Source organism: Rhizobium sp. CB3090 (assembly GCF_029714285.1).
In the GTDB taxonomy this organism is placed as follows: domain Bacteria; phylum Pseudomonadota; class Alphaproteobacteria; order Rhizobiales; family Rhizobiaceae; genus Rhizobium.
Genome location: NZ_CP121662.1, coordinates 565,295 through 620,775 on the forward strand (window position 1 = coordinate 565,295; position 55,481 = coordinate 620,775).

The window sequence follows — 55,481 nt, forward strand, 5'->3', positions numbered from 1 at the left end:
CGAACGACGGACGGCGCGATCGTCGCGGTGATGTAGGACTCGACGGCATAGAGGACGACGCCACCGCCGAGCATCAAGGTTGCCGGCAGAAGCTGGGGTGAGAAGAGGGTAAAGATGGAGGTGGAGTGGGACGTATCTGCATTTTGGATACTCGACATCGGATGATCCCCGGCATTTTCCCTAGCGATTAATTATTTTCCAAGTTATAAGTTGGAAATTACATCGAGCCAAAATTAAAACAAGAGAAAACTTGGAAAAATGCGTCAGTCGCCGGTCAATCGCATTCTGATCCTGTTGAAAACCGAGGGTCCGCAGCTCGCATCGACGATCGGCAGTGCGCTCGGCATATCGTCGGAAGCGGCGCGCCAGCAATTGACGAAGATGGGAGAGGAGGGCTTGGTTGAGCCGGTGACGGAAGCCGCATCGGGCAGGGGGCGGCCGCGGCAGTTCTGGCACCTGACGGCGGCCGGCAACCGCCAGTTTCCCGATGGCCATGCCGACCTGACGGCGACGCTTCTGACGACCATGGCCGAGCAGTTAGGGCAGAGTGCTGTCGATACGGTCATTTCCGCCCGCGAAACGGAGACGCTCAAGCGCTATCACAGCGAGATCGACCTTACCGCCGACCTGCCATCACGTGTCGCGACACTTGCCGCCATCCGCACGCGCGAGGGCTATATGGCGGATCATTGGCAGGAAGAGGACGGTTCGCTTGTACTGGTGGAGAACCACTGCCCGATCTGCGCTGCGGCGACCGTATGCGCCGGTTTCTGTCGGTCTGAACTCGAGACGTTTCGCGCGACACTTAGGGCAAGCGTGGAACGCGAGGAGCATATTCTTCTCGGCGCGCGCCGTTGCGCCTATCGGATTCGAGCGATCTGAAGCGAAATGACTATGTGGCTACCGTTGCCATAGATTCTTGAGCCGGTTGGCAATCCCCCGCTCACCGGCTATCACTGGTTATCTCGCAAATCAAAGAGCGCTTTTCCATCATGTCCAATCCCGTCTGTGTCGAAGTTACCCGTGGAAATCTCGTTGAAAGCCGCCATCGCGGTTCGGTCGCGGTCGTCGATGGCGATGGCAAGTTGGTGCTGTCGCTCGGCGACATCGAGAGTGGAGTGTTTCCGCGCTCAGCCTGCAAGGCGATGCAGGCTTTGCCGCTGGTTGAAAGCGGTGCCGCGGATGCCTATGGCTTCGGTAACATGGAATTGGCGCTGGCCTGCTCCTCGCACAGCGGTGAAGACGCGCATGTGGCACTGGCTGCTTCCATGCTCGCCCGCGCCGGCCGAGATGTCAGCACACTGGAATGCGGCGCACATTGGTCTTCCGATCAGAAGACGCTCATCCACCAGGCGCGGACAGTCGGAAAGCCGACGGCGCTGCACAACAATTGCTCCGGCAAGCATTCCGGCTTCGTTTGCGCCTGCTGCCATCAGGACATCGATCCCAAAGGCTATGTCGGCTACGGCCATCCGCTGCAGCAGCAGATCCGCGCGACGATGCAAAGCCTGACTGGAACGCCGCTTGGTCACGACAATTGCGGCACCGATGGTTGCTCGATCCCGAATTACGCTGTGCCGCTCAGAAGCCTGGCGCATGGCTTCGCCAAGATGGCAACCGGTAATGGCCTGGAACCGATACGTGCCAAGGCCTCGCGCCGCCTCTTCGAAGCCTGCATGGCCGAGCCCTTCTACGTTGCCGGCACCGGCCGCGCCTGCACCAAGCTCATGCAGATCGCCCCCGGCCGCATCTTCGCCAAGACCGGTGCCGAGGGCGTCTTCTGCGCTGCAATCCCTGAACAGGGCGTCGCGATTGCGGTCAAATGCGATGATGGCAGTGCCCGCGCCGCCGAAACCATGGTTGCAGCCGCGCTCGCCCGCTTCTTTGAAAAGGGCAGTGAGGTCCATGCCGATCTGACGGAGATGGCCAACAAGGCGATGAGCAACTGGAACGGCATCCATGTCGGCGATATCAGAGCGGCGGCCGCGCTGACGGCATAGAATACCGATCCCTGTTTATCCGGTGTCTCTTTATCACCTTGTCGGCAGATGCTGCCGCACGAGCCTGTACTCGTGCCAGATCAAGCCCATGACGACCAGGTCGAAAGCGGTCAGCACCAGAAGCCCGACGCTATGCGTGTCGATGAAACGGTAGAGCTGATAGGCGATAAAAAGCCCCAAAGCCGCCAAAGATGCCGGATATGCCCATAGCTTGCCCCTGAGAAGGCCGATGACGAGCAGCACTTTCACCAGACCGTGGCTCAGGAGATAGTAGGCGTAGAAGTTCTTGGTCGCGAGGGAGAAGTCGTGCGACCAGGCGAGAAGGTGAGTGGCGATGAAGTCTTTTGGATCTCCGATCAATTCCTCTTGGGTGAGCGCATTCACGAGATGAGCAACCGAGGCGGTACTCACCATCGCAAGCACTATTCCTCCAATACATTCGATGAGCGCATGGGCGCCCTTCAAGAGCACACTGATCTCAAAGAGCTGATGAATCCGGCGTTCATTCATGCTCGATCGCAATCCTTCCCAACAGCTTTGGATGAATGACCACATGGATCAAGCAATCACGCAATGGATCAATAGTTTCGCCGGCACAAGTCCGATGTTGGACCGGATCATGATCATGATAACGCAGTTCGGGGTTCCGCTTCTCATTTTGGCGGTTGTGCTGCAATGGTGGAGCGGGCGCGCCTCTCAAAGCCATGTGCGGCATACCTGTATTGTGGCGGGGTTGTCTTTTCTAGTCGGGCTAGGCGTCAATCAAATCATCCTGCTTTTCGTGCACCGGATTCGCCCCTATGATGCGGGTCTCACCCAACTGATTATCGATCGCTCTGCCGACTGGTCGTTTCCATCCGATCACGCGACCGCGACGTTCTCCATTGTTGCGGCTTTCCTGTTGTGTGGCCTGTGGCGGAGAGGAATGGCCTTCTTCGTTGTCGCTATGTTGATCTGTCTGTCCAGAATCTATGTCGGGACACACTATATCACCGACATTCTCGGCGGCATCGCGACTGCCATCGTTTCGGCGGCTGTCATAAACATGGCTTATCGCGAAGATTCGAAGCTGGACCGGTGGATCACCGGCCTGCTTTGAATGCATCTATCTCGCGGCCACTTCAGTCGCTGGCAGTGAAGATAGGAATCTGCGCGCTCCGATAGGGCGCCAGGTTTGCTTCCGTGATATCCGACGGCACGATCATGCCCGAAACCGCCGTGATGGGCAGAATATGGCATGGGGAGGCGGCATCCAGCTTTTCCTGGGTCACCATCACATAGGTTTCCGCCGAGCATTGCGCGATATGCCGCTTGATGGCCGCCTCCTCGAAATCGCCGGTCGAAAGGCCATGGACGGGGTGAGCAGCAGTGACGCCAAGGAAGAAGATATCCGGCCGCACCAGCGAGATTGCCGCCATTGCCGCCGCGCCCGTCGCCACCATCGAGTGCTTGTAGAGCTTGCCACCGATCAGGATCACGTCGGCTGTCGGATGATGTTCCAGCTCGGCCGCGATCGTCGGGCTATGCGTGACGACGGTGAAGGCAAAGCTCCTCGTAAGATGGCGGGCGATTTCCGCAGTCGTTGTTCCGCCGTCGAGAAACACCGTTCGTCTCGGTTGAACCATCCTCGCAGCAAAGGCACCGAGTTGCCGCTTCACATCCGGCGACACGCCTCTTCGTGCTGAGAAATCCGGTAGCTCCGGTGCGAGCGGCAGCGCGCCGCCGTGCACGCGTTTCAGCAATCCTTCCGCTGCCATTTCGCGCAGATCCCTGCGGATCGTGTCTTCGGACACGCCGAAATCATCTGCGATCCTCTTTGCGACCACCTGGCCGTCGCGCCGCAGTATATCGAGGATGAGCGTCTTTCTCTGGCCTGTAAGCATGCCTGTCTCTGCACGATAATTCATGAAATATCGTGAATTTATCAAAATGGAGTCGACATTCAAGAAATTTAACGCATATTCGTGCACATTCCTGCATGATGCAGAGAAGAGGAGATGTGACATGTTGATCTTGATTGCCGGACCCTATCGTTCGGGAACCGGAGACGATCCCCAAAAAATGGCGGAGAATCTCAAGCGGCTGGAAGAGCCGTCCTATGCGTTGTTCAAGGCAGGGCATCTGCCGATGATCGGCGAGTGGGTCGCCCTGCCGGTCTGGCACGCCGCCGGCGGGAAGCGCATCGGCGACGATCTCTACGAAGAGATATTCCACCCGACGGCAGGCCGATTGCTGCAATTATGCGAGGGCGTTCTCAGGCTTCCGGGTGAGTCCAAGGGAGCCGACAACGACGTCCGCATCGCCGGCGAACGCGGCATTCCCGTCTGGTATCGGCTGGAGGATGTGCCAGGTTGCGCATGACGGACTGGCCATCCAGCCCTTATGGTGTGGCGCTGACTCCTAGTCTGTGCACTCCCATAAGGGCGATGCGCCGGCTACATCCATCAAAAGCTTTCATAATCTATATCGGTGCCAGCCACTTCCGTATTTCCTCGGTCGCCGTTAACGTCAGATGAAATCGAGCGGAGGAAACGGATATGCTGAGTTTGTATTTCGCAGCGGGCAGTTGTGCGCTTGCCAGTCTGATAGCGCTTGAAGAGTCTGGTCTTGCTTACGAGCCGCGACGCCTCAATTTTGCCAACGGAGAACAACGTTCGCCGGACTATCTGGCGATCAATCCCAAAGGACGTGTTCCGGCGCTGGTGACCGACAGGGGTATCATTACGGAAAATGTGGCGATCCTCGCCTATATTGCGCAGATCGCACCGGCGGCCAGGTTGGCGCCGCTCGACGATCCTTTCGATTTTGCCCGCATGCAGGCCTTCAACAGCTATCTCGCCTCGACCGTGCACGTGAACCACGCTCACAAAGGGCGCGGCTATCGCTGGACCGACGATGCGGCGGCGATCGAAGCGATGAAGGCCAAGGTGCCGCAGAATATGGGCGAGTGTTTCGCACTGATCGAAGAGACGATGCTGGAAGGGCCGTGGGTGATGGGCGAGCAATATACTGTCGCCGACGGCTATCTCTTCACGCTGACAAACTGGCTGCCGGGCGATAGCGTCGATCCGAGCCGCTTTGAGAAGGTCAGCGCCCACCACGCCCGCATGCTGGAGCGCCCCGCCGTGCAAAGGGCCATCGCAGCCGAGCGGATTTGATCAACCGGCGGCGAAGGCGGCCCGCAATTTTTTCGGCGCCCGAAAACGCCAGGCCTCGATCAGCCGCAGTAGCAGCTCTTCGTCGCCGATGGCGGCGATACGCATTGGCAGCGCCGGCCAGCCGACATAGTGATCCGACTGAAAATAGATTTCCGGCGCCATCTCGATGAGCTGCTCCTTGCGGTCGATCGGCAGCGCCAGCACGATTGTCTCGTTGTTCTTTACCGTCACGAATGCCTTGCCGCCGACCTTGAAAGCCGGCAGGCCGTAATGCGTGCCGGGCTCGACGGCTGGCAGCGGCGCCTGGGCCATGAGCCGCTGCAGTCGTTCGACGATAGCGTCCATATCGATGTTCGACGTCATGTCTGCGCGAGTGGAGTAGGGTCTCTCTTACGCACATTCTTCCGGCTGAACGGTTCGCTTGTCCATAGGCCGCCCCAGATTTTCCGGCATGAGCGGCAGGTCCGCCAGTTCTTCCAGCGACATGGCCGCGAGCATGGGGTGCTGCAGCGGATCGCTTTCCTGTTCGCAATCCTCTTCCAGCAGCCGATTGAAGAAAAGCTTCAGTATCGACATGACATGCCTCCTCGCTCTTCCGCGACGATGCGCCTGTGGGGCATCAATCGACAGGACAGCGGCGGTTGTGGTTCAATGCCGCAATGATCGCGCGCACCGCGCAGCTTTTCAATTGAGAATGCCGGTACGCTGGTATAGGTATTCTATATGAAGAATCTCAACAGCGTTCATCTGAATGGCCTCCGGGCGCTGGAAGCCGTGGGCCGGCTGGGTTCGTTGCAAGCGGCTGCCGATGAGCTCGGCGTGACTATCGGCGCCGTCAGCCAGCAGGTGATCAAGGCCGAGGCGCAGTTGGGGCGGCCGGTTTTCGAGCGCACGCCGAAGGGCATGATGGTGACGGAGGCGGGTATCTCGGTTCTGGCGCGGCTCGGCGAGGGCTTTCAGGCATTGTCGGCGGCGGTGACCGCCGCGCAGCATCGCGATGACAATATTCTCACCATCTCGGTCGCGCCGGTCCTGGCGGCCCGCTGGCTGGTGCATCGGCTCGACCGCTTCGCCAAGCGCCATCCGGATATCCGGCTGCGTATCGATGCGACCATGCAGCTCATCAATCCGGCGACGTCGGATGTCGATATCGGGATCCGTGTGGGCGATGGCCAATGGGCAGATGTCCATTCCGAGCTATTGCTGGAGCAGGAGGTCTTCCCGGTAGTGACGCCGCAGATCGCCAGTCGATTGAAGGAGCCGGCCGATCTCCTGCAGGTCCCCGCCGTCATCGACGGCAGGGCTATGTTCACGTGGGAGGTCTGGCTGAGCAAGGCCGGCCTCTCGGGCAAATGCATGGAAGAGCGGCATGTCTTCAACGATGCCTCGCTTTGCCTCGACGCCGCCATGGCAGGCCAGGGCGTGATGCTCGCCTGGCAGACGCTGGCCGCCTATGCGCTGCAACAGAAATGCCTCGTCGATCCCTTCCGCATCCGTGCCAAAACCGGTTTCGGCCATTATTTCATTACGGCGGAAGGCGTGCGGGAAACCAAGAAAGTCACCGCCTTCAAGGCCTGGATGCGTGACGAGATGGAAGAGAGCATGAAGCTCTTTCGGTGATCTGCCTCACACCGGCTCCCTGCCGCGCGTCGCTTGCATCGCCTTATAGGCATCGCGTGACTGGCAGCGCTCGATCCAGGTCTTCACATTCGCATGGCTGTCGAACAATGCCTGTTCGGTCTGCACGTAGCGCAGCACCTCCGCGAGATTGAGGTCGGCGACGGTGAAGCGATCGCCCAGCAGGTAATCCTGGCCCGTCAGGTGCTTTTCCAGCACGTCCAACGGTCGCTTCAGAGATCGGCAGGCAACCGCGATCCCTGCCTTCCCGGCATCGGTGTTCTCCTGCGAGAGGTCGTAGATGCGCACCACGGCCACGGAGTAAGGCTCCACCTCCGTTGCTGCCCACATGGTCCACATGCCGAGCAGCCCCTCTTCCTCCACCGTCTTCCCGGATAGCGGTCCGCCATACTTGCGGGCGAGATAGAGATTGATGGCGAGCGATTCATGCAGGACGAGATCGCCGTCCTTGACGGCGGGGATCATGCCCATCGGATTCACAGCCAGGAATTCGGCCGACATCGTATTGACTGGCGCATCCGGGCTTAGCGGATTTTCGAGCCGGCTGGCCTGTATCACGGGCACGGATTGAAAGGGGATGCCAAGCTCCTCCGCCATCCAATAGTTGCGCGATGCGCGTGAGCGATAGACGCCGTAAATTGTCAGCATGGTCGGTCTCCAAAAATCGAGTCGAAGCGAGGTTATTGGCGGTTGTCGCCAAGCGGAAGAGGCTTCGGCTTATATCTGCAATGAAAGCTTTTGATGAGTGTACAGGATCAAGCACGAAAATATCCGCCGAGCCCTTCAATCTTTTCAAATCATGCCGGTTGCGCACCGCCTTCGTTCGGAAATTAGCAATGGTGCATGCTAACATCGATCCAGATTTTCGCCGATGCGGGCCGATGCGGTAGGAGGCATTCGGTGAGGATATTCTTACGCAATCGGTGACTGCGATCTCGGGAGGAGAGCAGATGCTAGCGACCAGCGTATCGCTTGACGACAAATATACAGCAGGCGAAGGCCGAGTCTTCATGACCGGACTGCAGACCCTCGTGCGTCTGCCGATGACCCAGATGCGTCGCGACCGCGCCGCCGGCCTTAACACCGCAGCCTTCATCTCCGGCTATCGCGGCTCGCCGCTCGGCGGCTACGATCAACAGCTTCTGAAAGCCAAGACCTATCTTGACGCATATGACGTCACCTTTCAGCCAGGCATCAACGAAGACCTTGCAGCCACAGCCATCTGGGGCACGCAACAAGTCGGTCTGTCGCCCGGCGTGCGCAAGGACGGCGTACTCGGCATCTGGTACGGCAAGGGCCCCGGTGTCGACCGTTCGGGCGATGTGCTGAAACACGGCAACGCCGCCGGCACGTCGAAGCATGGCGGCGTCCTCTGTTTCGCCGGCGACGATCACTCCGCCAAATCCTCCACGATCCCGCACCAGACCGATCATGATTTCATGTCGGCGGTCATTCCGGTCATCTATCCGTCTTCGATCCACGAATTCCTCGAATACGGCCTGCTTGGCATCGCCATGTCGCGCTATTCTGGCTGTTGGGTCGGCATGAAATTCATCGCCGATACCGTCGAGACGACAGCTGCCGTCGATCTCTCCGGCGAAAAGCGGCAATTCGTGTTGCCGACCGATTTCGAGTTGCCGCCCGGTGGCCTGAATCTGCGTTGGCCCGATCCGCCGCTGGTACAGGACGATCGTCTGCAAAACTACAAGGCCTATGCCGCCATCGCTTTTGCCCGCGCCAATCGCGTCGATGAAATCACCCATGATGTGCCCAATGCCCGCTTCGGCATCATCTCCTCCGGCAAGGCCTATGAGGACGTATTGCAGGCGCTGCGAGAACTGGAAATCGGACCCAGGGAAATGGCGGCGATCGGCCTGCGTATCCTGAAGGTCCGTATGCCCTGGCCGCTGGAGCCGGAGACCGTCCGGCATTTCTCCGAAGGGCTGGACGAGGTGCTCGTCGTCGAGGAACGCCGCGAGATTATCGAAAACCAGATCAAGCAGCAGCTCTTCAACTGGCGCACCGATGTCCGCCCGCGCATCGTCGGCAAATTCGACGAACACGACAAACCTTATCTCAGCCTGTCGGCGGCGCTGACGGTCGGCGCGGTGGCGAGAGCCATTGCCGGGCGCATCGTCAAGCTCGATCTCGATCCCTCCCTGCACGACCAGATCGCCGCCAAGCTCGCCTATCTCGCCGAGCGCGGTCAGATCAGCCGCACGCATATCGCGCCGTTGAACCGCACGCCGTTCTTCTGCTCCGGCTGTCCGCACAATACATCCACCCGCGTCCCCGAAGGCAGCCGCGCCATGGCCGGCATCGGCTGTCACTACATGGTCACCTGGATGGACCGAAACACCCAGACCTTCACGCAGATGGGCGGCGAGGGCGTGCCCTGGACGGCGATCGCCCGCTACACCGACGAGAAGCACATGTTCGTCAATCTCGGTGACGGCACCTACTTCCATTCCGGCATCCTCGCCATCCGCCAGTCCGTCGCCGCCAAGGTCAACGTCACCTATAAGCTGCTCTACAACGACGCCGTCGCCATGACCGGCGGCCAGTCGATCGATGGCCATCTGACGCCGCAGCTCTTGACCCGACAGTTGCACGGGGAGGGCGTTTCGCCGATCTATCTGCTCTCGGAAAATCCCGCGGCCTATTCGGCATCGGACCTGGCGCCCGGCGTCAACGTCCTGCATCGCGACAATATCGATCAGGTGATGCTGATCCTGCGCGAGACCGAGGGCTGCTCGGCCATCGTCTACGTGCAGACCTGCGCGGCCGAAAAGCGTCGTCGCCGGAGCCGCGGCCTTATGGAGGATCCGGCCAAGCGTGTCTTCATCAACCCGGCCGTCTGCGAAGGCTGCGGTGATTGTTCGGTGCAATCCAACTGTATTTCCGTAGAGCCGCTGGAGACGGAGTTCGGCCGCAAACGGCAGATCAACCAGTCGAGCTGCAACAAGGATTTCTCCTGCGTCAAAGGCTTCTGCCCCTCTTTCGTGACCGTGCATGGCGGCAAGCGCCGCAAGCGCGGGGCGTTGGAGCATTCGGACGCCGAGATCCCGATGCCCGAGGTCCCCGTCATCGGCGAGCGCCCCTGGAACATCGCGATTGCCGGCATTGGCGGCACGGGAATCCTGACCATCGGCGCCATTCTCGGCATGGCTGCCCATCTCGACGGCAAGGTGCCGATGATCCTCGACATGGCAGGGCTTGCACAGAAGGGCGGCGCTGTGATGAGCCACCTGCGCATTGGCTACAGTGAGGCCGATGTCACCTCATCACGCATCGTCAACGGCGGCGCCGACCTGCTGCTCGCTGCCGACGAGGTGGTCGGTGCCTCCAAGGATGCGATTACGCTTTGCGCCTCCAACCGCACGACGGCCATCGTCAATACCGGCCTGATGCCGGTCGCCGATTTCGTTCGCAACCGCGACTTCGATTTCAAGATCGGCTCGGTACAGCACACCATCGCCAAGACCGTCAGCGACAAATCCGTCTTCCTTGATTTCGCTCATGTGGCTAGCGAGGTCACCGGCGATGCCATGTCGACCAATATCCTTCTCACCGGCTTTGCCTGGCAGCGCGGCTTGCTACCGCTGTCGCTGGAAGCCATCGAGAAGGCGATCGAGCTCAACGGCGTGGCCGTCAAGGCCAGCCTCTCGGCCTTCTATTGGGGCCGACTGCTGGCGCATGATCCGCAGGCCGTTCAGGCGAAGATGACGGAGCCCGATGCCGGCAAGACGCTCGCGGAGATGAGCCTTGCTGAGCTGATCGCCCACCGCAAGACGCATCTGACCGTCTATCAGAACGCCGCGTTTGCCGATCGCTATGCCGCTTTCGTCCAGCGCGCCACAGCTGCGGCTGCGAGAGAGCGGCTTTCAGATAAGGTGCCCTTCGCCGTGGCCGCGACCTATGCGCGGGTGCTCGCCTATAAGGACGAATATGAGGTGGCGCGGCTATTGACCGATCCGGCCTTCGAAGCGCATTTGCGAGACGAGATGGAAGGCGACTTCAAGCTGGCCTTCAATCTCGCTCCGCCAATGCTAGGCGGAAAAGGCCCGAACGGCCGGCCGAAGAAACGGGAATTCGGCCCCTGGATATTGCCGCTACTGCGCAGGCTCGCACGGATGAAACGGCTGCGCGGTACTGTGTTCGATCCCTTCGGCTATATGCGGGAGCGCCGGCTGGAGCGCCGGTTGATCGGCGAATACGAGGTGATTGCCGACCGGGTCCTCAATGGCTTGCGTGCGGGCAATGAGACGGAGGCTCTTGCCATCCTGTCGTTGTTTGATGAAATCAGAGGCTTCGGGCCGATCAAGGAAGAGGCGGCCCGCAAGGTCTCGGCGCAGATTGCCGAGAAGCTGAAGAGCTATGAACTGGAGCAGAAGCTCCAGGTTCCCGCCGATGCGGCGTAATGGTTTCGAAGAGGGGCGAGGAGAGAGTATGAATCCAAAAGCCGCATAGCGGTTCTGGGTCATGTACTGGGAAAAGCGGAGGAGAAGGCAATGTTTGCAGGGGGATTGAACTTCGCGCTCGGGGAGGAGATCGAGGCGCTGCGCGAGAGCGTGCGCCGCTTTGCGGGGCAGCGCATAGCGCCGCTTGCCGACGAGTTCGACCGCAACAATGGGTTTCCGATGGAACTCTGGCGGGAAATGGGCGAGCTCGGACTGCTCGGCATCACCGCCGATGAAGCCTATGGCGGCGCGGGTCTCGGCTATGTTGCGCATGCGGTCGCGATGGAGGAGATCAGCCGCGCCTCGGCCTCTGTTGGTCTGAGCTACGGCGCCCATTCCAATCTCTGCGTCAACCAAATCAACCGCAACGGCACCGACGAGCAGAAGGTTCGTTACCTGCCCAAATTGATCTCTGGCGAGCATATCGGTGCGCTCGCCATGTCGGAACCCGGTTCCGGTTCCGACGTGGTGTCGATGAAGTTGCACGCCCAAAAACGCGGTGATCGCTATGTCTTGAACGGCAGCAAGATGTGGATCACCAATGGTCCGGATGCCGATGTGCTGGTCGTCTATGCCAAGACTTCGCCGGAGGCCGGCCCGCGCGGCATCACCGCTTTCCTGGTCGAGAAGGGTTTCGAGGGTTTCTCCGTGGGCCAGAAACTCGACAAGCTCGGCATGCGCGGATCCAGCACCTCGGAGCTGGTTTTTATCGATTGCGAGGTGCCGGCGGAGAATGTCTTGGGGCAGGTCGATGGCGGTGTTCGCGTGCTGATGTCCGGTCTCGACTACGAGCGCGTCGTCTTGTCGGGCGGCCCGCTGGGCATTATGGCCGCCTGCATGGATGTGGTGCTGCCTTATCTGCATGAACGCAGGCAGTTCGGCCAGCCGATCGGCGAATTCCAGCTCATGCAGGGCAAGCTTGCCGACATGTATGTGACCATGAACGCCGCGCGCGCCTATGTCTATGCCGTCGCAGCCGCCTGCGATCGCGGCGAAACGAACCGCAAGGACGCCGCAGGCTGCATTCTCTATGCTGCCGAGAAAGCGACTGCTATGGCGCTCGAATGCATCCAGGCCCTCGGCGGCAATGGCTACACAAACGACTACCCCGCCGGCCGGCTGCTGCGTGACGCCAAGCTTTACGAAATCGGCGCCGGCACCTCGGAAATCCGCCGCATGCTGATCGGGCGGGAGCTATTCGCCGAGACTGTCTGATTTTGAAATTTCACCCCCAATTTTCGGTGACACTGCATGACCGTCCTGAAATCCCAAGTCTCAACCCATTCGGACCGTTTCAGGGACAATCGCGCCGCGATGATGGAGGCAATCGGGCTGGCCGAGGCGGCCGCCTTGCGGGCGGCGGAAGGTGGCGGTGCGCAGGCGCGTGAGCGCCATGTCAGCCGTGGCAAGCTGCTGCCGCGTGACCGGGTGGCGAGGCTGATCGATCCGGCAACCCCCTTCCTTGAAATCGGCGCGACGGCGGCGCACGGCATGTATGGCGATGAGGCGCCGGGAGCGGGTTTGATCACTGGCATCGGCCGCGTTGCTGGCCGCGACTGCATGATCGTCTGTAATGACGCGACCGTGAAGGGCGGCACCTATTATCCGATCACGGTGAAGAAGCATTTGCGGGCGCAAGAGATTGCGGCGGAAAACAATCTTCCCTGCCTCTATCTGGTGGATTCCGGCGGCGCCAACCTGCCGAACCAGGACGAAGTCTTCCCAGACCGCGATCATTTCGGCCGCATCTTCTACAATCAGGCCAATATGTCGGCGGCGGGCATTCCGCAGATCGCCGTGGTGATGGGTTCGTGCACGGCGGGGGGCGCTTACGTGCCGGCTATGTCCGATGAGACTATCATCGTCGAAGGGCAGGGGACGATCTTTCTCGCTGGGCCGCCGCTAGTCAAAGCCGCGACCGGCGAGATGGTTTCTGCCGAAGATCTCGGCGGCGGCGATGTGCACACGCGTCTATCGGGCGTCGCCGATCATCTGGCGCGCGACGATGCCCATGCGCTTGCCTTGGCACGGCAGGCCGTTGCCAATCTCAACCGCCACAAACCGACGACGGTAGAGCTGCGCACACCGGAGCCGCCGCTTTACGATCCGGAAGATATTCTCGGCATCGTGCCCTCCGATTTGCGAACGCCCTACGATGTCCGTGAAATCATTGCCCGGATTATTGACGGCTCACGCTTTGACGAATTCAAAGCGCGCTATGGTGCCACATTGGTCTGCGGTTTTGCTCACATCCACGGCATCCCCGTCGGTATCATCGCCAACAATGGCGTGCTGTTTTCGGAATCGGCATTGAAGGGCGCGCATTTCGTCGAGCTTTGCTCGCAGCGCAAAATCCCTCTGGCCTTCCTGCAGAACATCACCGGCTTCATGGTCGGCCGGAAATACGAGACGGAAGGCATCGCCAAGCACGGGGCCAAGCTGGTGACGGCGGTGGCGACGACGAAAGTGCCGAAGATCACCATGCTGATCGGCGGCTCCTTCGGCGCCGGCAATTACGGTATGGCCGGCCGTGCCTATTCGCCGCGCTTCCTCTGGACCTGGCCCAATAGCCGCATCTCCGTCATGGGCGGAGAGCAGGCGGCCGGCGTGCTGGCGACAGTGCGCGGCGAGGCCCTAATGCGTGCTGGCAAGCCTTGGACGAAAGAAGAAGAAGCAGCCTTCAAGCAACCGACCTTGAAGATGTTCGAAATCCAGAGCCATCCGCTCTACGCCTCGGCGCGTCTCTGGGACGACGGCATCATCGACCCGCGTAAGAGCCGCGACGTGCTGGCTCTGTCGCTTTCCGCTGCGCTCAACGCGCCGATCGAAGACACGCGCTTCGGTCTGTTCCGGATGTGAGGAGATGGAGATGAAACGCGATATCGTCAATGCCATGAATGCACCGCAGCCACGCGGCGGCTATGCCCAGGCCGTCAAACTGGAGAACTTCGAGAAATTGCTGTTCGTTAGCGGCCAGATTCCAACGACCTCAGACGATGCGCTTCCCGAAGGTTTTCAGGCGCAGGCGCGTCAAGTCTGGCTCAATGTCGACGCCCAACTCAGGGCTGCGGGGATGAGCAAGGCTGACATCGTCAAAGTCACCACCTATCTCGCCGATCGTCACCACACACTAGAGAACCGCGAAATCCGCAGCGAATATCTGGGCGCACTTACGCCAGCGATGACGGTGGTGATAGCGGGCATTTTCGACACCGCATGGCTGCTCGAAGTCGAGGTTGTCGCCGCGCAATAGGGTTTGCCGATGTTTTCGAAGATATTGATCGCCAATCGCGGAGAAATCGCCTGCCGGATCATCCGAACGGCAAGGCGCATGGGCATCCGCACGGTCGCCGTCTATTCCGACGTTGATCGAAATGCGTTGCATGTAGCGCTGGCCGACGAGGCCATTTATATCGGCCCGGCTGTTGCGAGCGAAAGCTACCTTTCGAAGGAAAGGATCATAGCCGCCGCGCGGCGGTCCGGCGCTGAGGCCATCCACCCCGGCTATGGCTTCCTTTCGGAAAATGCCGATTTCGCAGAGGCTGTCGAAGCCGCCGGACTGATTTTTATTGGGCCATCTCCGGCTTCGATCCGCGCCATGGGCCTGAAGGATGCGGCCAAAGCGCTGATGGAGCGCGCCGGCGTGCCTGTCGTTCCCGGCTATCATGGCGATAAACAGGATACGGCTTTCCTCGCGGAGCGGGCAGCGGAGATCGGCTTCCCCATTCTGATCAAGGCGCGGGCAGGCGGCGGCGGCAAGGGCATGCGTCGTGTCGACCGGCCGGAGGATTTTATGGCCTCGCTGGAGGCCGCAAGGCGCGAGGCGAAATCGGCCTTCGGCGACGATGCCGTGCTGATCGAAAAATACCTGATCCGGCCCCGTCACATCGAAATCCAGGTTTTCGGCGACAGCCATGGCAATGTCGTGCATCTCTTCGAGCGCGATTGTTCGTTGCAACGGCGGCACCAGAAGGTGATCGAGGAAGCACCGGCGCCTGGCATGACGGAGGAGATGCGCAGTGCCATGGGCGAAGCTGCCGTTCGCGCAGCGCGTGCCATCGATTACCGCGGTGCCGGCACGGTGGAATTCATTGCCGATGTCTCCGGCGGCCTGTCGCCGGATCGCTTCTTCTTCATGGAAATGAATACCCGCCTGCAGGTCGAGCACCCTGTCACCGAGGCGATAGCCGGCGTGGATCTGGTTGAATGGCAATTGCGGATTGCTGGCGGCGAACCCTTGCCGAAGACCCAAGACGAACTCGCTATTGAGGGCTGGGCCTTCGAGGCGCGACTTTATGCCGAGGACCCATCGCGGGGTTTCCTGCCGGTGACCGGCACGCTCTCGCGCCTCAGATTTCCGGATGGTGATGTCCGCATCGATACCGGCGTGCTCGAAAGCGACAGCATCACACCGCATTACGATCCGCTGATCGCCAAACTCATCGTCCATGCCCCAACCCGCCAAGCGGCCCTCGCCAAGCTGACGCGGGCGCTGCAGGATACCCAGGCGGCCGGAACGGCAAGCAATCTCGATTTCCTGGTTCGATTGAGTGAGCAGCCGGATTTCGTTGCGGGCCATCCGGATACGGGCCTGATCGACCGTGAGGTGGAGATACTGACGGCAACGCTGGTGCCGGACGACACCGCGCTTGCCATTGCCGCCATCTTCGAGGCGGCAGGCATGGCGCGATCCTCGGGGAGCGACCCGTGGCAGGCGCTTGGGGTCTGGCAGCTTTGGGGCGAGGTGAACCGCCCTGTCACCTTGCATCACAGCGGCGGCCATACGAACGGCCGCGTGACTGCGAAAGGACAAAATCTCTTCTCTGCGCATTTCGATGATCGCGCAGTCGCCGTTCGCATCATCAGCCGCAACGACGATGGTTACCGTATGGAGATCGACGGCCGGCAGTTGCGTGCCGACTTTTTCCAGATGCCGCACAGCACGACGCTGTTCCTCGATGGCCATACCCATCATTTCCATCGGACCGACCCGCTGGATGGCGCTGAGGAAGAGGCGGTCGGCAGCGACCGGCTGATCGCGCCGATGCCCGGCCTCATCAAGATCGTTCGGGTGCAGGAAGGCGATATGGTCGCCAAGGGAGAGGCGCTGATCGTCATGGAAGCCATGAAGATGGAGCTGACCTTGACGGCGACGCGTGACGGCGTGGTGGAGAGCCTGCATGTTGGCGAAGGGGATCAGACCAGCGAGAGCGCTGTCCTGCTGTCGCTCCGGCCGGAGGACGTGCAATGACCGATCGCCCTTCCAACCACGTCACCATCGTCGAAATGGCGCCGCGAGATGGCCTGCAGAATGAAAAGCGACTGATCGACACGGAGACCAAGATTAAGCTGGTGGATCTGCTTTCCGACTGCGGTTTCGAGCGCATCGAGGTCACCAGTTTCGTCAGCCCGAAATGGGTGCCGCAGCTCTCCGATGCCGCCGCTGTCATGGCCGGGATCAAACGCAAGTCTGGCATCCGCTATGCGGTGCTGACGCCAAACATGCAGGGGCTGGAGGCCGCGTTTGCCGCAGGCGCCGACGAGGTGGCGATCTTCGCGTCGGCCTCGGAAAGCTTTTCGATGCGCAACATCAACTGCACCATCGCTGAAAGCATCGAGCGTTTCCGACCGGTGGCGGCGGCGAGCCGTGATCGCGGCATTCCGCTGCGTGGCTACGTCAGTTGCGTGGTCGAATGCCCCTATGAAGGCGCAGTGCCGCCGGCGAATGCCGCAAGCGTGGCGCGGCAACTGCGCGAGCTGGGCTGCTACGAGATCAGCCTCGGCGATACGATCGGCAGGGGTGAACCAGAGGCCGTGGATAGAATGCTGAAGGCCGTACTTGCCGATCTCCCCGCCGCCATGCTGGCCGGCCATTTTCACGATACTTCGGGCCGGGCATTGGACAATATCGGCGTCGCCCTGGATCGGGGCCTCAGGGTATTCGACGCCGCTGCCGGTGGTCTCGGCGGCTGTCCTTTCGCCCCCGGCGCCAAAGGCAACGTCGATACCGTGGCGGTTCACCACTATCTGGCACTGCACGGCTTCGAGACCGGCCTTGGCGAGGAGAAGCTTGCCCAAGCCGCCGCCTTTGCCCGCAGCCTGAGGAGCCCCGCATGACATCGCAAACCATCCATATCGCCATCGAGGAACGCGGTGTCGCCCGCCTGACCTTGGCGCGCCCGGAAAAGCATAACGCCCTGTCGGCCGAGATGATCGATGCCCTGACGGAGGCGGCTTACGATCTTGGCAAGGATGCGAGCGTGCGGGTCGTGGTCCTTGCGGGCGAAGGCGCAACCTTTTGCGCCGGCGGCGATCTCGGTTGGATGCGCGCCCAGTTCGATGCCACCCGTGCCGGACGCATCGTCGAAGCCCGGCGGCTTGCCATGATGTTCAAGGCCCTGAACGAATTGCCGAAGCCGCTGATCGCCCGCGTGCATGGCAATGCCTTCGGCGGCGGCGTCGGCATCCTCAGCATCTGCGATATGGCGATATCAGCCGCGACTGCGCGCTTCGGCCTGACGGAGGTCCGCCTCGGCATCATTCCCGCCACCATCAGCCCCTATGTCATTGCCCGCATCGGCGAGGCCAAGGCTCGCCCGCTCTTCCTATCCGGCAAAGTCATCGACGCCTGGCAGGCCCACGCCGCCGACCTCTTGTCCCGAGTAGTTCCGGAGGAGGCGCTCGACGAGGCCATCGAATCCGAAATCCGCCACCTCCTTGCCGCCTCGCCGCAGGCCGCTGCGCGGGCGAAGGCGCTGGCCCGTTCTCTCGGCATGCCGATCAGCGATGAGCTTATCGATCGCGTCATCACGGAACTGGCCGACACGTGGGAGACGGAGGAAGCAAGGGAAGGGGTCACGGCCTTCTTCGAGCGGCGGGAACCGAGCTGGCGATAGGGTGCTTAAGCCATCCTGTTTTTCTCTATCGATAGTTGTGGAAACTCTCCGCTCCCCGTTGCCGTCAAATCACCCGAAGCCGGTTTGCCCCAGCGAAAGCCGACGACTGCGCCTTTTTCGATTTGCTGGAACAGATTGTCGGAGATGACGGCCGCGCCGGCACCGTCGGCAACGGAGATGGCACAGCCGATAGGCGCTTGGCGGATGATATTGCCGGTGGCGACGACATTGCGGAGATAGGGGCCCCAGCCGAGTTTCAGGCCCCAGAGCGGAGCGTTTTCGATGAGGTTCGAAGCAATCAGCGTATCGGCTTCGGCCGAGATTCCGATGCCGAAGCCGCTTTCCTGAGGGTAGGGGCCGGTCAGGGACAGGTTGCGGACGATGTTACCGGTGACGCTGGCAAGCCGCCCGCCCTTGTCGAAATTGGCGACCGCGATACCATTTGCAGCGCCATCGACGAGATTGTTGCTGACCACGGCGCCTTCGAACTCGAATTCGCAGAAGATCGCCGTTTCGCCGGAGCGCAGGCATTGATTGCCGGTGATCTGCACGTTGGACGCCGAATTGGCACGTACGGCGGTGAAGGCGCAATCGGCTATTTGGTTGCCGGAGACCAAAACGCCGTTGGCACGAAAAATATTGATGCCGTTGCCGTTTTGGCCGGTGCCGCCATCATTGGCGCCGATGCGGGCGATGTGGTTGCCGGTGACGATGCTGCCGTCTTCGCCCTTGTCCCAGCGATGGATGAGGATGCCGCCATTGCCGCAATCCTCGACCATATTGCCAGTGATCGTCAATCCAGTCGACTGGACGGAATAGAGGCCGGCTTCGGCGGCGCCCGATATGCGGCTGCGTTCGATCCGCCCGCCGCAGCGCTCCAGTTGCAGCGCATGTTTGCGGCTTCCGGCGATTTCGCAATTGTCGATCAGTACCTGGTCAACGCCGGTAAATTGCAGCAATCCGCCAGCATAGTCTCCAAGCCACCGGTTGCCGCCATCGAGAACGAGGCCGGACAGTTCGATGCGTTTTGCCTTGTCGGCGCTCATCAGATGGCCTTCGCCGCCATAGACGAGCCGCGAAGCGCCGGGGATGCCGGTGATGCGGGTATTGTCAGGCAATGTGAGGTTCGAGACATCATAGTTGCCGGGCGGCAGAAAGACCGGCGCGTTATCACGGGCGGCACTGTCGATCATTGCTTGAAGCTTGCCGCTTCTGATGTCGCTGGTGCCCGGCGTCGCCTTGTAGGCGATGGCGTCGATCGGTCCGCGCATCTCGGCGCCGGCCATCTTGACGAGCGGCGCGGAAAAGGCGCTTCGGGCGAACAGGCCGGTTGCAGCCGAGGCGGCGATATAGGCAATGAACGCGCGGCGCTGGACCATTGTCGACTCCTGAAATGAGCCTTGCAGAAGCAGGAACCATGCCATGCGCGCCTGTCTCGATTTGGCACGGAAAAGGCCTGCTTTCGCGGGAAACGGCCTCTTATTTACCGCAGGTTTCGCTCTTTTATTCTTTCGTTCACCCATCCGGTTAAGAGCCTTGAAGGAAGCGGGGACTATAATGATCGCGTTTCGGTTGTGACATTTGATGAAGCCGCGCCCGCGGCTGGGTTAGGAGAATGCGCATCATGAATAAGCCGGCTCTTCAGCACGCCCGGTCAGGCGAGCGCGGTCGCTCGCTTGATGTCGAGACGGAGCGCCTGTTGGCCGCCACGCAGGCGCTGATGGCCGCGAACGCGCACCATGTCGCCGATGGCATCGAGCAATTGCGTCTCAAGGCAATCGTGCATGAATTGCCGGATTTTCTCTTCGTCAAGGATCGGGAAAGCCGCTTCGTCTTCGCCAATTCCGCCACGGCAAAAAGCCTCGGCCTGGAAAGAGCGAGCGCGCTGACCGGCAAGACCGATTTCGATCTGTTGCCGCTGGAGCAGGCCAAGGAATACTACCGTGTCGAGCAGGAAATCATCGCTACCGGCAAGCCGCGGATCGATATGGAGGACGTCGTTCTCTCCGCGAGCGGCGGTAAGCCGGTCTATCGTCTGACCTCGAAGTTACCGCTGCGCAACGATCGCGGTGAGGTGATCGGCCTGATCTGCACGTCGCGCGATATTACCGAACGCAAGCGCCAGGAGCATCTGCGCCGCAGCCAGGCGGAGCTATTGGAAATGATCGCCAAGAGCGAGCCGCTGGAGATGATCCTCGAGGCACTGGTATTGATGGTCGAGGATCAAATGACCGACATTAAAGGGTCTGTCCTGCTGCTCGATCCTGAAGGCATCCATCTCTCCCATGGCGCGGCACCCAATCTGCCCGCCGCCTATAGCCGCCTGATCGATGGCGTCGCCATCGGACCGAAGGTGGGCTCCTGCGGAACGGCGGCCTGGCGTGGCAAACCGGTCTTCGTCGACGACACCCAGACGGATCCGCTCTGGGAGGATTTTAGTGTACTAGCCGCGCAATACGGCCTGCGCTCTTGCTGGTCGACGCCGATCATGACCTCGCAGGGCAACGTGCTCGGCACTTTCGCCCTCTATTCCGGCACCGTGCGCAAGCCGACCGAACGCGAGCTGGAGCTGGTTGCCATGGCGACCCACATCGCCGGCATCGCCATCGAGCGCAAGCGGGCTGAAGACCGCATCTATTTCATGGCCCATCATGACGACCTGACTGGATTGCCGAACCGTGCTTTTCTCAAGGAGAATATGGCGAAGATCCTGTTCAAGGCTCGTCGAAACGGCCGCAAGGTGACGGTCGCTTATGTCGATCTCGACAATTTCAAGCAGGTCAATGACAGCCGCGGCCATAGCGCCGGCGATGAGCTCTTGAAGGAATTGACGGCGCGCATGGTCGACAGCCTCCGGGCTTCCGACATGGTGGTGCGGCTCGGCGGCGACGAATTCCTGCTGGTCATTGTCCATCAGTCGCGCCACGACACCGGCATTACGCGGCGGCTGCGTGAACTGCAGAAGGTGATTACGCAGCCGGTGATGATCGGGGAAATAGAGATTGCGGTGACGAGCAGTATCGGCGTTGCCGCTTTTCCGGCCGATGGGGAGACGCCAGATGAGCTGATCGCCTGTGCCGATGCGGCCATGTATAGGGCCAAGGAGCATGGCCGCAACCGGCTGCAATATCATATTCATAGATCGGACGCGGTTGGCGTCATGCCGTTGAGCGAGCAGGAAGAATTGCGCAGCGCCATCGGCGCCAAGCAGTTCTTCCTGGAATACCAGCCGCAGGTTGATGTCGCGAGCGGCCGTATCGTCGGCCTGGAAGCGCTGGTGCGCTGGCATCATCCGCGCCATGGTATGCTGCCGCCCGGTCAGTTTATCCCGCTGGCGGAAGAATCCGGGCTGATCATCCCGCTCGGTCTGTTCGTACTCAACGAAGCCTGCCGGCAGGCCAAGGAATGGCAGGCCATGGGCCTGCCGCCGCTTACGATCGCCGTCAATGTTTCGGCAAGGCAATTCAGTGATCCGGCGCTTGCCGCGCACGTCACCGAAGCTCTGGAGGCGAGCGGTCTCGACCCGCAATGGCTGGAGCTTGAGTTGACGGAGAGCACGCTGATGCATGATGTGCCGCGCGCTCTGCATGTGATGCAGGCGCTGAAGGCGCTTGGCGTGCGCCTGTCGATCGACGATTTCGGCACCGGCTATTCCAGCCTGGCGGCGTTGAAGACCTTTCCCTTCGACCGTCTCAAAATGGACCGTTCCTTCGTCGAGGCCTTGCCGCGCGACGAGACGACCGTCGCTATCGCCTCCGCCGTCATCTCGCTCGCGCGCCGGCTGCGCCTGGCTGTCGTCGCCGAAGGCGTGGAGACGGACGAGCAGCTCGAATTCCTGCGTCAGGCTCAGTGCCATGACGCCCAGGGCTTCTATTTCTCGCGACCGGTCGGGGCAGCGGAAATCTCGAGGATTCTGACAGACGCTCGCGATCGCCTCGCTTGAACCTATCCCTGTCCGCTGTAATTCTGCCTCCATACGCAGGTCCTTAAATTGATTCTGTCTGGGGCATTGCGCGAAGAGGGGAAGTCGATTTATGGGCAAGGGGCGTATCGAAGCCTTTTCCGATGGCGTGATCGCCATCATCATCACCATCATGGTGCTGGAATTGAAAGCGCCGCATGGCGAGGGGCTGCAGGCGCTGATCCCGCTGATTCCGACACTGCTTTCCTATGTCCTAAGCTTCGTCTACGTCGGCATTTACTGGAACAATCACCATCATATGTTCCAGGCGGTGAAGCATGTCAGGGGCGGCGTGCTTTGGGCCAATCTGCATCTGCTGTTCTGGCTGTCACTGATGCCCTTCGCCACCGGCTGGATGGATGATAACGACTTCGCCATGACCCCGGTGATGGTGTATGGCTTCATCTTGATGATGTGCGGTCTCGCCTATTACATCCTTGGCCGGATGCTGATCCAGGTGCACGGCGCGGAATCCGATTTTGCTCACACGCTCGGCTCGGATCGTAAGGCCTGGCTTTCCGTATGCCTCTATCTTCTCGCGATCATACTTGCCGCCATCAATCCATTCATCTCCCTCGGCATCTATTTCGTCGTCGCCTGCATATGGCTGGTCCCGGACCGGCGGTTCGAACGGATGCTGAAATAGTGGAAGGCGAATTCGATCAAAAAGGGGCAATGATCGCTACATAATTGCATAAATCACGCTATCCTTTCCCTTATGAAACCGGAACAATTGCTGTATCCCGCCCCTGAGGGGCTGTTCTGCCCGATCGGCGGCTTCCATGTCGATCCGGTACGGCCGGTCGAGTGGGCGTTGATAACGCATGGACATTCCGATCATGCCCGCGCCGGCCATGGCCGGGTGCTCGCCACCCGCCAGACACTGGACATCATGCGGATACGCTATGGCGATGATTTTGCCGGATCGGAGCAGGCGGTCGGTTTCGGCGAGGAGCTGACCATCAACGGCGTTCGGGTGCGGTTTCATCCCGCAGGCCACGTGCTTGGTTCTGCGCAGATCGCGGTTGAAAGGGATGGGCTGCGCATCGTCGTATCCGGCGATTACAAGCGGCGGCCGGACCCGACCTGTGCCGCCTATGTGCCCGTAGGCTGCGACATCTTCATCACCGAGGCGACATTCGGATTGCCGGTGTTCCACCATCCCGATCCGATGGACGAGACGGGGAAACTGTTGGCGTCGCTTCGGCAATTTCCCGAGCGCACCCATCTGATCGGCGCCTATGCGCTCGGCAAGGCACAGCGCGTCATCCGGCTGCTGCGCGATGCCGGTTACGACAGGCCTATCTATATTCACGGTGCGCTGGAGACATTGTGCGACTATTATGCCGGGCAGGGCATTGCGCTTGGCGAGCTGTTGCCAGCAACAACGGAAAGCCGGGATCAATCGATCTTCAAGGGTGCAGTCGTCGTCGGACCGCCATCGGCTTTTGCCGATCGCTGGGCACGGCGGTTCCACGAGCCTCTTCCCGCCTTTGCGTCGGGCTGGATGATGGTGCGCCAGCGCGCCAAACAGCTCGGCGTCGAGCTGCCGCTGGTTATTTCGGATCATTGTGATTGGCCGGAGCTGACCGAAACCATCTCGGACCTGAAGCCGGGCGAAGTCTGGGTTACCCATGGACGCGAAGAGGCCCTGGTGCGCTGGTGCGAATTGCAGGGTATCCCGGCCAAGCCGCTGCATCTGATCGGCTATGAGGATGAGGGTGACTGATGAAAGCCTTCGCAGACCTCCTCGATCGCCTGGTGCTGACGCCGAGCCGCAATGGAAAGCTGAAGCTGCTCACCGACTATTTCCGCGACACGCCCGACCCGGATCGGGGCTACGGTCTCGCGGCGATCGCCGGCACGCTGGAGGTGCGGAACGTCAAGCCGGCCATGTTGCGCGAACTCGTGCTGGAACGCATGGACGAGGTGCTCTTTCGCTATTCCTACGATTATGTTGGTGATCTCGCCGAGACCATCTCGCTGGTCTGGGACAAGGAAAGCGATATCGTCCGCCCGGCGGCCGAGCAGCCGAAGCTTGGCGAGGTGGTGCGCCGGATGAATGCGCTGGGGCGTACCGAGGTGCGCAGCTTCGTTCGCGATCTGCTCGACAGGCTGGATACGTCAGGCCGCTTTGCCTTCCTGAAGCTCGCCACCGGTGCGCTGCGCATCGGCGTTTCGGCGCGGCTTGCCAAGCAAGCTTTGGCCGAGCTGAGCGGCAAGGACGTGACCGAGATCGAAACCCTGTGGCATGGGTTGCAGCCGCCCTATGAAAGCCTGTTCCAATGGCTGGAGGGCAAAGGCGACAAGCCGGTGCTGGCGACGCCGGCGATCTTCCATTCCGTCATGCTCGCCAATCCTGTCGAGCCCGGCGATCTCACTGGACTCGACCCCCTGGACTATGCCGCCGAGTGGAAATGGGACGGCATCCGCGTCCAGCTTTCGCGCGCGGGTATGACGAGCAAGCTTTATTCCCGCTCCGGCGATGATATCTCCGGCGCCTTTCCGGACATCGTCGACGCCATCAGCTTTGAGGGTGTCGTCGACGGTGAATTGCTGATCGGCGGCACCGCGCGCTCCAACAGCCCGACGCGCACCTTCTCCGATCTGCAGCAGCGGCTGAACCGCAAGACGGTGACGGCGAAGATGCTGGAGGAATATCCCGCTTTCATCCGCGCCTATGACCTGCTGTTCGACGGTGAAGAGGATGTGCGTGCCCGCGGCTTTCTCGATCGGCGCGAGCGGCTGACTGAAATTATCGAGGCCGCGCCCCACGATCGCTTCGACCTCTCGCCGCTGGTCGATTTTACCTCCTGGGAGGAATTGGACCAATTGCGTTCCGCGCCGCCCGATCCGGTTATCGAAGGCGTCATGATCAAGCGCCGCGACAGCGCCTATCTCGCCGGCCGTGCCAAGGGGCCGTGGTTCAAATGGAAGCGCAACCCGTACAATGTCGATGCCGTGCTGATGTATGCCCAGCGCGGCCATGGCAAACGTTCCAGCTATTATTCCGATTTCACCTTCGGCGTCTGGTCGATGACGCCGGAGGGCGAGCAACTGGTGCCGGTCGGCAAGGCTTATTTCGGCTTCACGGATGCTGAGCTGGAGGTGCTCGATAAGTTCGTGCGGAACAATACGATCGATCGTTTCGGCCCGGTAAGGGCGGTCAGAGCCGATCGCGATTTCGGCTTCGTTCTAGAAGTCGCCTTCGAAGGGATAAACCGTTCGACGCGGCACAAATCCGGTGTCGCCATGCGTTTTCCGCGAATTGCCCGCCTCAGGCCCGACAAGCCGCCCTATGAGGCGGATCGGCTTGAAAATTTGGTGGCGCTGATTGACGCCAAGGCTCCCGCTGTTGATGAATAGGGCAGGTTGATTCCTCACTACAATGTGAGTTGGCCTCGTCTTTCAACCCGTGCAGATTTCGATCTGCCGGGCATATTTGGACAGATCATATGACAACGTCTGAAGACAACGCATTTCGCCCCAATCGCCGCACCGTTCTCGCCGGTCTCGCTGTAACACTTTTTGCTCCCAACATCGCGAAGGCTGCCGAAACCAAGACTGTCGAGAGAAAGATGGTCGAGGCCAATCCCGCTCTAACCGCTAAAATTGAAGACGCGCTGGCCGGTCCGCCGCTTCTGGCAGGCGATTATGCCAAAGAGCGGCACAAGTTTCGCACCGATCTTCTGAACAAGGGTCCGGCGCCTGACAAATATGAACCGTTGGTCGCACCATCAGACGCCGATCAGATTTTTTATCGCAGCGGTCTCGGCGGCGAGCTGGAACTTGTTGCCTGGGTGTCGCGCTACGAGCGTACGCCGAAGCCGAAGCCCGCCGTGCTTTTCCTCCATGGCGGTAATGCCATCGGTCAGGGCCATTGGCTGCTGGTGAAGCCATACGTCGAAGCCGGCTATGTGGTCATGATCCCGTCCATGCGCGGCGAAAACGGCCAAAAGGGGAATTTCTCGGGTTTCTACGACGAAGTTTCCGACGTTCTCGCTGCGTCCGATCGTCTGCGCCACCTGCCGGGCGTCGATCCGCATCGCCTCTTCCTCGCGGGTCACAGCATCGGCGGTACGCTGGCGATGTTGGCGGCAATGTCGGCCAAACGCTTCCGCGCCGCCGCTCCCATGTCAGGCAATCCGGATGCCTTCGCCTTCTTCCACCGTTATCCGGAGGATGTCCGCTTCAACACGAAGAATCCCCGCGAATTCCAGATGCGCTCGCCGATCTGCTATGCCCACAGTTTCAAATGTCCCTTGAAGGTCATGCACGCCAGCGAAGAGGTAACTTTGCAGGCCCGGGCGGCGCTGCTTTCCAAGCGTGCTCTTGCTGGCGGCGTCAAAATGGAATTGGCGACGGTTCAGGGCAATCACAACTCGGCGCTGCCGGGGGAGATCGAACAGAGCATCCAGTTTTTCAGGAGTGTGGCGGCTTAGTCCGATATCACAGTATCGCCAAACCCTTTAATTTTGCGTGTAGCGGCGTTATCCTAAGGCCATGGCCCAAGACAAGAGCGCCATGATTGTCCCTGCAGATTTTCCCGAGCTGAAAATGCTCGTCTGGAATCGCGATCCTCTGCGCCCAATCCCGTGTGAGGAGGCTTTCGCCCTTTACGAGCGCAACTGGCGTTTTGTCGAAACGGAAAAGTTGACCGACCGTGAGGCCCGGCTCATTCGCGAACTGACGGATGCGTTCGGGAATGGGATTCTGCTTGTTTCCTGATTTGACGTTTCTTCATCCTCGCTGCGTAAGTTTGAAAAGCAAATCGGGCACAGAATCATGACAACATTTGCGCGGCAAGAACACACGACGATCGCCGAGGCACTCGGATTGATGAACAGCGATTTTTTGCTGGTAAGCAAATGCTGGTTCGCCGGCGGCACGGCGATCGTCATGCAGCTTGATGAATACCGGTTATCTCTGGATGTTGATTTTCTTTGTGCCCATGCCGAAGGCTATCGGGCGTTGCGAAATGCCGCCGTTGAACGCGGTATAGCCGCTTTTTTCGCGCCGCCGGTCGAGGTCTTGAGAGAGCTCAGGATCGATCAATATGGTCTCCGCACTGTGGTTAGTCTGCGGGGGCAACCAATTCGCTTTGAGATCGTGCGCGAAGCGCGCATCGCGTTGAATGGGCAAGTCGATGATCGGTTAGGTGTTCCGATATTGGCTGTCACTGATATGTTTGCAGAGAAGCTGCTGGCGAATGCTGACCGCTGTCAAGATCGCGCGGTCGCTTATCGCGATGCGATCGACTTGGGCATGTTGATCGATCGTTACGGGCATATTCCTGATGATGCCGTCGATAAGTCCGTCGCCGCTTATGGCCTGGATATCCAAAGAAAGGTCGCTTGGGTGCTGACAAAACTCTGCGACGACGCGGAATTGCGACGCGCGGCGGACATATTGCAGATGGATGCAGATCTGGCTTTTGCAGCGATAGCAAAACTTGGAAAAGAAGCCGCCCGACTCTGGCCCGATATCGTCGTTAGTCCTTCTTAACCCAATAACCGATCTACTAGATCCGCCGCTGCCTCCGCAATGACCGTTCCAGGCGGGAAAATCGCGTCTGCGCCGGCAGCTTCCAATGCAGCGAAATCCTGAGGCGGGATCACGCCGCCGACGGCGATGAGGATGCGGCCGGCGTGGCGGCGGGTCAGCGCTTCCTTGAGTTCCGGCACCAGCGTCAGATGGCCGGCGGCTAGCGATGATGCGCCGATAATGTCGGCGCCCTCGCGAACCGCGAGATCGGCCACTTCCTCCGGCGTCTGGAACATCGCGCCGACGACGACATCGAAGCCGAGATCGGCGAAGGCTGTGGCAATGACCTTCTGTCCGCGGTCATGTCCGTCCTGCCCCATCTTGGCGACGAGGATGCGGGGCTTCTCGCCCTTTGCCTTGCGGAAAGCTTCCACCTTGGCAACCGCCTTGTTGAACAGAGGATCGGCCGTGCCGACTTCCTTGCGGTAGACGCCGGATATGGTTCTGATCTCCGCGACATGTCGGCCGTAGGCCTTTTCCAGCGCCAGTGAGATTTCGCCGACCGTTGCTCGTGCCCGCGCCGCCTTGACGGCGAAATCCAAGAGATTGCCGGTGCCGTTGCGCGCAGCATCCGTCAGTGCGTCCAAGGCGCTCTCCACGGCCTCCGTCTCACGCGTGCCCTTCAATTGCTGCAGTTTCGAGAGCTGGCGGGCGCGGACTTCGGAATTGTCCACCTTCAGCACGTCGACTTCGATATCCTGTTCCGGTCGCGAGAAGTTGACGCCGACGACGGTCTGGTGGCCGCTGTCGATGCGTGCCTGAGTGCGGGCGGCGGCCTCTTCGATCCGAAGCTTCGGAATGCCCTTTTCGATTGCCTTTGCCATGCCGCCGAGCGCTTCGACTTCTTCGATATGGGTAAGCGCGCGGGCCGCCAGATCATGCGTCAGCCGCTCGACATAGGCCGAGCCGCCCCAGGGATCGATGATACCGGTCGTGCCGGATTCCTTCTGCAGCAATATCTGAGTATTGCGGGCGATGCGGGCCGAATGATCCGTCGGCAGAGCGAGCGCTTCGTCGAAGGAGTTGGTGTGGAGAGATTGCGTATGGCCCTGCGTCGCCGCCATGGCTTCGACCATGGTGCGAATGATGTTGTTCATCGGATCCTGCGCCGTCAGCGACCAGCCGGATGTCTGGCTGTGGGTGCGAAGCGCCAACGACTTTTCGTCCTTCGGCGCAAAGTTCTTCTGCATCAACGCAGCCCAGATCAGCCGCGCCGCCCGCATCTTGGCGACTTCCATGAAGAAATTCATGCCGACCGCCCAGAAGAAGGAGAGGCGCGGCGCGAATGTGTCGATATCGAGCCCGGCCGCTACCCCGGCGCGGGCATATTCGATGCCGTCGGCGATCGTATAGGCGAGCTCCAGATCCGCCGTCGCACCGGCCTCCTGCATATGGTAGCCCGAAATCGAGATCGAATTGAATTTCGGCATGCGCTGGCTGGTAAAGCTGAAAATGTCCGAGACGATCCGCATCGAGGGCTGCGGCGGATAGATATAGGTGTTGCGGACCATGAACTCCTTGAGGATGTCGTTCTGGATCGTGCCGGAGAGCTTGTCTTCGGAAACACCCTGCTCTTCGGCGGCGACGATATAAAGCGCCATCACCGGCAGCACCGCGCCGTTCATGGTCATAGATACGCTCATCTCACCAAGCGGGATGCCGTCGAAAAGCTGGCGCATGTCGAGAATGGAATCGATCGCCACACCCGCCATGCCGACATCGCCGGCAACACGCGGATGGTCGCTGTCGTAGCCGCGATGAGTGGCAAGATCGAAGGCGACTGACAGGCCCTTTTGGCCGGCCGCGAGATTGCGGCGGTAGAAGGCGTTCGATTCCTCTGCGGTGGAGAAACCCGCATATTGGCGGATGGTCCAGGGCTGCTGGACATACATGGTCGGATAGGGGCCGCGGACGAAGGGAGCAGCACCAGGATAGGTGTCGAGGAAGTTCAGACCGGCAAGGTCGGCCGCATCATAAATGCGCTTGACAGCGATGTCTTCCGGGGTCTGCCATGCCGGTGCGCCGGTTTTCGGCCTCGCGGCTTGGGGTTTTGCCCAAGAGATAGTCGTGAAATCGGGGATGGGGGTCATAGGGCCGATACCTCCGCATATGCCGCATCTGCGTCACCCCCCTCTGTCATTTCATGACATCTCCCCCCTTGTGAGGGAGATATCGCGAAAGTGACAGAAGGGGGTATTGCACTCTCCACGAACGCTGCAGCCACTTTCATGCCCCCACCTCATCCAGTCGCACCGGTGTCAACCCCATACATTCCGCCACAGTCCTCAGCTCCCCCAGAACGGCAACCGGCCGCTCCATCTTCGCAGCAAACAATGTCGTCCCCACAATGGGTTTCGCCGCACGGTTCGCTCTCGCCTCTGCCACCATCGCCGCCAATCGGCCGCTGGCGATAATCTCTGCAAGTCCGCCATCCCGCTCGATTCCCACGAAAATCTCCCAGGCCCTTTCCGCCAAAGCCTCGGTCAGCGCCTCGATCCCGCCGGCCCCCGCGGCTGGGTCGACGACGTGGTCTAGATGGCTTTCGGCAATCAGGACGATCTGCGTATTACGCGCCAGGCGCCGCGCCAGCGGATCGGGAATGCCATGGGTCAGGCTGTGCGGCAGCACGGAAATCTCGTCGGCGCCCCCGATGCCGGCGGAGAAGACGGCTATCGTGTTGCGGAGGATGTTGGTTTCCGGGTCGAGCCGGGTGAGCATGCGGTAGCTCGTTTCCATATAGAGATGAGCCGCCGGCGGATCGGAAATGCCGCAGGCTTCCGCGATCCGGGCAAAGATCAAGCGTGCGGCGCGAGCCTTAGCCATGGTGATGTATTGGTTCTGATCGGCAGATAGGCAGAGACTTGCGGCGTTCAGGATCGCCTCCGGCGCAAAGCCCGCCTTGTCCAATAGTTTCAGATGGCCGACGAGAGCCGCCGCCACGACGGCCAGTTCCTGCGCCTCCGTTCCACCGGCATTGTGCACGGCACGGCCGTCGGCATTGATGAGGGTTCCGGCAAATCCGGCATCACGCAGGCGCCGGAAACTCCCCGTCGTCTCCTGCGTCGCACTGCCGGGAGCGAAAACGTCGAGACCGAAATGTACGGTCGGCAGATGTTGGCTTTTTCCGAGTGCTGATGCTAATCCCGCTGCAAAGGCCGGAGAGAGGCCGTCCAAACGTAGCGAGACGGAATTGCCCGAAGCCGCTGCCGCCAATCGTGCCGCAATCGCCTCGGTGGTCGCGTCGATGCCGACACCAAAAGCCGAAGGGCTGTTTTTCGAGATTAAGCTGACACCGCTGGCGCCGTTGGTAAGATCGTCGGCGAGCTGGGTAAAAGCCCGCTCGATATCCGGATCATCCATACGCTGGCTGACGATCCAAGGCCGGTCGATGTTGCGGCGGGCCAATGGCGTGGCATCGGGGCGGCGGGCATAGAGCGGCTCGATCGCGATACCGTCATCCGTATGCGATACCAGCGCCTCTTGGAAATCCGCGCCTTTCAGCGCCCGGTCCACAAGCTTGAGCCATGCCTCGCGACTTACCGGAGCAAAAACGTTTGGGTCGAGACTGTCGATATTCATGCCATCCTCCGTGCCCCAATGGTCTAACTCAAGCCAGGGCAAGGTAAAACAGAAGTTTGGCCAGATAGCGCAATATCTTCGCATTCGACGCCAGCCTCGCGCCAGCCGCGCCAGTCATCATGCGGTCGACCGATCCGTATTCAACTGGTTTCCGATGATGGCCGATCTCCTGCTCGCTTCCCGTCGCCTGCTTGTCGTTGCTGCTTTTGCTGCGCTGTCCGGCTGCAGCATCATTCCCGATACGGGGGCGACCGATCCCGATCGGTTTGCGCAGGAAACTGCACCTATCTTCTATCAACCTGAAGGCATCGATCCGCAGAAGGTGGGACGCCTGCCAGTGCAGCCGGTGCCGCAGGCGCGCGATCTCTTCCGCTCGCAGTTCAATCAGACCTATGGCCTGCCGACGTTCAATCCCGTGCATCAGGCCATGTATGCACAGACGAGTGAAGATGATTTCACCCTGCCGGCAATCCCCTATAAGCGGATAGACCCCCGTTTTCTGCGTCAGGAAGTGGATTACCGGACCAATGAAAGACCCGGCACGATCGTCGTCGATACAAGAGGCCACTATCTTTATTTCATCGAGCCGGGCGGCCGGGCGATGCGTTATGGCGTCGGTCTTGGCGCGGCCGGCTATGCCTGGCATGGCAGAGGCGTCATCCAGTGGAAGCAGAAATGGCCACGCTGGACGCCGCCAAGCGAAATGGTGGCGCGCGAACCGGAGATCAGGCCGGTTTCGGCGCAACGCGGCGGCATGAATCCGGGGCCGACCAATCCGCTTGGCGCCCGCGCTCTCTATATCTTCCAGAATGGTAAGGACACGCTCTATCGCATTCATGGTACGCCGGATTGGCAGTCGATCGGCAAGGCAGCGTCGTCCGGCTGCGTACGCATGCTGAACCAGGACGTGATCGATCTTTTCAATCGCGTGTCGGTAAAGACGGAGGTCGTGGTTCTGTAACGACAGATTGCAACAAATTTTCGTGATGTTGCATAAGTGCGATAGCCGGGGCCCACTGCGCTCTTTAGTTTTATTCCTGTCTCTGCGAATCTTGCCGGGAACCGAATCGGATTGTTTCGAGTTCCCGCTTCCCTTCCAACAGGAATGATGCTGTCGACATGAGCCTGCCTTCTTCTCTTTCCCGACGAAATTTCCTCGCCCTCGCGGGTATTGGCGCCGTTTCGACGCTTGCCGGCTGCGCTTCCACGGTCGAAAGCAACCCGATCGTCAGCCCGGTGCAGTATAGCGGTTCCACCTACCGCCCATTCGGCAGTTGGCTTTCCAGCTATAATGGCGAGCAGCCGGACCCGGCTGTGATCTATGCGGCTATGGATGACGGCGGCTTTCATCTTCCGGCGATACCCTACCAGGAAATCGATCCGAAATATTATCGCCAGCGTGTCGTCGATCCGACGGGGGAGCCGCCGGGCACCGTCGTCGTCAATACGCGCGAACGCTTCCTGTATGTTACCGAGCCGGGCGGCACGGCTATGCGCTATGGTATCGGCGTCGGCCGCGAAGGCTTTGCCTGGCAGGGCCGCGGTGTCATCCAATGGCGCAAGAAGTGGCCGCGCTGGAACCCGCCGGACGAAATGGTCGCCCGCCAGCCGGAGCTCGTCAAATATTCCATCGCCAACGGCGGCATGGAGCCTGGCCTGAAAAATCCGCTCGGCGCGCGCGCGCTTTATATTTTCGAGGATAAGCAGGACTCGCTCTACCGTCTGCACGGCAATCCCGACTGGCGCTCCATCGGCAAGGCCGTGTCCTCGGGCTGTGTGCGTCTGCTCAATCAGGACGTGATCGATCTCTACGACCGCGTGCCGGAACGTGCGCCTATCCTGGTCACGCAGGCGTAAGTTTCGGAGACATTTTTGACGGGTTGGAATTTAACGGCTCTCTTTCGGCCGTTAAATTCGCTCTCAGCCGCTGCAGTCGCTCGCGCAGGCTGGCCATTTCATCCATATCGCAGCCGATGGCTTCACCGATGGCGGCCATGATCGTATTGACCTGGCATTTCATGCCGGCGCCCTTTTCCGTCAATGAAACGATAACTTGGCGTTCGTCCTTCGGGTCGCGCATGCGGCCGATCAGGCCAGCTTGCTCGAGGCGTTTTAGCAGCGGTGACAGCGTGCCGGAATCGAGGTCGAGCTGCTCGCCGATGGTCTTGACCGGCAAACGGCCCTTTTCCCACAGAACCAGCATCACCAGGTATTGCGGATAGGTCAGGCCGACACGATCGAGGATCGGCTTGTAGGCGCGGTTGAAGGCATGCGCAGTTGCGTAGACGGCGAAACAGAGCTGCCGTTCCAGCCGCTTCTCCTCATCCGGGATTGCCCGCTCCTGCACCCTATCCGTCATCGCCGCTCCGCCAGTTTCTTGTTGATCTCATTGTCACAGGTTCATTTTTCAAAATCAAATTACAAAAATATATTGCGCACGATTAAATCGCATTATATATAGTTTTCATCCAATCGCAAAGGAGATCTGACATGCCTATCCTCTACACCACCAAGGCATCTGCCACCGGCGGCCGTGCGGGCCACGCCGCTTCCGAAAACGGCGTTCTTGACGTCACCCTGACCGTGCCGAAGGAACTCGGCGGTGACGGCGCTACCGGCACCAATCCCGAACAGCTCTTCGCCGCAGGCTATTCTGCCTGCTTCCTCGGCGCCCTGAAATTTGTTGCGGGCCAGCAGAAGGTTAAAATTCCGGAGGACGCCAAGGTGACGGCAACGGTCGGTATCGGGCCGCGCGAGGATGGTACCGGCTTTGGCATCGAAGTCTCTTTGTCGGTGCACATTCCCGGCATGGATAAAGCCGAAGCTGAGAAGCTTGCTGCCGCCGCTCACATCGTCTGCCCCTATAGCCATGCCATGCGCACCTCGACGGAAGTGCCGGTCACTGTCGCCTGAGAATAGGCTTTTCCTTCCGAACTGACGGAATGGATGCATAAATGGAGCGATATGCATTTCAGTGCATGTCGCTCCTTTTCTTTTGCAAGAAAATTGCTATATGTTTTCTTAGGAAAGGATATAGCCATGACACATGCTCAAGCGATCGGTCATGCAAATCCGAACGAGGCGCTGGTCATCACCAAGGCGGTCGTCAATGCAGCGGAGCGGCTGGGATTGAACGCGCGCATGCTCGCTGCCGTTATCGGCGTCTCGGAAGCGACGGTGTCGCGCATGAAGCGGCAGGATCATCTTCTGGAGCGGCACAGCAAGCCATTTGAACTCGCCGTTCTTTTCGTGCGTCTGTTCCGCTCCCTCGATGCCATCGTCGGCGGCGATGAGGCCGTGGCGCGGCAATGGCTGCGCAATGTCAATCTCACCTTTGGCGCGACGCCGCTTGAAAAGATTACCTCCATTTCCGGATTGACCGATGTCCTTGCCTATCTGGACGCCCGCCGCGCTCTCGTCTGAGGCTCGGCCGATTTCCGGCCGCTATTGGCGGCTGGTGGAGGCACAGCATCAGGTCTCGACGTTGAAACTGGTCGATACGCTGGAAGAGCAGGCGCTTCTCGAACATCTGCTGGAAGAGAGCAAGCCGGCGCTGCCGCCCGAATGCATCGGCCTGGATTATCTGTTGGCCACCCCCTTCCGCTATGGAGCGATCTACCCTCACGGCTCTCGCTTCAGACGGGCGGGACGTACATTGGGCGTCTTTTATGCCTCCGAGCAGGTCGAAACGGCGCTGGCCGAAATGAGCTTTTACAGGCTGCTTTTCTTTGCCGATTCTCCGGAAACGCCGTTGCCCGCCAACGCCGCGGAATACACCGCCTTCACTGCAGCGATCGCCACCGAAGAGGCGATCGATCTTACCCATCCACCGTTGGACCGGGATCGCGAGGCTTGGACTGATCCTGTCAGCTACGAAGCTTGCCAGTCGCTCGCTGACGCGGCGCGGGCAGGGGGCATTCAGGCAATCCTCTACCGGTCCGTCAGGGATCCCCGAGGCGGGAAGAATCTAGCGCTTCTGACGGCTCATGCCTTCGCCGCGCGCGAACCCGTCGAACGCCAGACCTGGCGCATCCGGCTGTCGCCGGCCGGCGTGCAGGCACTCTGCGATTTTCCGAAAAGCCGCATCGGTTTTGCGCGCAGCGATTTTGGCGCCGATCCCCGCCTGCGAAATAGGGCTTAAGACAGCGCCAGCAGGTCTCGCCGCAGCCGGTCCGCATTGCCGCCGGGCAATCGCGCCTCCACCTCGGCATGCGTCACCTTCCAGATCGGCACGGCCGCCGCAAGCACCGCTTTGCCTGAGGGCGTCAGGCTGAGCAGCCGAGCACGGCGATCCCTGGGATTGGGCAGAATGGTCACCCAGCCCCGCCGCGTCAGCGGTTTCAAGGCCGCCGTCAGCGTCGTCTGATCTATTGCGAGAAGGGTTGCGACCGGCCCCATCGCCGCGGGCTCCGGCCTGTTCAGCGACATCATCAGGGAAAACTGGCCGTTGGTGAGCCCGAGCGGCCTCAGTGCTTCGTCGAAACGGCGCGCCAGAGCCCGGGCGGCGCGCTGCACATGCAGGCAAAGGCAGGCATCGCGTACAAGCAACGTCGTTTCGAAAGGAATATCAATCACGTTTGACATGATTTACTAATATTGATATCAATCTATTTGTCAAGTTTGGTAACATGCAGACGCCGGAGGAGGGCGCGGACAATGAACCAAATCGTTTCACGCGAGGCGTGGCTGGAAGCCCGCCGCGAGCTGCTCGCCAAGGAAAAGGAAGCGACGCATTTGCGTGACCGTGTCAACGCCGAACGCCTGGCGTTGCCTTGGGTCAAGGTCGACAAGGATTATGTTTTCGACACGCCTGCGGGCAAGAAATCGCTTGCCGATCTCTTCGATGGCCGCAGTCAGCTCATCGTCTATCACTTCATGCTCGGTCCGAAGTGGGAAGCCGGATGTCCCGGTTGTTCGTTCCTCGCCGATCATTTCGATGGCACCTTGCCGCATCTCAATCACCACGATGTCACTCTTGTCGCTGTGTCCCGCGCACCGATCGAGAAGGTGGAAGCCTATAAGAAACGCATGGGCTGGAAGTTCCCTTGGGTCTCCTCGTTTTCCAACGACTTCAATTTCGACTACCACGTCTCTTTTTCCGAAGATCAACTCTCCGGCGAGACGGTGTTTTATAATTTCACCGCCATGGATTCGTCCGAGGGCCATGACGAGCTGCCAGGCCTCAGCGCCTTCTACAAAGATGAGGTGGGCAATGTCTTCCACACCTATTCCAGTTATGCCCGCGGCCCGGAGGAGCTGATCGGGACATTGATGATCCTCGACCGCGCGCCCAAGGGCCGCAACGAAGGCCGCACCATGGATTTCGTGCGCCGCCACGATGAATATGAGGAAGCCCCGAAGGCGCAATCCTCCTGTCACTGAGCATGAAAGCCGAAGCTGCGCGACTTTTCCTGGAAGGTTGTGTGGGAACAAGATCCGACGTGCCGTGTTTAGAGCACTGGGGCGTATCAGGCTCGGCCAATCGCCAAGGAGGGACGGGAACGGCCGGAAGAGCACATATGCTTGCAGGAACTCCTCGGTGCATGGGGAGGTCCTTGCCGCCAGCTATCGTGAAGCCATCACAATCATCAACGACAATGCGTCCGCCGGCCGGGCGGGAGCTGGAATGAATTCATGATCGCCAATTATCGCCGCTAGCAATAGGGAGATCTACAATGGCTGCGAAGGGATATTTTGTCTGGTACGAACTGATGACCACCGACATGGCCGCGGGAGAGGCCTTCTACCGCAAGGTTGTCGGCTGGGACGCCAAGGATGCCGGCATGCCGGACATCGAAATGGCCTATACCCTGTTCAGCGCCGGCGCCGGCCCGATCGCCGGTATGATGGTCCTGCCGGAAGAGGCCAAGGCCATGGGCACGCCGCCCTGCTGGACCGGCTATATCAGCGTGCCCAATGTCGATGAGGCGGCCAAGACGATCGCCGCCAAGGGCGGTAAGGTCTATCGCGAGCCGGGGGACATTCCGGGCGTCGGCCGCTTCGCCGTCGTCTCCGATCCCTACGGCGCCGCCTTCTGCATCTTCACGCCGCTGCCTGGCCAGGACTGGCAGCCTTCGGAGCCCAATGCTCCCGGCTATGTCGGCTGGCACGAGCTCTATGCCGGCGACGGTCCGAAGGCCTTTGATTTCTACTGTGACATGTTCGGCTGGGAATCGAGCTCCGATTTCGACATGGGGCCGATGGGCACTTACAAGATCTTCAAGATCGGCGATCGCGACTTCGGCGGCATCATGACCAAGCCGGCGGAAATGCCGATGGCGGCCTGGAACTTCTATTTCAATGTCGCGGCAATCGATGCTGCCATCGGCCGCGTCAACGAAGCCGGCGGCAAGGTCGTCAACGGCCCGATGGAAGTCCCCGGCGGTAGCTGGATCGTCCAGTGCACCGACCCGCAAGGCGCGTTCTTCTCGCTCGTTGCCCCGGCACGGTGATTTCTACCTTCTCCCCTCGGGGAGAAGGTCGCGCGGCCCCTTCGACAGGCTCAGGACGCAGGTTGAGGGGGCGTTGCACCATAACCGCCCTTTTAGCGTGCTTGAGGTGCTCGTTGCTTCAAGCGCCCTCATTCGCCCCTGAGTTTATCGATGGGCGGGCACCTTCTCCCCAAGGGGAGAAGGGGTTTTCTTATCGCTTCAAGCTACCCAAAATCCCCCGAACCAGTGCACGGCCAACCTGCGTCGCGACCGTGCGCGCGACGCTCTTCATCGCCGCTTCCATGATGGTCTCGCGCTGATAGCCGGAACGGCCGCGGCTTGCCGGCTTATTATCGTCGCCACCGAAGCCGGGGAGCGTCCAGCGGCCGCCGGCGCTTCCGCTGTCCTGTTTGGTGGCATCCTGCTCGGCGGCCTTGCGGGCGCGGGCGGCGAGGATTTCGAAGGCGGATTCGCGATCGACCGTCTCGTCATAGAGGCCGGCGACCGGGCTGGCGTTGACGATGGCCCGCCGCTCGGTGTCGGTTACCGGGCCGATGCGGCCCGACGGCGGGCGGATCAAGGTGCGTTCGACAACCGAGGGCGCTCCCTTGCCTTCGAGCATGGAGACCAGCGCTTCGCCGGTGCCGAGCGTGGTGATGACTTCGGCGCAATTGAAGGCCGGGTTTGGCCGGAAGGTTTCGGCGGCCGTCTGAACGGCCTTCTGTTCGCGCGGTGAATAGGCGCGCAGCGCGTGCTGCACACGGTTGCCAAGCTGGGCGAGCACGGTTTCCGGCACGTCGAGCGGATTCTGCGTGACGAAATAAACGCCGACGCCCTTGGAGCGGATCAGGCGCACGACCTGTTCGACGCGCTCGATCAGCACCTTTGGCGCATCGTTGAAGAGCAGGTGAGCCTCGTCGAAGAAGAATACCAGCCTCGGCTTTTCGGGATCGCCGACCTCCGGCAGTTCCTCGAAGAGTTCCGAGAGCAGCCACAGCAGGAAGGTGGCGTAGAGGCGCGGGTTCGTCATCAGCTTGTCGGCGGCAAGCACCGAAACCTGTCCGTAACCGTCATTGCTGACGCGCATGATGTCGGAAATCTTCAGCGCCGGCTCGCCGAAGAAATTTTCCGCTCCTTGCTGCTCCAGAACCAACAAGGCCCGCTGGATCGAGCCGACGGAAGACTTCGAGATAAGGCCGAACTGGCTGGAGAGCTCGCTGGCATGGTCGCCCATATAGTTGAGCAAAGCCTGCAAATCCTTGAGGTCGAGCAGCGCCAGACCATTGTCATCGGCAATCTTGAAGGCGATGTTGAGCACGCCTTCCTGCGCCTCCGACGCATCCATCAGCCGTGCCAGCAGCAGCGGTCCCATCTCGGCGATGGTGGTGCGAACGCGATGGCCCTTTTCGCCGTAGAGATCCCAGAAGATCACCGGAAACTGATCGAATTCATAGGGCTTCAGGCCGATTTCCTCGGCGCGCTTCAAAAGGAAATCCTTCGGCTCGCCCTTGGCGGCGATGCCGGAGAGATCGCCCTTGATGTCGGCGCAGAACACCGGCACGCCAGCCTTGGAAAAACCCTCCGCCAGCACCTGCAGGGTCACCGTCTTGCCGGTGCCGGTTGCGCCGGTGACGAGACCATGGCGATTGCCGAATTTCAGCGTCAGATATTCGTCCTTGTTGACGCTGTCGTCCGGATTTCGGCTGGCGCCGACAAAAATCTGTCCATCCTGTTGCAGCATCAGGCGTCGTCTCCCTTGGGCGGCACGGCAACCCTTAAGAGGTGCCAAGGCCATTCACTGATTTGTCCTGAGGCTGTTATAAGAAGAGACTTGAATGGGGACAACCGTTCGCTTCATGGTGATGCTTCCGGTACAGTCGTGCACAACCCGGCCCGACTTGAGTCGGTCGGCACATTCAATTACGTTGACGTTCACGTCATAAGTAACAGGCAGGAGGCCAGAATGAACGAGATTATTGATCAGATCGCAACGAGAGCCGGCATTTCCCCCGATATCGCAGAGAAGGCCGTTGGCATGATGCTCGGTTTCCTGCAGCGCGAAGCCCCGGATGGCCCGGTCACCAAGATGATCGAATCCATCCCCGGCGCTTCCGATCTGGTGGCGCAATACAATGGTGAAGAAACCTCCGGCGGCGGTCTGCTCGGCGGCCTCCTCAACGCCGTCGGCGCCGGTGGCGGCCTCATGGCGCTCGGCCAGTCCCTGATGAGCAGCGGTCTCGGTATGGGGGAAATTTCTTCGCTCGCCAAGGAAACCATTGCGACCGCCCGCGAACATGCCGGCGATGAAGTGGTCGATGAGGTCGTCAACTCCGTGCCGGGATTGAGTCAGTTCCTATAATTCGCGACGAGAAGCCCCGCGGTTTAATCGCGGGGCTTTGTTGATTGACCATGTAGCAGGTTGCAAACTGTCCCATGTCCGCAAACTCCATTCCGTCCCTTTGTCCGAACGGGCCTGGTCACCAGTTCGCGCTCTATGGCGATTCCTGTTCCGGCATTCCTGGCGTGCTGCACGAGGGGACCTTTGCTGCCGTCAATGCCGTTTTGCGCCGGCTTGATCCGCCGCCGGAATTCATCCTGTTTCCGGGCGACGAAATCATTGGCCTGACCGCCGATCCAGAGGCTTTGAGGGCGCAATGGCGGCATTGGTTCGAGCATGAGATGGGCTGGCTCGATCGTCAAAAGACGCCGCTTTGGCACACGACCGGCAATCACACCACCTATGACGAGATGAGTGAGCAGGTCTTTCGCGAGGTCCTACAGCTTCCGGAAAACGGACCATCGGGCCAGGAAGGCCTGTCTTACTGGGTGCGCCACGATGATCTCCTTCTGGTCTTCGTCCATACGCTGTGGACCGGCCTCGGCGGTGAGGGTCATGTCGAGACGGAGTGGCTGGAGGCGACGCTAAAAAAGCATGGCGATGCCCGTTACAAGATCGTCCTCGGTCATCACCCCGTTTTCCCTGTCAACGGATATTCCGGGTCGTATCAGCGCGAGATCGGCCCGGATTACGCCAAGCGATTTTGGAATATTCTGGTCGAAGCGGATGTTCTCGCCTATGTCTGCAGCCATATCCTTGCCTTCGACGTTCAGGTTCACCGCGGCGTTCTGCAGCTTTGCACCGCTGGCGCCGGCACCGCGCATAGAATGCCGGAGGGTGTGGAATATCTTCATTGCATCCAGGCGGCACTCGATGCGGATAGCTTTCGCTATCAAGTACTGGATGCCGACGGCGTCGTTCGTGAGCGATTGCGATGGCCTTTCAAACCGGCCGATCCCGAGAGCTGGCAAAACCTTTCGCCCGGAACCCATCTTGCCGGCATTACCGGTCCGATGAGCAATGATCGCACTATCGAATTGCGGATAAAGGGCCTTATGCCGGAGGCGGCGCATGCGCCGGCCCAGACACTCTTTTCAGCCTTCGATACTGGCGATATGGCACCGCTCTGGCTCGGTTTGCGCGGTCCGCGGCAAACCCTGACCCTTATCCTTGGCCGCGATCCGGGTCGTAGCCCGCATTATTGGTTCGGGCTTGATTTCGTTGCGGGAGAGGCTTTCGACATTGAAATCGCTCTGCATGCCGGTATGGGCCCTGGCGGCGTGCTCTACCGCCTGCATGGGGATGACGGATGGACGTCTTTCGACGGAGCCTCCGCGACGGGTCTCGAACGTTTGATCTGGCCGGCGCGATGGAGCGTCGGCCATGGTCAGCGCGGCATTGAAGATCGAGCCTTCATGGGCGAGGGGTTGGAGGTAGCGTTTGCCGCAGGATAGGCGCCGCGCCTTCTTCCCTATGTCTCAATCGTCTCCAATCTTATGCCAGACGCGGCCGTCGCGCCCGATGAGCTCGTCCGCACAGGCCGGTCCCACGCTGCCCGGCACGTAAGGGTCGGGTTTGCCGCCGTCGGCCCAGAGATCGAGGAATGGCTGCACGGCTGCCCAGCCGGCTTCGATGCTGTCGGCGCGCTGGAATAGGGTCTGGTCGCCGACGAAAAGTTCGTAGAGCAGCGATTCATAGCCCGTCTGATGACCGATATCGAAATGGTCGGCATAGCGGAAGTCGAGCTCGATCGGCGAGGTCTTCAATGCCAACCCCGGCGATTTGATGGAGATTCCCATCTGCAGCCCTTCGTTCGGCTGCACCTGAATGATCAGCTTGTTTGGCGGCAGGTCCGGGCGGTTGGCTGCTCGGGGAAATTGCGCGAATGGCACCTGCCGGAAGGTGATGACGACTTCGGTGTCACGTGCCTTCAAGGCCTTGCCCGTGCGCAGATAGAAGGGCACGCCTGCCCAGCGCCAGGTGTCGACGAAAAGTTTGAGCGCCACGTAGGTTTCGGTATTGCTGTCTGGCGCAACATCCTGTGTCTCTGTGTAGGCCGGCAGATCTTTGCCGTCGATCGGCCCGGCGGTGTAGGCACCGCGCACGGCGTTTTTCTCCGCCTCATCTCGCGAATAGTGGCGTAGCGCCTTCAGCACCTTACCCTTTTCGTTACGGACGGATTCGGCGTCGAAGCTGTTCGGCGGCTCCATGGCGACCATCGCAAGAAGCTGGAACAGATGGTTCGGCACCATATCGCGCAAAGCGCCCGTCGCGTCGTAGAACTTGCCGCGCGTACCAACGTCCACCAATTCCGCCGCAGTGATCTGCACATGGTCGACGTAGTTATTGTTCCACAGGGCTTCGATCATCATGTTGGCAAAACGCGTCGTCATGATGTTCTGTACCGTTTCCTTGCCGAGGAAATGGTCGATGCGATAGACTTGGCTCTCCTGCGCGTTGCGCAGAAGCGTTGCGTTCAACATCTGCGCGGAAGCGAGGTCATGACCGAACGGCTTCTCGATGGCGATGCGCCGGAAGACGCCGGCGGTTTCGTCAAGAAGCCCATGCTCGGCGAGGCGGCTGGTGATATCACCGAAAAAGCGCGGCTGTACGGCAAAGTAGAAAGCGGCATTGGCGCTCGACGCATCCCGCAGCCGCGTGGTGATTTCCTCATAGATTGCGCCCTGCGTGAAGTCTCCGGAAACATAGGAGATGCGCGTCTTCAACCTTTGCCAGGCGTCGCTCTGCTGCGCTTGCTCCATTCCGTTCGCGGCGAGGAAGGTGTCAAGGCGCTCGACCAGGAACTCGTCGCCGCCGGGCTCGATGCTGACGCCGAGCACATGCAGATCGTCGCCCAACATGCCGGCCTTCGTCATGTTGATCAGCGTCGGCATCAGCAGCCGACGCGTCAGGTCGCCGGTTGCACCGAAGATGACGAGCGTCAGCGGCGGAGCGGGGGGAACGGTGAAGCCGGTCATGAATGCACCTCCGTCTGGAATAGGGAGATCAGGTTTCTGGACGACATGCATCTTCTCCTTCAGCCGGTTGCGTTCATGCTTGGGCGAGGATGTTCTAACCCAAGATCGAGAAAACCGGAATCGCCTTTCGAAAGGGGTTGCGCTCCGAGGCACGGCCCATCGGCGGGGCGTCACCACGGCATAAATGCTATATGGGGTCTTACTTCTTCACGGCGATCATGAACAGCCGCGGAAACCGCAGCAGGACCTTGCCGTCCACCAAGGGCGGATAGGCCTTTTCGATGCGCGCGAGATAATCCGCCGCAAAAGCATCGCGATGTTCGGCGCCGGCATGATCGAGATAGGGTCGCAAGCCTGTACCCTTGACCCATTCGACGATGGCGGCGGCATTTTCCAATGGGTGATTGTAGTTGGTGTGCCAGAGGTCGACGCGTGCGGACTTGCCGATCAGCCGGTTATAATAGACCGAGGGCGAGGGGAGGGGGCTACGGCGCACGCTCTTCTTCGCAAAAGCATCGCTCCATGGCCCGTTTTTCGCGGTCTCCTCCATCATCATGTGGCTGAGTTCGGTCAGATTGTCCGGCATCTGGATGGCGAGCACGCCGCCCGGCTTAAGCGCATCCATCAGCCGCTCGAAAATATCGAGATGATCAGGCAGCCATTGGAAGACGGCGTTGGCAAAGAGCAGATCGAGAGGTTCCTCCGGCTGCCAAACGGCAAGATCGGCCTTGAGAAACTCCGTGCCGGGCATGCGCTTGTGGGCCGCCTCCAGCATGTTCGCGTCGCTATCGAGGCCGGAGACGCCGGCGGCACCGTAGCGCTCGACAATGAGCTCCGTCGAATTGCCAGGCCCGCAGCCAAGATCGATAGCGCGATCTATGTGCTCCAACGGCACCTGCGCCAGCAGGTCGCGCGCCGGGCGCGTGCGCTCATCCTCGAACTTCACATATTGGCCGGCAGACCACGCCATGATCCTATCCTCTTCATCAGATTGCATCTTGTAGACTTTGCGCCGTCAAGTTTGAGCACTTCGAAGGCGAGATCGCCAGAGGCGAAATTCTCGCCCTCGTGCGGCAAATGGCCCGGCTCAGGCTGTCGTTGAAATTAGGCCAAATCCGTTTGAGAGAAATCCGATTCCTTGTATAGCAAGGGCACGCCCTGAGCCTTGGCACAGGCATAGGATAGGCAATCTGCAAGGTTGAGCTGTGCGGGATGACCTCTGCCTTTGCCGTAGTCGGACACTGCATCAAAATCGTGTAATTACGCTGATCCCCGTGCCTTCCGCTTTGTCCAGCGCCATTAGTGCCGGCACGGCCTCTTCCAGGCTGATTTTGCGGCCGATCAGTTTTTGCGGGGCGATTTTGCCGGCGGCAAGCATGTCTAGCATGGCGTCGTAACGCCAGGCCTGCATGCCGTGGCTGCCGTAGATTTCCAGTTCATGGCCGATCACCTGCGCCATCGGAATCTGCGGTGCGGCATGCTCGCCGAGCATCAGGCCGACCTGCACATGCCGGCCGCGCCGTCGCAGATTCTTGATGGAGTTGAAGCAGGTGACGGGATGGCCGAGCGCATCGATCGACACATGCGCGCCGCCCTTGGTGAGCTCGCGCACGGCTTCGGTGACATCGGCAACGCCAGCCGCATTGATCGCCGCCACCGCGCCGCATTCCCGCGCGAAGGCCAGCTTCTCGTCGGAAATATCGATGGCGATGGCATTCGCGCCGAGCGCGCTCGCGATCATGATAGCAGAGAGGCCGACGCCGCCGCAGCCGTGCACCGCGATCCATTCGCCCGGACGGGTCCTGGCCTGGTCGGCAACGGCGCGAAAGGACGTGGCGAAACGGCAGCCGAGGCTCGCCGCCGTCGCGTCGTCGATCGTTTCCGGCAAGTGCACCAGATTGGTGTCGGCATAATCGATCGCCACATATTCGGCGAAGGACCCCCAATGGGTGAAGCCGGGCTGGAATTGGTTCGGGCAGACCTGCTGGTTGCCGGAGTGGCATTCGGCGCAATGGCCGCAGCCCGAAACGAAGGGCACGGTGACGCGATCGCCAATCTTGAAGCGGACGACGCCCTGGCCAGCTGCCACCACCTTGCCGGCCAGTTCATGGCCGGGCACATGCGGCAGGCTGATGTCGGGGTCATGACCCATCCAGCCGTGCCAATCGCTGCGGCAAAGCCCGCTCGCACCGACGGCGATGACGACGCCGTCCTCGCTGGGAGTGGGGTCGGGAAGAGTACGAATCTCGGGCACGGCCTCGAAGGCCTCGTAATACATAGCTTTCATCGGAAACTCACCCATCCTGCCGCATTTGGTATGGCCCATCATTTTTCCTGATTCATCCATTCGTCAAGCTGTTGTTTCGGCGCATGAAAATTGCGCGGGGAATGCAGCTTCCGGCGCTTTGTTGCGAATGGATTTCGGGCCGCAATTTCTCCTTGACCCTCAGGTTGTGCGGGGATTTGCTTCTTGCCGCTTTCAGGAGGAAATGATCATGGCTGTCGATACATCCCCCCGCACCACAACTTGGACCCATGTCGATGGAGAATGGCTCACCGGCAATCCGCCGCTGATCGGCCCGACCTCGCATGCCATGTGGCTTGGCTCGACCGTCTTCGACGGCGCGCGCTGGTTCGGCGGTATCGCGCCTGATCTCGACCTTCATTGCCAACGCATCAACCGTTCCGCGCTCGCCATGGGGCTGAAGCCGCTCAAGACGGCGGAGGAAATCGAAGCGCTTGCCTGGGAGGGCGTGAAGAAATTCGATGGCAAGACGCCGATTTATATCAAGCCAATGTATTGGGGCGAACACGGCTCGGCGGGCAGCATCGTCGCCGTCGATGCGGAATCGACCCGTTTTGCACTCTGCCTGTTCGAAGCGCCGTTGGGTGGCCATGGCGGCGTGACGTTGACCGTCTCGCCCTTCCGCCGCCCCTCGCCGGAAACCGCAATGACCGACGCCAAAGCCGGCTCGCTTTATCCGAACAGCGGCCGCATGATCGTGGAAGCGAAGAAGCGCGGTTTCGACAATGCGCTGGTGCGGGATATGAACGGCAATGTCGCCGAGACTGCCTCCTCCAACGTTTTCATGGTGAAGGACGGCATTGTCTACACGCCGGTTGCCAACCGTACCTTTCTCGCCGGCATCACCCGCGCCCGCGTCATGGGTCTGTTGCGCCAGGAAGGATTCGACGTGCGCGAGGAGACGCTGTCGGTCGAGCAATTCATGGCCGCCGACGAGATCTTCACAACCGGCAACTACTCCAAGGTCGTTTCGGTCAACCGCCTCGATGACCGCGAATTCCAGCAAGGTCCGGTCGCCCGCAAGGCGTTGGAACTTTATATGGACTGGGCCTATGGGCGTAGCGCCAGCGAAGAGTGAAAGCGGCGGAAATAGTTAAATTAGACGATGCGAAGATAGATTTATGATAAAATAAGGTCGGCCGGCGAAAGCTATTGAGGAGGCCGCCATGAAAATATCTCTTCCGCCTTCTGTCTATCTCTTCGACTATTACAGGCTGTTTTTGCAGCTCTGTGTTATCGCGGCGACGGGGTTCGTCATCTATTCGATGTTATTCGGGTTTACGTGGTGATGTCGGACTGAGTTGAAGTTGCGGCCCCTATCAGGCCGCTTCTCCCTTCGGGCTGACCACCAGCAATAGATCGCGCCGATCGCCAGCAGTACGCAGGTTCCGAGGAATACGGCCCGCATGCCGATATGGCCGCCGACGAAGCCGCCCATGACGGGGCCGGCCACCTGACCGACATATTGGGAGGAAATCGAAAGACCGAGGATTCCTCCAGCCGCCGCGTCCGGTACGTTGAGACGGATGACGGCGGTGATGCAGGGCAGGAGCCCGCCAAGCGCGATGCCCATCAGGAAGCGCAGCACAACGAGTTGCCAGGCCGAGGTCACGAAAGCCTGCGGAATCAGCAGCAGCGCAGCGGCCGCGAGCGCCGCCGTAATCACCGTCCAATGGCCAATGCGATCGGCAAGCTTGCCGAGCCATGAGGCCGAGAGGATGCTGCCAAGGGCCGCAGCGGCCATGACCACGCCCGAAATCATCGTGACATGCGCGCCGGCGACGAACTGGGCGACATAGACGGTAATGATCGGCTCAATCGACATATTGGCGAGCATCAGCAGCAGGCCGATCGTCAACATGGCGATGGCAGGCCGTTTGTCTGATATGGAAGCCCAACTGCCACGCGCTTTCGCAGCTTTCTTTCGCGCCGGCGATTTCTCTTCCTTGATCAGGAAGGTGGTCGCCAAGAAGGTGAAGAAGATCACGCCGCCGGCGAGCAGGAAGGTGCCGCGAATGCCGATGACGGGCGGCAGTGCGCCGCCGATCAGCGGTCCGACCAGATTGCCGGCCATGATCCCCGAAGACAAGACGCCAAGCGCCCAGGCCGAACGATGTTTCGGCGTCTGGGTCGCCACCAGCACCATCGAGCCCGACGCATAACCCCCGGCAAGCCCGGTGAACAGGCGCAGCGCCACCAATTGCCAGACGCTGCCCGCCATTCCCATCAACGAAATCGCCACCGTCATGCCGAGGCTCGCGCGCACCAGCATCAGCTTGCGGCCATAGATATCGCCGAGCCGGCCCCAGAGCGGCGCGACGAAGGCGGCGGCAAAGAAGGTGGCACCATAGGCGATGCCGGACCATTGTACGATTGCCGCCTTGTCGGTGACGCCAAGCTCCTCGACGTAGAGCGGCAGGAAGGGAAGCAACAGCGTCATCGCTACAATGGTGGTGAAGGAGCCGATGAGGCAGATGATCAGATTCCGCATCCAATAGGCGGTTTCCGGTTCGGCCGGCGCGGCGGCATCCCATCTTGTCTCAACAGTCATTTCTTGGCCTTTGCATTCAACGTATAAAATAATTCCTGGCTGCCTGACGCGAGGATATGCCCCTTTGCTGCAGCCAGTAGGTCGGCGCGGGTGAAGAGATCGGGAAGATTGAGCCGGTCGACATCCAGAGCGTAGACGGTGAGGTGATAGCTATGGACCCGTTCGTCGTTCCAGGGCGGGCACGCGCCCATATAGCCCCCATGTGGGCCATTCTTCAGGGAGCCGCCGCCTGCGCCATTCTGTCCTCGCCGGCCGTGGGCGGTGCGCTCGAGCGGCAATCCGGCCTCCGGAGAACCATCGCCATCGGCGCCTTCGGGAAGTTTGGTCAGCGAAACCGGGATATCGGCGAGCACCCAATGGACGAATTCGATCCGTTTGAAGCTCTTGGGGATGGTCTTGTCACCCCTGTTGAACAACGAGAAATCGGCCGGCACGTCGGGGTCGACCATGGTCAGCGCATAGGAACGTGTGCCTTTCGGGCCCTTTGACCACGACAGCGCCGGGCTCTTGTTCGGCCCGGGAGCGGACTTGCCGTCCGCCGTGGCGATACAGGAGGCGTTTTCGGGCAGCAACATACGGCCGTCGCTCTTTTCGAAGGTGACCTTGAGATCGGCGGCGACGGCAGGCGCGCCGGCTGTAAGTGCTGCGGCAACGGTGATCGCACCGAGGAAATGTGTCATATTTTGCATGGTCTTGCCCCTTCGCGTTTTAGCTCCTTCGAGCATTCATGGCTGGGTCTAACAGATCGTCTTGGTACTCCGGCGTACGTAAACGCTCAAACTTCGTCCGAAAACGCTCAACCGTTGCGCAGCCGTTCGGCAAAGCGCCGTGGAGAGCGATAGCCGGTGGCAAGGGCTGCCTCGCGCAGTGACAATCCATCTTCGGTCAGCAGCGTGGTCGCGAGCGCCAGACGTTCGCTTGCCATAACGTCACGCAGCGACGAGCCTTCCTGCGACAAACGGCGCCGTAATGTCGCGTTGCTGGTGCCGAGCTCGGCGGCGATGAGATCGGCGGTCCAGGCGCGGTCCGGCTGCCAGCGCACCAGCGCGCGCACGGCCTCGGCCGTTGTTTCGGGCGAAGCGGGCAGGGCGCCGCGCATGCCGAGCACCATCAGCACCTCCATTAGCCGATGCTCGATCAGGGGAGCCGGCAATTCACCGGAAGCGATGCCTTCGCCGGCATGGTGGATGGCCGCGGCAAGCACTGGATCGAGTGGCAGATAGATCTGCGACGCGCCGCGCTTAGGCGGAAAGCTCCTGACGGCGCGACGCACGAGCTCGTCCGGAAAACTGATGAAGATGGCACGATAGACGCCGCTCTGCGGATCGGGATCGTTGACGACATCGCCGCGCCAGCCGGCCGGCAATACCAGCACCGTACCGGCCGGAAAGCGCAGATGCCGCCCCATGCTCAGCACATCCTTGCAGCCTTCGACGAGAACGACGATCGATAGCTGGGAAAAGGTCGACCCGGCAATGCGCTCGCGCTGCCGGGTTACGAAGGTGAAGAGTGTGGAATAGTTCTTTTCGTCGGCCGGCATTGCGGCCGGACGATTGTCTTTTCCCGCCAGACGGCGCAACTTTTCTAGTATCTGATGAGCCTCCGGCATGGCGATGGCTTCCTGCTGATGTCGAGTATGACAATCTGGACCACGTCACCGGCGATGCCAAGTCTGCAAAGCGCCTTGTCGGTTCTGTCGCATCATGATATAAACTGATTGCATTTTGCAATCGGATTGCCGGCGGCGAAATCGATATCCTAAGCGGCCCCCGGATAAAGAGGAGATGCCATCATGAGCACTCTTGATACTGCCCGCTGCGACACCGTGCGTCGGCTATATGCCGCCTATGTCGCCCAACATCCCGATGTCGTGCGACCGATGTTGACCAGCGATTTTACCTTTTCCAGCCCGCGCGACGATCACATCGATCGCGACCGATATTTCAAGCATTGCTGGCCGAAGGAGAAGGTCTTCCGCGCCATTCATATCGAACATCTCGTGCCGGACCGCGATGAGGTGATCGTCGGTTATCGCGCCGAAAAGATGGACGGAGACAGCTTTCGCAATGTGGAGGTGATCCGCTTTACCGGTGACAGGATCGCCGAGGTGAACGTCTATTTCGGGCGCAATGTCTAGGAGATAGTGGGCCAGGCCGAAAAAGCCGGCCCTTTGTTTGGACTACGCTCTCGCCCGGGATAGCGCGCGACCGCGATGGATCGTCCAGGCTTGCAGGAGACTGCCGGAGGCGAAAAGAATCAGCCAGACGAGCAAGGCCACTTGTACCGGCGGCGAATCCGGACCATTGCCGATCGGATGAGACGGCGGCAGCCGCGAGAGCGTCTCGTTGATGCCGGGAACCCAGAGCAGGAAATAGGTCAAGGACAGGCCGAACGCCTTCAGATAGGCCCGCAGCCGACCGAGAAAGCTCAACCTCTCCGCCAAAATTGCGGCTGACGCCACCAGCAGAGCCATGATGCCGAGCGCATGTCCCGGATTGAACCCGCCTGTTGACGAAAGTCCGAAGGCGGTCACTACCGACAGCACCAAGCCACCAAGATAGATCTGTCCCGATCGTCTCTCGGGCTGGATGCCGCCATGCCTGGCAAAGCTGTAGAGCCCTGCAACGATCGGGACCAAGCTGATGGCAGTGTGGAGTTCGCCGAGCAAAGAAAGAGGGGCGGGCATAATAGTTCCTTTGTGTATCGACTAGCAGGTAGCTTTTGAGGGGCGAGCGATGGACGCTTCCTCGCTCTCATATGGCACGCTTAACCTACTAGTTGGTAGGCTGTCAATAGCTGAACACCTGCCTTCAATCTATCTTGAAGCTGCAAGTCGGGCAGTGTCTTGGTTCAGCTTGCGATCATTACTGTCATTGCCGCCTCCAATGCCGCGGTCGGACCGCTCATCGGCCGCGCATATTCGTCGCCCAACAATGCCGCCGCATCGGTCATCGATGCCTGTGCAAAGGCTACCGTCCTAGCCCCTTCGCGATAGGCTATCTCCGATGCTTCGGCGATCCTTGCCAAATAAGCTTTCTGTTCTCCGGCCCGGAATAGCGCCCATGCCCCGTCAATCAGGCGGACATCAATTTTGGCGTCCGTGGTCCTGGCTGCTTCTTCGAACAGCCGAGTGGTGGGAGCGATGGTCGTCTCGGTGGTGCAGAGCACGGTAACTTTGCCGCCGGCTTTCACGGCATTTTCCGCGAGCACGCCGTCGGCCCTGATAACCGGGACTTCGGAGGCGTCTACTGCCAGCGAGGCCGCAGGGCCAAGGGTCGAGCAATTGAGCACGACCACATCTGAATTCTTTGCAAGCTGTTGCAGGACGGCGGCTGTTTCCGCCTCGATCTCCGGCGTCAGTGCGCCTGCCCGTTCGGCGGCAAAGAGGAGATCGGCACGGACATGGTGATGAAGAGCTCCAGACGGAAGACCGAGCTTCCTCGCGGCGTCTTCATAGATGGCGATATTACTTTCGGCGGTGTGCAGGCAGGCTATTTTCACGGAGGCGATCTCGCTGAAGCCGCCCAAGGGCGACGATACGCTGAACTTAGCCTCTGACGATCCGATTGTCGACGCGTGTCGCACCGCAGATCGCGGTCGCTGATCCCATACGTTAGAAGGCGCAAAAATTCCCGCGAAGGATGCAGGCGATATATGTTGAAATAGCGGGTAAATTTTCCTTTAGTCCGCTATTTTTTGGCATGCCGCCGGTTGCCCTTCACACCGTCCCCTCCTATGTTCCCGATCACCTGCCGACGCAATTTTTTGCCAAGAGGAGATAAGACCATGGCTTTCGAATTGCCTGAACTTCCCTATGATTACGAAGCGCTTTCCCCCTTGATGTCGCGTGAAACCCTCGAGTTTCACCATGACAAGCACCACAAGGCCTATGTCGACAATGGCAACAAGCTGGCGGCCGAAGCGGGCCTTGCCGATCTCTCTCTCGAAGATGTCGTGAAGAAGTCCTTCGGCACCAATGCCGGTCTCTTCAACAATGCTGCCCAGCACTACAACCACATCCACTTCTGGAAGTGGATGAAGAAGGGCGGCGGCGGCAACAAGCTGCCGGGCAAGCTCGAAACAGCCTTCAATTCCGATCTCGGCGGCTATGACAAGTTCAAGGCCGATTTCGCCGCTGCCGGCGCCACCCAGTTCGGCTCCGGCTGGGCATGGGTTTCCGTCAAGAACGGCAAGCTCGAAATCTCCAAGACCCCGAACGGCGAAAACCCGCTCGTTCACGGCGCCACGCCGATCCTCGGGGTCGACGTATGGGAACACTCCTATTACATCGATTACCGCAATCTGCGTCCCAAATACCTCGAGGCCTTTATCGACAGCCTGATCAACTGGGACTACGTCCTGGAACGCTACGAAGCCGCCACGAAGTAAGTTTTCCAGTCTCGGCTTGCTTTCACACCCGGCGCTGCCATAGCGTCGGGTGTTTTCGTATCTAACAACGTCTTGTCGTCATCAGCCACTTTCTCAGCGAGGCCGCATGCCGTCTCAATCCGCTCCGCTCTTTCGTTTCGGCGTTATCGCCGATCCGCAATATGCCGCCCTGGAGCCCAACCTTGCGCTTGATCGCTACCCCGCCAATAGCCTTGCCAAGCTGAGAGAGGCCATTGCGGAATTCAATCGGCACGACCTCGCCTTCGTCGTCACGCTTGGCGATATCATCGATGGCGGCTGGGAGAGTTTCGATGCGATATTGCCGGTCTACGAGACCTTGCGGCACGCGCGGCATTTTCTGCTCGGCAATCACGATTTTGCTGTCGCGAGCCAGCATTTGACGGAAGTCGCAAGCCGCGTCGGCATGCCGTCGGCCTATTATGACTTTGTTCATGCCGGCTATCGTTTCATCGCACTTGACGGCAATGAGGTCAGCCTCTTCGCGCCGCCGGAGGGCGATCCGCGCCGGGCGGAGGCCAAGATGCTGATGAAGGCATTGTATCAGATTGGTGCGCTGAACTCGCACCGCTGGAATGCTGCCGTCAGCGATACGCAACATGCCTGGCTCGCCGCCAAACTAGGCGATGCGAAAGTCGCCGGCGAGAAGGTAGTCGTCATGAACCACTACCCGATCTTTCCGGAGAATTCGCATAACGCGTTCGACAGCGAAAGGATGCTGATGTTGCTCGCCGAACATGATCATGTCGTCGCCTATCTCTGCGGCCATAACCATGCCGGCAATTTCGGGGTAGCCGACGGCACCTATTTCATCAATTTTAAAGGCATGGTCGACACCGAAGACAGCAATTCCTATGCGATTGTCTCGATTTACGAGGATCGGTTGGAAATTGAAGGATTCGGACGTGAGGAGAGCAGGGTGCTGCCACTGCAGGGCGCTTGAGCAGCCCTATAGGGAACGATCCGCACCAATGAAAGTTTAGGAAGCGAGGCTGCTGTGAGGCGAGGCCGATGTTTCCGATATTGCAAATTCTGACGATCTTAGTCGTCGCAGTCGCCATGGCGCTGGCACTGGCGCATGTGCTGGAGCTGCCGGGCAAGATGCGACTGTCGAAAGAGGACTATCTGACGGTCCAGCGGATTTATTATCCTGGTTTTACGATCGGTGGCGTCACGGAGCCGATCGGCGCTCTCCTGCTTCTGCTTCTCCTGTTCCTGACTCCAGCCAATACGATCGCATTCTGGCTGTTTGCTGCCGCCTTTGCTGCGATGGTCGTCATGCACGCCGTCTTTTGGTTGGTGACGCAGCCGGTAAACAATTTCTGGCTCAAAGATATCGAGCTGAAAGGGTTGGGCGCGGGTTTCTTTTCTCATGATCCATTTGGCGGCCGCCATACGGAGGCCGCCGTCAAACCGGACTGGACCATGCTCCGAGACCGCTGGGAATGGTCGCATGCCGCACGCGCCGCTTTGGGATTGTTGGCATTCATTCTGTTGGTGACCGCGGTCGCCCTGCAGTGAAGTTCAAGCCCCGACACTGGCCAGGACGCTGTTCCGATTGCATGCTGGCCTAGCCCATTCCACCGCCATCCGCATCATCAGCGGGCGTTGGCCTGAGCGTTGACTTCCCACCCATTCACCCAAACCTGCCTCAGCCCATCGCCTTCGCCCTTGAACCATCGTCCCGTCGCCTCGCAGCCTTCAATCCGGTCGCTACGGAAATTGCGGATAGCCTGGCGCAACTCGCACCAGGCGACGATATTGGCGGTCTCGGAATAGTAGATGAGGGCGATGGGGCGGATGATCCGCTCGGTGGCGCGGCCGAGTTCGTCGCGGTAGGAGAGATCGAGTTTTTCCTCGTCGCGAATGGCACGGCGCACTAGAGCGAGATCGATGGCAGCGGCCGAGGGTGCTGCAAAGCCCCAAGCGTGCAGGGCATTGGCGTCGAGTGTCTGGCGAAGCGGCGGCGGCACCGCGCCTGCGATCTTGGAACTCACGCGCTTGGCTGCGAGCTTCAGCTCCCTGTCCCCCGTGCGCTCCAAGAGCGCCAGCGAGAGCACGATCGCCTCCATTTCCTCGATTGAAAACATCAGCGGCGGCAGGTCGAAGCCGGGGCGCAGGACATAGCCGATACCGCGCCCGCCTTCGATCGGCACGCGCATGGCTTGCAGCGCCACGATGTCGCGATAGACGGAGCGCACCGTCACCTCCAGCCGCTCGGCGATGACCGCCGCCGTCACCGGCTTTTTCGCCAGCCGCAGGATCTGGATGATCTCGAACAGGCGCGACGCCTTGCGCATTTCACCCTCGCGATTTGAAGGCTCCTGACAATACCCTGTCAGTTGGAATGATCTATAAAACTGCCTACCGAGTTGAAAATCAACAGATTCATCTGCGACGCTTTCGCAGGCAACGATAGGCAACTGACATGGAATACAGCGAAAACCTCTGGCTCTTCTTTCTCCTTCTCTTCGGCATCATCATCGTGCCGGGCATGGATATGCTCTTCGTGCTCGCCAATGCGCTCACCGGTGGCCGCAACAGGGGATTGGCCGCCACCGGCGGCATCATGCTCGGCGGCGCGGTGCATTCGCTGAACGGCGCGCTTGGCGTCGGTCTACTGATGCATTTCGTACCGATCCTCTTCAATCCGCTGCTCCTTGCCGGCGCCGCCTACATGGCCTTCATCGGCATTACACTGATGCGCAGCTCGATCACCGTCGGCCACGACGGACCGGCTGGCAGCCGTTCCGCCTGGCGGGCCTTCCGTCAGGGGGCGGTTACCTGCCTGATGAATCCCAAGGCCTACCTCTTCATGTTCGCTGTCTATCCGCAGTTTCTGAAGCCGGATTACGGCCCGATCTGGATACAGGCAACCATTATGGGCCTCATGACTATCGCGACGCAATTTGCCGTCTATGGCGGGCTTGCGGTCACCGCCGGCCGCAGTCGCGATCTGCTGGTCGCCAATCCCACGGCGACTGCTTTTGCCGGCCGGGTCGCCGGGTTGCTGCTGTTCGCGGTTTCGGTCTTTACCGTCTGGGAAGGATGGAAGGTGGCGTGATTCTCGGCGCAAAATCCGGTACATATCTCGAATATGACGCTGATTTTGCTCAGCTCTCACCATTTTGTGACTTCATTGCCGGCGTGGAAACCGGCAAACATGTGGGCCGTGACAACGCGCCGGCCGCATTTGCGGTCCTGATCACGTAGGAGAGAGATATATGAAATGGAA

The 55,481-nt window shown here is 60.3% G+C and carries 58 protein-coding genes and 1 pseudogene (2 of these 59 running past the window's edge); 37 read left to right on the top strand and 22 right to left on the bottom strand.

Annotated features, from left to right (window positions below; all coding sequences use genetic code 11):
• Positions 1–158, bottom strand: the beginning of a protein-coding gene (locus QA646_RS02750; RefSeq protein WP_283057443.1) for an MFS transporter. 1,267 nt of this gene lie to the left of the window's left edge; 158 of the gene's 1,425 nt are visible here — the first part of the coding sequence; its start codon is at positions 156–158; its stop codon lies beyond the left edge, outside the window.
• Between the two features lie 100 nt (positions 159–258).
• On the opposite strand from QA646_RS02750, the gene QA646_RS02755 reads away from it, so the two are divergent.
• Positions 259–882, top strand: a complete 624-nt coding sequence (locus QA646_RS02755; protein ID WP_283057444.1) for a MarR family transcriptional regulator — start codon at positions 259–261, stop codon at positions 880–882.
• Positions 883–992: 110 nt separating this feature from the next.
• Positions 993–2,000 (top strand): asparaginase, encoded by a 1,008-nt coding sequence (locus tag QA646_RS02760; RefSeq protein WP_283057445.1) that lies wholly within the window; start codon positions 993–995, stop codon positions 1,998–2,000.
• Positions 2,001–2,033: 33 nt separating this feature from the next.
• On the opposite strand, the gene QA646_RS02765 is transcribed toward QA646_RS02760, so the two are convergent.
• On the bottom strand, positions 2,034–2,510 hold the full coding sequence (locus QA646_RS02765; protein ID WP_283057446.1) for a DUF2127 domain-containing protein: 477 nt from the start codon (positions 2,508–2,510) through the stop codon (positions 2,034–2,036).
• Between QA646_RS02765 and QA646_RS02770 the strand changes: the two genes are divergently transcribed.
• Entirely contained in the window at positions 2,509–3,099 is a 591-nt protein-coding gene (locus QA646_RS02770) for a phosphatase PAP2 family protein (RefSeq protein ID WP_283057451.1), read from the top strand. The two genes, QA646_RS02765 and QA646_RS02770, sit on opposite strands and share 2 nt — an antisense overlap.
• A 22-nt stretch (positions 3,100–3,121) precedes the next feature.
• On the opposite strand, the gene QA646_RS02775 is transcribed toward QA646_RS02770, so the two are convergent.
• Positions 3,122–3,883: a DeoR/GlpR family DNA-binding transcription regulator gene (locus QA646_RS02775; protein ID WP_283058950.1), complete on the bottom strand. Its 762-nt coding sequence runs from the start codon at positions 3,881–3,883 to the stop codon at positions 3,122–3,124.
• A gap of 121 nt (positions 3,884–4,004) precedes the next feature.
• On the opposite strand from QA646_RS02775, the gene QA646_RS02780 reads away from it, so the two are divergent.
• A complete protein-coding gene (locus QA646_RS02780; protein ID WP_283057453.1) occupies positions 4,005–4,361 on the top strand; it encodes a DUF4406 domain-containing protein in 357 nt (118 codons plus the stop codon).
• Between the two features lie 176 nt (positions 4,362–4,537).
• Entirely contained in the window at positions 4,538–5,158 is a 621-nt protein-coding gene (locus QA646_RS02785) for a glutathione S-transferase N-terminal domain-containing protein (protein ID WP_283057454.1), read from the top strand.
• Here QA646_RS02785 and QA646_RS02790 read toward each other — a convergent pair whose 3' ends face one another.
• Both QA646_RS02790 and QA646_RS02795 read right to left on the bottom strand, forming a co-directional pair.
• Positions 5,159–5,521, bottom strand: a complete 363-nt coding sequence (locus tag QA646_RS02790) for an MmcQ/YjbR family DNA-binding protein (RefSeq protein ID WP_283057456.1) — start codon at positions 5,519–5,521, stop codon at positions 5,159–5,161. It abuts the gene before it with no gap.
• A 27-nt stretch (positions 5,522–5,548) separates the two neighbouring features.
• A complete protein-coding gene (locus QA646_RS02795; RefSeq protein ID WP_283057457.1) occupies positions 5,549–5,734 on the bottom strand; it encodes a hypothetical protein in 186 nt (61 codons plus the stop codon).
• Between the two features lie 147 nt (positions 5,735–5,881).
• On the opposite strand from QA646_RS02795, the gene QA646_RS02800 reads away from it, so the two are divergent.
• A complete protein-coding gene (locus tag QA646_RS02800) occupies positions 5,882–6,778 on the top strand; it encodes a LysR substrate-binding domain-containing protein (RefSeq protein ID WP_283057458.1) in 897 nt (298 codons plus the stop codon).
• 6 nt (positions 6,779–6,784) lie between these two features.
• On the opposite strand, the gene QA646_RS02805 is transcribed toward QA646_RS02800, so the two are convergent.
• The gene (locus QA646_RS02805) at positions 6,785–7,444 is read right to left on the bottom strand and encodes a glutathione S-transferase family protein (RefSeq protein WP_283057459.1); all 660 of its coding nucleotides are present in this window, start codon (positions 7,442–7,444) and stop codon (positions 6,785–6,787) included.
• A gap of 302 nt (positions 7,445–7,746) precedes the next feature.
• Between QA646_RS02805 and QA646_RS02810 the strand changes: the two genes are divergently transcribed.
• From QA646_RS02810 to QA646_RS02840, 7 genes are all read left to right on the top strand, one after another.
• Positions 7,747–11,217 carry an indolepyruvate ferredoxin oxidoreductase family protein gene (locus QA646_RS02810; protein WP_283057460.1) on the top strand — a complete coding sequence of 1,157 codons (3,471 nt, stop codon included), beginning with the start codon at positions 7,747–7,749 and terminating at the stop codon, positions 11,215–11,217.
• Between the two features lie 90 nt (positions 11,218–11,307).
• On the top strand, positions 11,308–12,471 hold the full coding sequence (locus tag QA646_RS02815; protein ID WP_283057461.1) for an isovaleryl-CoA dehydrogenase: 1,164 nt from the start codon (positions 11,308–11,310) through the stop codon (positions 12,469–12,471).
• Positions 12,472–12,507: 36 nt separating this feature from the next.
• Entirely contained in the window at positions 12,508–14,115 is a 1,608-nt protein-coding gene (locus QA646_RS02820) for a carboxyl transferase domain-containing protein (RefSeq protein WP_283057463.1), read from the top strand.
• A gap of 10 nt (positions 14,116–14,125) precedes the next feature.
• Entirely contained in the window at positions 14,126–14,509 is a 384-nt protein-coding gene (locus tag QA646_RS02825) for a RidA family protein (protein ID WP_283057464.1), read from the top strand.
• A 9-nt stretch (positions 14,510–14,518) separates the two neighbouring features.
• A complete protein-coding gene (locus tag QA646_RS02830; RefSeq protein ID WP_283057469.1) occupies positions 14,519–16,507 on the top strand; it encodes an acetyl/propionyl/methylcrotonyl-CoA carboxylase subunit alpha in 1,989 nt (662 codons plus the stop codon).
• A complete protein-coding gene (locus QA646_RS02835) occupies positions 16,504–17,373 on the top strand; it encodes a hydroxymethylglutaryl-CoA lyase (protein WP_283057471.1) in 870 nt (289 codons plus the stop codon). The genes QA646_RS02830 and QA646_RS02835 overlap by 4 nt, the downstream gene beginning before the upstream one ends.
• Positions 17,370–18,152, top strand: coding sequence for a crotonase/enoyl-CoA hydratase family protein (locus tag QA646_RS02840; protein ID WP_283057472.1), 783 nt, complete (start codon positions 17,370–17,372; stop codon positions 18,150–18,152). Before QA646_RS02835 ends, QA646_RS02840 begins: the two co-directional genes overlap by 4 nt.
• Before the next feature lie 5 nt (positions 18,153–18,157).
• Here the strand turns inward: QA646_RS02840 and QA646_RS02845 are convergent, their stop codons facing one another.
• Complete coding sequence (locus QA646_RS02845) at positions 18,158–19,531, bottom strand: TIGR03808 family TAT-translocated repetitive protein (RefSeq protein ID WP_283057473.1); 1,374 nt, start codon at positions 19,529–19,531, stop codon at positions 18,158–18,160.
• Between the two features lie 245 nt (positions 19,532–19,776).
• Here QA646_RS02845 and QA646_RS02850 point away from each other — a divergent pair, with 245 nt between their 5' ends.
• The 7 genes from QA646_RS02850 (at position 19,777) to QA646_RS02880 (ending at position 27,618) form a co-directional block, all read left to right on the top strand.
• Positions 19,777–22,095: an EAL domain-containing protein gene (locus QA646_RS02850; RefSeq protein ID WP_283057476.1), complete on the top strand. Its 2,319-nt coding sequence runs from the start codon at positions 19,777–19,779 to the stop codon at positions 22,093–22,095.
• Positions 22,096–22,186: 91 nt separating this feature from the next.
• Entirely contained in the window at positions 22,187–22,759 is a 573-nt protein-coding gene (locus QA646_RS02855) for a TMEM175 family protein (protein ID WP_283057477.1), read from the top strand.
• Between the two features lie 72 nt (positions 22,760–22,831).
• Positions 22,832–23,842: a ligase-associated DNA damage response exonuclease gene (locus QA646_RS02860; RefSeq protein ID WP_283057478.1), complete on the top strand. Its 1,011-nt coding sequence runs from the start codon at positions 22,832–22,834 to the stop codon at positions 23,840–23,842.
• Entirely contained in the window at positions 23,842–25,479 is a 1,638-nt protein-coding gene (locus QA646_RS02865; RefSeq protein WP_283057479.1) for a cisplatin damage response ATP-dependent DNA ligase, read from the top strand. Before QA646_RS02860 ends, QA646_RS02865 begins: the two co-directional genes overlap by 1 nt.
• An 89-nt stretch (positions 25,480–25,568) precedes the next feature.
• Positions 25,569–26,555, top strand: a complete 987-nt coding sequence (locus tag QA646_RS02870) for an alpha/beta fold hydrolase (RefSeq protein WP_283057480.1) — start codon at positions 25,569–25,571, stop codon at positions 26,553–26,555.
• Between the two features lie 61 nt (positions 26,556–26,616).
• Complete coding sequence (locus QA646_RS02875; protein ID WP_283057481.1) at positions 26,617–26,841, top strand: hypothetical protein; 225 nt, start codon at positions 26,617–26,619, stop codon at positions 26,839–26,841.
• Positions 26,842–26,898: 57 nt separating this feature from the next.
• On the top strand, positions 26,899–27,618 hold the full coding sequence (locus QA646_RS02880) for a nucleotidyl transferase AbiEii/AbiGii toxin family protein (protein ID WP_283057482.1): 720 nt from the start codon (positions 26,899–26,901) through the stop codon (positions 27,616–27,618).
• Here QA646_RS02880 and scpA read toward each other — a convergent pair.
• Positions 27,615–29,747: a methylmalonyl-CoA mutase gene (gene scpA, locus QA646_RS02885; RefSeq protein WP_283057483.1), complete on the bottom strand. Its 2,133-nt coding sequence runs from the start codon at positions 29,745–29,747 to the stop codon at positions 27,615–27,617. The genes QA646_RS02880 and scpA overlap by 4 nt on opposite strands.
• A 136-nt stretch (positions 29,748–29,883) precedes the next feature.
• Positions 29,884–31,236 (bottom strand): methylmalonyl-CoA mutase family protein, encoded by a 1,353-nt coding sequence (locus QA646_RS02890; RefSeq protein WP_283057484.1) that lies wholly within the window; start codon positions 31,234–31,236, stop codon positions 29,884–29,886.
• A gap of 157 nt (positions 31,237–31,393) precedes the next feature.
• Between QA646_RS02890 and QA646_RS02895 the strand changes: the two genes are divergently transcribed.
• Together QA646_RS02895 and QA646_RS02900 are read left to right on the top strand one after the other, a co-directional pair.
• The gene (locus QA646_RS02895) at positions 31,394–32,197 is read left to right on the top strand and encodes a L,D-transpeptidase (RefSeq protein ID WP_283058951.1); all 804 of its coding nucleotides are present in this window, start codon (positions 31,394–31,396) and stop codon (positions 32,195–32,197) included.
• A 158-nt stretch (positions 32,198–32,355) separates the two neighbouring features.
• Entirely contained in the window at positions 32,356–33,093 is a 738-nt protein-coding gene (locus tag QA646_RS02900; RefSeq protein WP_283057485.1) for a L,D-transpeptidase, read from the top strand.
• On the opposite strand, the gene QA646_RS02905 is transcribed toward QA646_RS02900, so the two are convergent.
• A complete protein-coding gene (locus QA646_RS02905; RefSeq protein ID WP_283057486.1) occupies positions 33,080–33,595 on the bottom strand; it encodes a MarR family transcriptional regulator in 516 nt (171 codons plus the stop codon). The two genes, QA646_RS02900 and QA646_RS02905, sit on opposite strands and share 14 nt — an antisense overlap.
• 131 nt (positions 33,596–33,726) lie before the next feature.
• Between QA646_RS02905 and QA646_RS02910 the strand changes: the two genes are divergently transcribed.
• The 3 genes from QA646_RS02910 (at position 33,727) to QA646_RS02920 (ending at position 35,377) form a co-directional block, all read left to right on the top strand.
• Positions 33,727–34,149 carry an organic hydroperoxide resistance protein gene (locus QA646_RS02910; RefSeq protein ID WP_283057487.1) on the top strand — a complete coding sequence of 141 codons (423 nt, stop codon included), beginning with the start codon at positions 33,727–33,729 and terminating at the stop codon, positions 34,147–34,149.
• Between the two features lie 126 nt (positions 34,150–34,275).
• The gene (locus QA646_RS02915; protein ID WP_283057488.1) at positions 34,276–34,659 is read left to right on the top strand and encodes an MbcA/ParS/Xre antitoxin family protein; all 384 of its coding nucleotides are present in this window, start codon (positions 34,276–34,278) and stop codon (positions 34,657–34,659) included.
• Positions 34,619–35,377 carry an RES family NAD+ phosphorylase gene (locus QA646_RS02920; protein WP_283057490.1) on the top strand — a complete coding sequence of 253 codons (759 nt, stop codon included), beginning with the start codon at positions 34,619–34,621 and terminating at the stop codon, positions 35,375–35,377. Before QA646_RS02915 ends, QA646_RS02920 begins: the two co-directional genes overlap by 41 nt.
• On the opposite strand, the gene QA646_RS02925 is transcribed toward QA646_RS02920, so the two are convergent.
• Positions 35,374–35,820 (bottom strand): MarR family transcriptional regulator, encoded by a 447-nt coding sequence (locus QA646_RS02925; RefSeq protein WP_283057492.1) that lies wholly within the window; start codon positions 35,818–35,820, stop codon positions 35,374–35,376. The two genes, QA646_RS02920 and QA646_RS02925, sit on opposite strands and share 4 nt — an antisense overlap.
• A 72-nt stretch (positions 35,821–35,892) precedes the next feature.
• Between QA646_RS02925 and QA646_RS02930 the strand changes: the two genes are divergently transcribed.
• Both QA646_RS02930 and QA646_RS02935 read left to right on the top strand, forming a co-directional pair.
• Entirely contained in the window at positions 35,893–36,618 is a 726-nt protein-coding gene (locus tag QA646_RS02930) for a thioredoxin family protein (RefSeq protein WP_283057493.1), read from the top strand.
• Between the two features lie 293 nt (positions 36,619–36,911).
• Positions 36,912–37,688, top strand: a complete 777-nt coding sequence (locus QA646_RS02935; protein WP_283057494.1) for a VOC family protein — start codon at positions 36,912–36,914, stop codon at positions 37,686–37,688.
• A gap of 190 nt (positions 37,689–37,878) precedes the next feature.
• Here the strand turns inward: QA646_RS02935 and QA646_RS02940 are convergent, their stop codons facing one another.
• A complete protein-coding gene (locus QA646_RS02940) occupies positions 37,879–39,405 on the bottom strand; it encodes a helicase HerA-like C-terminal domain-containing protein (RefSeq protein ID WP_283058952.1) in 1,527 nt (508 codons plus the stop codon).
• A gap of 225 nt (positions 39,406–39,630) precedes the next feature.
• On the opposite strand from QA646_RS02940, the gene QA646_RS02945 reads away from it, so the two are divergent.
• Together QA646_RS02945 and QA646_RS02950 are read left to right on the top strand one after the other, a co-directional pair.
• On the top strand, positions 39,631–40,026 hold the full coding sequence (locus QA646_RS02945) for a hypothetical protein (protein WP_283057495.1): 396 nt from the start codon (positions 39,631–39,633) through the stop codon (positions 40,024–40,026).
• A 74-nt stretch (positions 40,027–40,100) separates the two neighbouring features.
• Positions 40,101–41,459 (top strand): metallophosphoesterase, encoded by a 1,359-nt coding sequence (locus QA646_RS02950; protein ID WP_283057496.1) that lies wholly within the window; start codon positions 40,101–40,103, stop codon positions 41,457–41,459.
• Between the two features lie 24 nt (positions 41,460–41,483).
• Here QA646_RS02950 and zwf read toward each other — a convergent pair whose 3' ends face one another.
• The 4 genes and pseudogenes from zwf to QA646_RS02970 all read right to left on the bottom strand — a co-directional run bounded on the left by zwf (position 41,484) and on the right by QA646_RS02970 (position 45,270).
• Positions 41,484–42,983, bottom strand: coding sequence for a glucose-6-phosphate dehydrogenase (gene zwf, locus QA646_RS02955; RefSeq protein ID WP_283057498.1), 1,500 nt, complete (start codon positions 42,981–42,983; stop codon positions 41,484–41,486).
• 199 nt (positions 42,984–43,182) lie between these two features.
• Positions 43,183–43,953 (bottom strand): trans-aconitate 2-methyltransferase, encoded by a 771-nt coding sequence (tam, locus tag QA646_RS02960; RefSeq protein WP_283057499.1) that lies wholly within the window; start codon positions 43,951–43,953, stop codon positions 43,183–43,185.
• Positions 43,954–44,087: 134 nt separating this feature from the next.
• A pseudogene (locus tag QA646_RS02965) lies at positions 44,088–44,228 on the bottom strand (type II toxin-antitoxin system VapC family toxin); the annotation flags it as partial.
• Position 44,229: 1 nt separating this feature from the next.
• Complete coding sequence (locus QA646_RS02970) at positions 44,230–45,270, bottom strand: zinc-dependent alcohol dehydrogenase family protein (RefSeq protein ID WP_283058953.1); 1,041 nt, start codon at positions 45,268–45,270, stop codon at positions 44,230–44,232.
• A gap of 208 nt (positions 45,271–45,478) precedes the next feature.
• On the opposite strand from QA646_RS02970, the gene QA646_RS02975 reads away from it, so the two are divergent.
• Positions 45,479–46,366: a branched-chain amino acid aminotransferase gene (locus tag QA646_RS02975; RefSeq protein WP_283057500.1), complete on the top strand. Its 888-nt coding sequence runs from the start codon at positions 45,479–45,481 to the stop codon at positions 46,364–46,366.
• A 180-nt stretch (positions 46,367–46,546) separates the two neighbouring features.
• On the opposite strand, the gene QA646_RS02980 is transcribed toward QA646_RS02975, so the two are convergent.
• From QA646_RS02980 to QA646_RS02990, 3 genes are all read right to left on the bottom strand, one after another.
• The gene (locus QA646_RS02980; RefSeq protein WP_283057501.1) at positions 46,547–47,839 is read right to left on the bottom strand and encodes an MFS transporter; all 1,293 of its coding nucleotides are present in this window, start codon (positions 47,837–47,839) and stop codon (positions 46,547–46,549) included.
• Positions 47,836–48,528 (bottom strand): YbhB/YbcL family Raf kinase inhibitor-like protein, encoded by a 693-nt coding sequence (locus QA646_RS02985; protein ID WP_283057502.1) that lies wholly within the window; start codon positions 48,526–48,528, stop codon positions 47,836–47,838. The genes QA646_RS02980 and QA646_RS02985 overlap by 4 nt, the downstream gene beginning before the upstream one ends.
• A 107-nt stretch (positions 48,529–48,635) precedes the next feature.
• Positions 48,636–49,448 (bottom strand): helix-turn-helix domain-containing protein, encoded by an 813-nt coding sequence (locus QA646_RS02990; protein ID WP_283057504.1) that lies wholly within the window; start codon positions 49,446–49,448, stop codon positions 48,636–48,638.
• A gap of 183 nt (positions 49,449–49,631) precedes the next feature.
• Between QA646_RS02990 and QA646_RS02995 the strand changes: the two genes are divergently transcribed.
• Positions 49,632–49,976, top strand: coding sequence for a nuclear transport factor 2 family protein (locus QA646_RS02995; RefSeq protein WP_283057505.1), 345 nt, complete (start codon positions 49,632–49,634; stop codon positions 49,974–49,976).
• A gap of 42 nt (positions 49,977–50,018) precedes the next feature.
• On the opposite strand, the gene QA646_RS03000 is transcribed toward QA646_RS02995, so the two are convergent.
• Both QA646_RS03000 and QA646_RS03005 read right to left on the bottom strand, forming a co-directional pair.
• Positions 50,019–50,525 (bottom strand): hypothetical protein, encoded by a 507-nt coding sequence (locus QA646_RS03000; protein ID WP_283057506.1) that lies wholly within the window; start codon positions 50,523–50,525, stop codon positions 50,019–50,021.
• A gap of 164 nt (positions 50,526–50,689) precedes the next feature.
• Positions 50,690–51,340, bottom strand: coding sequence for an aspartate/glutamate racemase family protein (locus QA646_RS03005; protein ID WP_283057509.1), 651 nt, complete (start codon positions 51,338–51,340; stop codon positions 50,690–50,692).
• Positions 51,341–51,625: 285 nt separating this feature from the next.
• On the opposite strand from QA646_RS03005, the gene QA646_RS03010 reads away from it, so the two are divergent.
• The 3 genes from QA646_RS03010 to QA646_RS03020 all read left to right on the top strand — a co-directional run bounded on the left by QA646_RS03010 (position 51,626) and on the right by QA646_RS03020 (position 53,767).
• Positions 51,626–52,228: a superoxide dismutase gene (locus tag QA646_RS03010; RefSeq protein WP_283057510.1), complete on the top strand. Its 603-nt coding sequence runs from the start codon at positions 51,626–51,628 to the stop codon at positions 52,226–52,228.
• A gap of 106 nt (positions 52,229–52,334) precedes the next feature.
• Positions 52,335–53,189, top strand: a complete 855-nt coding sequence (locus QA646_RS03015; RefSeq protein WP_283057511.1) for a metallophosphoesterase — start codon at positions 52,335–52,337, stop codon at positions 53,187–53,189.
• Between the two features lie 68 nt (positions 53,190–53,257).
• On the top strand, positions 53,258–53,767 hold the full coding sequence (locus tag QA646_RS03020; RefSeq protein ID WP_283057512.1) for an anthrone oxygenase family protein: 510 nt from the start codon (positions 53,258–53,260) through the stop codon (positions 53,765–53,767).
• Positions 53,768–53,844: 77 nt separating this feature from the next.
• Here the strand turns inward: QA646_RS03020 and QA646_RS03025 are convergent, their stop codons facing one another.
• Complete coding sequence (locus QA646_RS03025) at positions 53,845–54,546, bottom strand: YafY family protein (protein WP_283057513.1); 702 nt, start codon at positions 54,544–54,546, stop codon at positions 53,845–53,847.
• Between the two features lie 128 nt (positions 54,547–54,674).
• Here QA646_RS03025 and QA646_RS03030 point away from each other — a divergent pair, with 128 nt between their 5' ends.
• The 3 genes in view from QA646_RS03030 to QA646_RS03040 are tightly spaced (at most 11 nt apart) and all read left to right on the top strand, a layout consistent with a single transcriptional unit that may run on beyond the window.
• On the top strand, positions 54,675–55,310 hold the full coding sequence (locus QA646_RS03030; RefSeq protein WP_283057514.1) for a LysE family translocator: 636 nt from the start codon (positions 54,675–54,677) through the stop codon (positions 55,308–55,310).
• Positions 55,307–55,459: a hypothetical protein gene (locus QA646_RS03035; protein ID WP_283057515.1), complete on the top strand. Its 153-nt coding sequence runs from the start codon at positions 55,307–55,309 to the stop codon at positions 55,457–55,459. Before QA646_RS03030 ends, QA646_RS03035 begins: the two co-directional genes overlap by 4 nt.
• Before the next feature lie 11 nt (positions 55,460–55,470).
• Positions 55,471–55,481, top strand: partial view of a cytochrome c gene (locus tag QA646_RS03040; RefSeq protein WP_283057517.1) — the start only. It continues 433 nt past the right edge of the window; 11 of the gene's 444 nt are visible here — the first part of the coding sequence; it begins with the start codon at positions 55,471–55,473; the stop codon falls past the right edge of the window.

Coding starts and splice junctions, on each gene's coding strand:
- QA646_RS02895 (WP_283058951.1), top strand. CDS start 31,394: ATGGCCGATCTCCTGCTCGCTTCCCGTCGCCTGCTTGTCGTTGCTGCT.
- QA646_RS02935 (WP_283057494.1), top strand. CDS start 36,912: ATGGCTGCGAAGGGATATTTTGTCTGGTACGAACTGATGACCACCGAC.
- QA646_RS02910 (WP_283057487.1), top strand. CDS start 33,727: ATGCCTATCCTCTACACCACCAAGGCATCTGCCACCGGCGGCCGTGCG.
- QA646_RS02925 (WP_283057492.1), bottom strand. CDS start 35,820: ATGTCAAACGTGATTGATATTCCTTTCGAAACGACGTTGCTTGTACGC.
- QA646_RS02765 (WP_283057446.1), bottom strand. CDS start 2,510: ATGAATGAACGCCGGATTCATCAGCTCTTTGAGATCAGTGTGCTCTTG.
- QA646_RS02890 (WP_283057484.1), bottom strand. CDS start 31,236: ATGAATATCGACAGTCTCGACCCAAACGTTTTTGCTCCGGTAAGTCGC.
- QA646_RS03020 (WP_283057512.1), top strand. CDS start 53,258: ATGTTTCCGATATTGCAAATTCTGACGATCTTAGTCGTCGCAGTCGCC.
- QA646_RS02900 (WP_283057485.1), top strand. CDS start 32,356: ATGAGCCTGCCTTCTTCTCTTTCCCGACGAAATTTCCTCGCCCTCGCG.
- QA646_RS02800 (WP_283057458.1), top strand. CDS start 5,882: ATGAAGAATCTCAACAGCGTTCATCTGAATGGCCTCCGGGCGCTGGAA.
- QA646_RS03000 (WP_283057506.1), bottom strand. CDS start 50,525: ATGCCCGCCCCTCTTTCTTTGCTCGGCGAACTCCACACTGCCATCAGC.
- QA646_RS02820 (WP_283057463.1), top strand. CDS start 12,508: ATGACCGTCCTGAAATCCCAAGTCTCAACCCATTCGGACCGTTTCAGG.
- QA646_RS02810 (WP_283057460.1), top strand. CDS start 7,747: ATGCTAGCGACCAGCGTATCGCTTGACGACAAATATACAGCAGGCGAA.
- QA646_RS02795 (WP_283057457.1), bottom strand. CDS start 5,734: ATGTCGATACTGAAGCTTTTCTTCAATCGGCTGCTGGAAGAGGATTGC.
- scpA (WP_283057483.1), bottom strand. CDS start 29,747: ATGACCCCCATCCCCGATTTCACGACTATCTCTTGGGCAAAACCCCAA.
- QA646_RS02775 (WP_283058950.1), bottom strand. CDS start 3,883: ATGCTTACAGGCCAGAGAAAGACGCTCATCCTCGATATACTGCGGCGC.
- QA646_RS02860 (WP_283057478.1), top strand. CDS start 22,832: ATGAAACCGGAACAATTGCTGTATCCCGCCCCTGAGGGGCTGTTCTGC.
- QA646_RS02790 (WP_283057456.1), bottom strand. CDS start 5,521: ATGACGTCGAACATCGATATGGACGCTATCGTCGAACGACTGCAGCGG.
- QA646_RS02915 (WP_283057488.1), top strand. CDS start 34,276: ATGACACATGCTCAAGCGATCGGTCATGCAAATCCGAACGAGGCGCTG.
- QA646_RS02780 (WP_283057453.1), top strand. CDS start 4,005: ATGTTGATCTTGATTGCCGGACCCTATCGTTCGGGAACCGGAGACGAT.
- QA646_RS02850 (WP_283057476.1), top strand. CDS start 19,777: ATGAATAAGCCGGCTCTTCAGCACGCCCGGTCAGGCGAGCGCGGTCGC.
- QA646_RS02845 (WP_283057473.1), bottom strand. CDS start 19,531: ATGGTCCAGCGCCGCGCGTTCATTGCCTATATCGCCGCCTCGGCTGCA.
- QA646_RS03025 (WP_283057513.1), bottom strand. CDS start 54,546: ATGCGCAAGGCGTCGCGCCTGTTCGAGATCATCCAGATCCTGCGGCTG.
- tam (WP_283057499.1), bottom strand. CDS start 43,953: ATGGCGTGGTCTGCCGGCCAATATGTGAAGTTCGAGGATGAGCGCACG.
- QA646_RS02855 (WP_283057477.1), top strand. CDS start 22,187: ATGGGCAAGGGGCGTATCGAAGCCTTTTCCGATGGCGTGATCGCCATC.
- QA646_RS02830 (WP_283057469.1), top strand. CDS start 14,519: ATGTTTTCGAAGATATTGATCGCCAATCGCGGAGAAATCGCCTGCCGG.
- QA646_RS03030 (WP_283057514.1), top strand. CDS start 54,675: ATGGAATACAGCGAAAACCTCTGGCTCTTCTTTCTCCTTCTCTTCGGC.
- QA646_RS02990 (WP_283057504.1), bottom strand. CDS start 49,448: ATGCCGGAGGCTCATCAGATACTAGAAAAGTTGCGCCGTCTGGCGGGA.
- QA646_RS02875 (WP_283057481.1), top strand. CDS start 26,617: ATGGCCCAAGACAAGAGCGCCATGATTGTCCCTGCAGATTTTCCCGAG.
- QA646_RS02825 (WP_283057464.1), top strand. CDS start 14,126: ATGAAACGCGATATCGTCAATGCCATGAATGCACCGCAGCCACGCGGC.
- QA646_RS02950 (WP_283057496.1), top strand. CDS start 40,101: ATGTCCGCAAACTCCATTCCGTCCCTTTGTCCGAACGGGCCTGGTCAC.
- QA646_RS02970 (WP_283058953.1), bottom strand. CDS start 45,270: ATGAAAGCTATGTATTACGAGGCCTTCGAGGCCGTGCCCGAGATTCGT.
- QA646_RS02840 (WP_283057472.1), top strand. CDS start 17,370: ATGACATCGCAAACCATCCATATCGCCATCGAGGAACGCGGTGTCGCC.
- QA646_RS02995 (WP_283057505.1), top strand. CDS start 49,632: ATGAGCACTCTTGATACTGCCCGCTGCGACACCGTGCGTCGGCTATAT.
- QA646_RS02880 (WP_283057482.1), top strand. CDS start 26,899: ATGACAACATTTGCGCGGCAAGAACACACGACGATCGCCGAGGCACTC.
- QA646_RS02930 (WP_283057493.1), top strand. CDS start 35,893: ATGAACCAAATCGTTTCACGCGAGGCGTGGCTGGAAGCCCGCCGCGAG.
- QA646_RS03015 (WP_283057511.1), top strand. CDS start 52,335: ATGCCGTCTCAATCCGCTCCGCTCTTTCGTTTCGGCGTTATCGCCGAT.
- QA646_RS02805 (WP_283057459.1), bottom strand. CDS start 7,444: ATGCTGACAATTTACGGCGTCTATCGCTCACGCGCATCGCGCAACTAT.
- QA646_RS02755 (WP_283057444.1), top strand. CDS start 259: ATGCGTCAGTCGCCGGTCAATCGCATTCTGATCCTGTTGAAAACCGAG.
- QA646_RS02865 (WP_283057479.1), top strand. CDS start 23,842: ATGAAAGCCTTCGCAGACCTCCTCGATCGCCTGGTGCTGACGCCGAGC.
- QA646_RS02760 (WP_283057445.1), top strand. CDS start 993: ATGTCCAATCCCGTCTGTGTCGAAGTTACCCGTGGAAATCTCGTTGAA.
- QA646_RS02815 (WP_283057461.1), top strand. CDS start 11,308: ATGTTTGCAGGGGGATTGAACTTCGCGCTCGGGGAGGAGATCGAGGCG.
- QA646_RS02975 (WP_283057500.1), top strand. CDS start 45,479: ATGGCTGTCGATACATCCCCCCGCACCACAACTTGGACCCATGTCGAT.
- QA646_RS02785 (WP_283057454.1), top strand. CDS start 4,538: ATGCTGAGTTTGTATTTCGCAGCGGGCAGTTGTGCGCTTGCCAGTCTG.
- QA646_RS02920 (WP_283057490.1), top strand. CDS start 34,619: ATGTCCTTGCCTATCTGGACGCCCGCCGCGCTCTCGTCTGAGGCTCGG.
- QA646_RS02770 (WP_283057451.1), top strand. CDS start 2,509: ATGCTCGATCGCAATCCTTCCCAACAGCTTTGGATGAATGACCACATG.
- QA646_RS02985 (WP_283057502.1), bottom strand. CDS start 48,528: ATGCAAAATATGACACATTTCCTCGGTGCGATCACCGTTGCCGCAGCA.
- QA646_RS02980 (WP_283057501.1), bottom strand. CDS start 47,839: ATGACTGTTGAGACAAGATGGGATGCCGCCGCGCCGGCCGAACCGGAA.
- QA646_RS03010 (WP_283057510.1), top strand. CDS start 51,626: ATGGCTTTCGAATTGCCTGAACTTCCCTATGATTACGAAGCGCTTTCC.
- zwf (WP_283057498.1), bottom strand. CDS start 42,983: ATGACCGGCTTCACCGTTCCCCCCGCTCCGCCGCTGACGCTCGTCATC.
- QA646_RS02945 (WP_283057495.1), top strand. CDS start 39,631: ATGAACGAGATTATTGATCAGATCGCAACGAGAGCCGGCATTTCCCCC.
- QA646_RS02905 (WP_283057486.1), bottom strand. CDS start 33,595: ATGACGGATAGGGTGCAGGAGCGGGCAATCCCGGATGAGGAGAAGCGG.
- QA646_RS02870 (WP_283057480.1), top strand. CDS start 25,569: ATGACAACGTCTGAAGACAACGCATTTCGCCCCAATCGCCGCACCGTT.
- QA646_RS02835 (WP_283057471.1), top strand. CDS start 16,504: ATGACCGATCGCCCTTCCAACCACGTCACCATCGTCGAAATGGCGCCG.